The 51,423-nt window shown below is 69.7% G+C and carries 33 protein-coding genes and 3 pseudogenes; 16 read left to right on the forward strand and 20 right to left on the reverse strand.

Going from position 1 to position 51,423, the window contains the following annotated elements; all coding sequences use genetic code 11:
• Positions 1-148 precede the first annotated feature (148 nt).
• The 6 genes and pseudogenes from AB0E98_RS32550 to AB0E98_RS32575 form a co-directional block, all read left to right on the forward strand.
• The gene (locus tag AB0E98_RS32550; RefSeq protein ID WP_361709825.1) at positions 149-1,387 is read left to right on the forward strand and encodes an IS701 family transposase; all 1,239 of its coding nucleotides are present in this window, start codon (positions 149-151) and stop codon (positions 1,385-1,387) included.
• Positions 1,388-1,540: 153 nt separating this feature from the next.
• Positions 1,541-1,927: pseudogene (locus tag AB0E98_RS32555) on the forward strand (AAA family ATPase); the annotation flags it as partial.
• Between the two features lie 54 nt (positions 1,928-1,981).
• Complete coding sequence (locus AB0E98_RS32560) at positions 1,982-2,659, forward strand: ATP-binding domain-containing protein (protein ID WP_361709898.1); 678 nt, start codon at positions 1,982-1,984, stop codon at positions 2,657-2,659.
• Between the two features lie 494 nt (positions 2,660-3,153).
• A complete protein-coding gene (locus AB0E98_RS32565; RefSeq protein WP_361709827.1) occupies positions 3,154-5,274 on the forward strand; it encodes a helix-turn-helix domain-containing protein in 2,121 nt (706 codons plus the stop codon).
• A gap of 3 nt (positions 5,275-5,277) precedes the next feature.
• Positions 5,278-5,829: an XRE family transcriptional regulator gene (locus AB0E98_RS32570; protein ID WP_361709829.1), complete on the forward strand. Its 552-nt coding sequence runs from the start codon at positions 5,278-5,280 to the stop codon at positions 5,827-5,829.
• Positions 5,830-6,055: 226 nt separating this feature from the next.
• Positions 6,056-6,214 (forward strand): annotated as a pseudogene (locus AB0E98_RS32575) (transcriptional regulator); the annotation flags it as partial.
• Positions 6,215-6,354: 140 nt separating this feature from the next.
• Here the strand turns inward: AB0E98_RS32575 and AB0E98_RS32580 are convergent.
• The 7 genes and pseudogenes from AB0E98_RS32580 to AB0E98_RS32610 all read right to left on the reverse strand — a co-directional run bounded on the left by AB0E98_RS32580 (position 6,355) and on the right by AB0E98_RS32610 (position 13,606).
• Positions 6,355-7,155 carry a maleylpyruvate isomerase family mycothiol-dependent enzyme gene (locus AB0E98_RS32580; protein ID WP_361709832.1) on the reverse strand — a complete coding sequence of 267 codons (801 nt, stop codon included), beginning with the start codon at positions 7,153-7,155 and terminating at the stop codon, positions 6,355-6,357.
• Between the two features lie 880 nt (positions 7,156-8,035).
• Positions 8,036-9,064, reverse strand: coding sequence for a hypothetical protein (locus AB0E98_RS32585; RefSeq protein ID WP_361709835.1), 1,029 nt, complete (start codon positions 9,062-9,064; stop codon positions 8,036-8,038).
• A gap of 704 nt (positions 9,065-9,768) precedes the next feature.
• Complete coding sequence (locus AB0E98_RS32590; RefSeq protein WP_361709900.1) at positions 9,769-11,181, reverse strand: NF041680 family putative transposase; 1,413 nt, start codon at positions 11,179-11,181, stop codon at positions 9,769-9,771.
• A 259-nt stretch (positions 11,182-11,440) separates the two neighbouring features.
• A complete protein-coding gene (locus tag AB0E98_RS32595) occupies positions 11,441-11,509 on the reverse strand; it encodes a hypothetical protein (RefSeq protein WP_361709903.1) in 69 nt (22 codons plus the stop codon).
• A gap of 179 nt (positions 11,510-11,688) precedes the next feature.
• A pseudogene (locus tag AB0E98_RS32600) lies at positions 11,689-11,817 on the reverse strand (transposase); the annotation flags it as partial.
• A 65-nt stretch (positions 11,818-11,882) separates the two neighbouring features.
• Positions 11,883-12,524 carry a response regulator transcription factor gene (locus AB0E98_RS32605; protein ID WP_361709838.1) on the reverse strand — a complete coding sequence of 214 codons (642 nt, stop codon included), beginning with the start codon at positions 12,522-12,524 and terminating at the stop codon, positions 11,883-11,885.
• Positions 12,521-13,606: a sensor histidine kinase gene (locus tag AB0E98_RS32610; protein WP_361709840.1), complete on the reverse strand. Its 1,086-nt coding sequence runs from the start codon at positions 13,604-13,606 to the stop codon at positions 12,521-12,523. The genes AB0E98_RS32605 and AB0E98_RS32610 overlap by 4 nt, the downstream gene beginning before the upstream one ends.
• Before the next feature lie 214 nt (positions 13,607-13,820).
• Between AB0E98_RS32610 and AB0E98_RS32615 the strand changes: the two genes are divergently transcribed.
• Together AB0E98_RS32615 and AB0E98_RS32620 are read left to right on the forward strand one after the other, a co-directional pair.
• The gene (locus AB0E98_RS32615) at positions 13,821-15,098 is read left to right on the forward strand and encodes a tannase/feruloyl esterase family alpha/beta hydrolase (protein WP_361709842.1); all 1,278 of its coding nucleotides are present in this window, start codon (positions 13,821-13,823) and stop codon (positions 15,096-15,098) included.
• 422 nt (positions 15,099-15,520) lie between these two features.
• Positions 15,521-15,925: a TipAS antibiotic-recognition domain-containing protein gene (locus AB0E98_RS32620; protein WP_361709844.1), complete on the forward strand. Its 405-nt coding sequence runs from the start codon at positions 15,521-15,523 to the stop codon at positions 15,923-15,925.
• 778 nt (positions 15,926-16,703) lie between these two features.
• On the opposite strand, the gene AB0E98_RS32625 is transcribed toward AB0E98_RS32620, so the two are convergent.
• The 4 genes from AB0E98_RS32625 to AB0E98_RS32640 form a co-directional block, all read right to left on the reverse strand.
• Positions 16,704-17,822: a hypothetical protein gene (locus AB0E98_RS32625; RefSeq protein WP_361709846.1), complete on the reverse strand. Its 1,119-nt coding sequence runs from the start codon at positions 17,820-17,822 to the stop codon at positions 16,704-16,706.
• Positions 17,819-20,113 (reverse strand): integrase, encoded by a 2,295-nt coding sequence (locus AB0E98_RS32630; RefSeq protein ID WP_361709849.1) that lies wholly within the window; start codon positions 20,111-20,113, stop codon positions 17,819-17,821. Before AB0E98_RS32630 ends, AB0E98_RS32625 begins: the two co-directional genes overlap by 4 nt.
• On the reverse strand, positions 20,110-20,838 hold the full coding sequence (locus tag AB0E98_RS32635) for a hypothetical protein (protein ID WP_361709851.1): 729 nt from the start codon (positions 20,836-20,838) through the stop codon (positions 20,110-20,112). The genes AB0E98_RS32630 and AB0E98_RS32635 overlap by 4 nt, the downstream gene beginning before the upstream one ends.
• 187 nt (positions 20,839-21,025) lie before the next feature.
• Positions 21,026-21,931: a hypothetical protein gene (locus tag AB0E98_RS32640; RefSeq protein ID WP_361709854.1), complete on the reverse strand. Its 906-nt coding sequence runs from the start codon at positions 21,929-21,931 to the stop codon at positions 21,026-21,028.
• 142 nt (positions 21,932-22,073) lie between these two features.
• Here AB0E98_RS32640 and AB0E98_RS32645 point away from each other — a divergent pair, with 142 nt between their 5' ends.
• The gene (locus AB0E98_RS32645) at positions 22,074-25,856 is read left to right on the forward strand and encodes a Helicase associated domain protein (RefSeq protein WP_361709856.1); all 3,783 of its coding nucleotides are present in this window, start codon (positions 22,074-22,076) and stop codon (positions 25,854-25,856) included.
• Positions 25,857-25,883: 27 nt separating this feature from the next.
• Here the strand turns inward: AB0E98_RS32645 and AB0E98_RS32650 are convergent, their stop codons facing one another.
• Positions 25,884-26,105, reverse strand: coding sequence for a hypothetical protein (locus AB0E98_RS32650; protein WP_361709858.1), 222 nt, complete (start codon positions 26,103-26,105; stop codon positions 25,884-25,886).
• A gap of 129 nt (positions 26,106-26,234) precedes the next feature.
• On the opposite strand from AB0E98_RS32650, the gene AB0E98_RS32655 reads away from it, so the two are divergent.
• From AB0E98_RS32655 to AB0E98_RS32665, 3 genes are read left to right on the forward strand one after another with little or no spacing between them, the layout of a single operon-like run.
• The gene (locus tag AB0E98_RS32655; protein ID WP_361709860.1) at positions 26,235-26,567 is read left to right on the forward strand and encodes a hypothetical protein; all 333 of its coding nucleotides are present in this window, start codon (positions 26,235-26,237) and stop codon (positions 26,565-26,567) included.
• A 12-nt stretch (positions 26,568-26,579) separates the two neighbouring features.
• Positions 26,580-28,109 (forward strand): helix-turn-helix domain-containing protein, encoded by a 1,530-nt coding sequence (locus tag AB0E98_RS32660; RefSeq protein ID WP_361709862.1) that lies wholly within the window; start codon positions 26,580-26,582, stop codon positions 28,107-28,109.
• Between the two features lie 16 nt (positions 28,110-28,125).
• On the forward strand, positions 28,126-28,698 hold the full coding sequence (locus AB0E98_RS32665; protein WP_361709865.1) for a transcriptional regulator: 573 nt from the start codon (positions 28,126-28,128) through the stop codon (positions 28,696-28,698).
• A 303-nt stretch (positions 28,699-29,001) separates the two neighbouring features.
• Here AB0E98_RS32665 and AB0E98_RS32670 read toward each other — a convergent pair whose 3' ends face one another.
• The 8 genes from AB0E98_RS32670 to AB0E98_RS32705 all read right to left on the reverse strand — a co-directional run bounded on the left by AB0E98_RS32670 (position 29,002) and on the right by AB0E98_RS32705 (position 43,157).
• The gene (locus tag AB0E98_RS32670) at positions 29,002-30,234 is read right to left on the reverse strand and encodes a DUF2399 domain-containing protein (RefSeq protein ID WP_361709868.1); all 1,233 of its coding nucleotides are present in this window, start codon (positions 30,232-30,234) and stop codon (positions 29,002-29,004) included.
• A complete protein-coding gene (locus AB0E98_RS32675) occupies positions 30,234-35,243 on the reverse strand; it encodes an SbcC/MukB-like Walker B domain-containing protein (protein ID WP_361709871.1) in 5,010 nt (1,669 codons plus the stop codon). Before AB0E98_RS32675 ends, AB0E98_RS32670 begins: the two co-directional genes overlap by 1 nt.
• Complete coding sequence (locus AB0E98_RS32680; RefSeq protein WP_361709874.1) at positions 35,240-36,535, reverse strand: DUF2398 family protein; 1,296 nt, start codon at positions 36,533-36,535, stop codon at positions 35,240-35,242. The genes AB0E98_RS32675 and AB0E98_RS32680 overlap by 4 nt, the downstream gene beginning before the upstream one ends.
• Positions 36,532-38,016, reverse strand: coding sequence for a DUF2397 family protein (locus tag AB0E98_RS32685; RefSeq protein WP_361709876.1), 1,485 nt, complete (start codon positions 38,014-38,016; stop codon positions 36,532-36,534). The genes AB0E98_RS32680 and AB0E98_RS32685 overlap by 4 nt, the downstream gene beginning before the upstream one ends.
• Before the next feature lie 251 nt (positions 38,017-38,267).
• Positions 38,268-39,629: an AAA domain-containing protein gene (locus tag AB0E98_RS32690; RefSeq protein ID WP_361709878.1), complete on the reverse strand. Its 1,362-nt coding sequence runs from the start codon at positions 39,627-39,629 to the stop codon at positions 38,268-38,270.
• Positions 39,619-41,127 carry a hypothetical protein gene (locus AB0E98_RS32695; RefSeq protein WP_361709880.1) on the reverse strand — a complete coding sequence of 503 codons (1,509 nt, stop codon included), beginning with the start codon at positions 41,125-41,127 and terminating at the stop codon, positions 39,619-39,621. The genes AB0E98_RS32690 and AB0E98_RS32695 overlap by 11 nt, the downstream gene beginning before the upstream one ends.
• The gene (locus AB0E98_RS32700; RefSeq protein WP_361709883.1) at positions 41,124-42,263 is read right to left on the reverse strand and encodes a hypothetical protein; all 1,140 of its coding nucleotides are present in this window, start codon (positions 42,261-42,263) and stop codon (positions 41,124-41,126) included. The genes AB0E98_RS32695 and AB0E98_RS32700 overlap by 4 nt, the downstream gene beginning before the upstream one ends.
• 48 nt (positions 42,264-42,311) lie before the next feature.
• Positions 42,312-43,157, reverse strand: coding sequence for a hypothetical protein (locus tag AB0E98_RS32705; RefSeq protein ID WP_361709886.1), 846 nt, complete (start codon positions 43,155-43,157; stop codon positions 42,312-42,314).
• 133 nt (positions 43,158-43,290) lie between these two features.
• Between AB0E98_RS32705 and AB0E98_RS32710 the strand changes: the two genes are divergently transcribed.
• The 4 genes from AB0E98_RS32710 to AB0E98_RS32725 all read left to right on the forward strand — a co-directional run bounded on the left by AB0E98_RS32710 (position 43,291) and on the right by AB0E98_RS32725 (position 51,054).
• Positions 43,291-44,613 carry an exonuclease SbcCD subunit D gene (locus AB0E98_RS32710; RefSeq protein WP_361709889.1) on the forward strand — a complete coding sequence of 441 codons (1,323 nt, stop codon included), beginning with the start codon at positions 43,291-43,293 and terminating at the stop codon, positions 44,611-44,613.
• A 5-nt stretch (positions 44,614-44,618) separates the two neighbouring features.
• Positions 44,619-47,807: an SMC family ATPase gene (locus AB0E98_RS32715; RefSeq protein ID WP_361709890.1), complete on the forward strand. Its 3,189-nt coding sequence runs from the start codon at positions 44,619-44,621 to the stop codon at positions 47,805-47,807.
• Positions 47,808-47,989: 182 nt separating this feature from the next.
• Positions 47,990-48,496, forward strand: a complete 507-nt coding sequence (locus AB0E98_RS32720) for a hypothetical protein (RefSeq protein WP_361709892.1) — start codon at positions 47,990-47,992, stop codon at positions 48,494-48,496.
• A gap of 53 nt (positions 48,497-48,549) precedes the next feature.
• Positions 48,550-51,054: a Helicase associated domain protein gene (locus AB0E98_RS32725; RefSeq protein WP_361709895.1), complete on the forward strand. Its 2,505-nt coding sequence runs from the start codon at positions 48,550-48,552 to the stop codon at positions 51,052-51,054.
• The last annotated feature ends 369 nt before the right edge of the window (positions 51,055-51,423 follow it).

The raw sequence follows: 51,423 nt of genomic DNA on the forward strand, positions 1-51,423 counted from the left end.
CTTCGGAAACGACAGACGCAGGCTCAGAAGGCACACCGGCATCCTCACACTACTGAAGCCCCTGCACCCACAGAACTAACGAAAACCTCAGTAGTAGGACTTCGTTAGGTTGGTTGCCAGGTGCTTGCTTGGCGAGCATGTTGGAGGGATGGACGCCGGAGCGGTTGCGCAACTCCGTGACAAGTTGGCTGAGTTCATCGATGAGGTGTTCGTGTCGGTTCCTCGGAGGGACCAACGCGGATGGGGTGGGTGTTATCTGCGGGGCCTGATGCTCGACGGTCGGCGCAAGTCTGTCCAGCCGATGGCTGGGCGGCTTCCGGACGGCAACATGCAGGCTCTGCAGCAGTTCGTCAGTCAGTCACCGTGGGACCACGTCTCGGTGCTGCGGGCGATCGCAAGGAAGATGGCCGGGGCGATCGGCCCGCGGGCATGGGTGGTGGACGACACGTCCTTCCCGAAGTCGGGCAGCCATTCCGTGGCGGTGGCCCGGCAGTACTGCGGTGCTGTGGGGAAACGGGCGAACTGTCAGGTGGGAGTAAGCGTCCACGCGGTCACCGATGCCGCCTCCTGTCCGCTGACGTGGCGGTTGTTCCTGCCTCCGGAGTGGGATGACCGTGGCGATCCGCGCCGGGCCCGCTGCCGGATGCCCGAAGAGGCCGGGCACGTGTCCAAGGCGACGCTGGCGCTGGAGATCCTGGACGTACTCAGCCGGTGGGGCCTGGCCAGGAGACCGATGGTCGCCGACGCCGGCTACGGCCAGTCGGCCGCCTTCCGCCATGCTCTGCGTGAGCGGGGACTCGACTACGTCGTCATGGTCCGCGGTGACGAGATCGCGCACGAGGGGGCCGCGGAGCCGTTCCAGCCGGCCTATGGCGGCCTGGGCCCACCGACGCTGCCCCGCTACCGCACTCGCGCCCGGCCTCTGGCAGACCATGTCCTGGCGGCCGGCCGTGCAGGCCTGAGGTATGTGACCTGGCGGCAGGGCTCCCGTGGTCCGATGCGCTCGCGATTCCGGGTGTTGCAGGTCCGATGCGCGGGCAAAGCGGCCCGGGCCGCGGCCACCGAAGCCGGCGGAGGCCGCAATGCCTGGGACGGCGTCCTCCCTTTGGAGACCCTCCTGGCGGAGTGGCCCGCCAGGACTCCGGCACCGGCCAATTTCTGGCTGACGAACCTGCCACCGGCCACGGCCCTGCGGCACCTGGTCCAGCTCGCCAAGATCCGCTGGCGGATCGAGCACGACTACCGGGAGATGAAAAGCGGCCTGGGACTGGACCATTTCGAAGGCCGCACCTGGCGCGGCTGGTGCCACCACGTCACCCTCGTGACTGCCGCCCACGCATTCCTCACCCTCAGGCGACTCAACCCAAAAGTGCTGACCAGCCCCTGAGCTTCTTCCAGGCGCTGAAAGCCATGCAGAGCCTGCTGGCGTGCTGGGCCGGCACCTGCCCTACTTGCCGACGCCCCATCCCCACCCGCAGAAACCGCCAGCCCAGACCTCACCCAACCTAACGAAGTCCTACTAGCGCTCGCGGCAGGCGCCAATGTGGCGTTCGCCGCACCAACAGGCAAGGCTGCCAATCGCCTTGAAGAGGCCGCCGGTCACACTGTTATGACCGTCCACCGCCTGCTCAAGCAGCCCACCCTCGGTGAATCCCTCTTCGGTCGCGACACCCCTCTGGCCGACGCCGACCTGATCGTCATCGACGAGGCGTCCATGCTCGACATCCAGCTCGCTGCCAAACTCGCAGCTGCCATCCCCAGCGGCTGCCACCTCCTTCTCGTCGGCGACACCGGCCAGCTCCTCAGCGTCGGCCCCGGCCGCGTCCTGCGCGACCTCCTGGCCGTACCCGCCATCCCCCGCACCCGGTTCACCCAGGTCTTCCGCCAGGACGACGGCAGCACCGCCATCGTCGACAACGCCCACCGCATCCTGAGCGGCCTGCCACCTCAGGCCAGCCCCGGCGTCTTCGGCTGCCGCCCCATGGAGGACCCCCAGCGCATCGCCGAACACGTCACCGAACTCGTCGCCACCCACATCCCCCACCACTTCGGTATCACGCCCCAGGACATCCAGGTCCTGTGCCCCGCCCGACGCCATGCCGCCGGCACCCTCGATCCCAACATCCGCCTGCAGGCCCGCCTCAACCCACCAGCCCCCGGAAAACCCGAACATCATCACGAAGGGCAGACCTTCCGCCTCGGCGACCGCGTCCTGCAGATTCGCAACCAGCCCCACCGTGGAACGCACGGCGTCTTCAACGGCGCCACCGGCACCGTCACCGCTATCGACACCGACAGCCAGCACCTCACCGTCACCCTCCGCGACGGCGAAACCGTGCCCTACCCCTTCACCGATCTCCTGCACGCCTACGCCCTGACCGTCCACCGATCCCAAGGCAGCGAATACCCCTACGCCGTCATCCCCATGACCGCCTCAGCCGGCCAGCGACTCCTCCAGCGCAACCTCCTCTACACCGCCGTCACCCGAGCACGCCGAGGCGTCATGCTCATCGGCCAGCCCGATGCCGTCCACCGCGCCCTGGCCAACACCCGCATACGACTACGCCACACTGCCCTGGAACACCGCATCACCCGACGCGCCCTGGCCATGCCGCGGGCCCGCCACCGCCCCCTCGCTGGACAGCTGACCGGGGATTGACCAGTCGCCAGGCTTGGTTGTCTCCGTGGACCGGAAGATCCAGCCCCTCATCGGACACCACTGAGTCTTCGCGCGAAGCCCCGGATGCGGCTGCCCGGCGCTGCAGTCGGCGGGGTCCCAGGACTCCGCCTCGGATGGGAAGGCTGAGGGAGGCACCGCGGGGTCTGGTACTTCTGTGCTCTGCTGTACCAGGCTGGTGATGATCTGGCCGGTATCGGGAGCGCTTCTGAGGCCGGCGCTGAGCGCAAAGGGTCCATCGTGGCCGATGCTGGGCTGCCGTGGGGTGCAGGATGAGGCTTTGAGTGCGCCCTGACTCCCAGTTGCGTCCCGTGTGCGAGAACGCCGAAGTGCCGGATGGATTCAGCCCGGCCGACTTCACCCGCACCATCTCCTGCTACCTCATCGATCAGACGCCCCATTCCTTCGAACGGGTTAAAAGGATGGGTTAAATGAGAGGGTAAAGGCTGCTAGTGTCGGGGGAGGAGGTAGAGACATTGGCGACTGAGGAAGAGCTGTTCGCGTCTGTCGACGCTCTGCTGACGGAGGAGCCGCAGCTTCCGCCCCCGGCGGAGCGTGCCCGGCTGCGAGAGGCCGCTGGCATCACCCAGACCCGTCTGGCGCAGGCCCTCAAGACCACGACGCAGTCGGTGAAGAACTGGGAGAACGGCCGCTCCGAGCCGAAGGAGCCGCGCCTGTCGGCGTACCGGCGGCTGCTGAACGGCTGGGCGGCAAAACACCCGAAGCCCGGCACCACCTCCACGCCCGCTGCCACGCCACCACAGCCACTCCGGGAAGCATCGGCCGGCCCGTCCTCGCCCGGGGCGGAGAGGATGGCCATGCCCCAGGCCCCCGCCATCCAGGCAGCGCAGGAGCCGGAGCACCCTACTGCACGGCCGACATCGTCACGCCGTCCCACACGCCAGCGCACTGCCACAGCCACCAGCATCGAGCCGTACCCGCACGGGCCGCTCGCGGTCCTGGACGGCGACGGCTCCGCCTACGGCATCGACGGCATCGTGCTGGACTGCCCGGCGAACACCATCCCGGAGCTGGTGGAGTGGACCCTGAAGGAATCCGGGCTCGGCGCGCCACGCCTGCACCGCAACGGCAAGGACTCCGACCCGCTGATCGTGCTCACCGCGGCAGCTGCTGTGAAGCTCGGTCTCCCGGAGCGACTGGAGGGCCGTGAGCAGCGCCGCTCGCTGCGCCTGGACGATGACCACCCCGTGGTCAAGCAGGTGACCAAGGCGAAGTGGAAGCTGACGCAGCGCGGCTTCGGGCCGTGGGCACGGATCTACCGCCCCGCTCAGGCAGGCCAACGCCAGTGCGTGCAGCTGGCCGTCCTCTCCTGGGACGCGCTCGACACCCGCTCCTGGCCGGGTGTCGCGGAGATGGAGCCGGCCGACATCGCCCGGATCCTGGGCGCCTACGCCCAGCGCGTCATCACCCCCCGCGGCTCCACCGCCGTCTCGGGCCTGGAGCTGATGACCGCGCTGCGCCCGCCGACCCGGGCTATGCAGGACCGGGCGACCGGGAACTGGACCTCCGGCCATAACCCGGGCAGCCTGGGGACAGGGCCGATGGACCCGGCGCCGCCGGAGGCCACTCCCGAGCATCCCGTAGTCGTGAGCTCCGGCTGGAAAGGCGGGTTCCTGGACGAGGAGGCGTATCAATGGGTACGCGACGTCGACCTGCTGACCGATCAGGAGTGCCTGCTGCCCTTCGCGGTCGGCCTGGACCTGAACACCGCGTTCCTCGCGGCCGCAGCCCGCCTTGTCGTCGGCCTGTCCGGCCCCGATCACTTCCATCAGCCGCAGTTCAACCCGAAGCTCCCCGGCTCCTGGCTGGTGGACCTGTCCCACGTTGAACTGGACCCGCGCTTGCCGAGCCCGTTCACGCCATCCGGCAAGCGACCGCAGAGCCCGGCCTGGTACCAGACGCACACCATCGCCTACGCCCAGGAGCTCGGCTACAACGTCCAGCCCCTCGAGGCGTTCCTGAGGCGGGAGACCGGCGCGTACCTGGACCCGTGGCACGACCGCCTCAAGAACGCCTACATCGACACCCTCGCGGATCTGGGCGTCACCAAGGACCTGGACGACACGGAATTTCTCGCGGCGATGGAACGGCACAAGCAGGCCGACCCCGGCCTGGCCGCAGTGCTCGCCGCCATCAAGGCCACCGTCAAGGGCGGCGTGGGCAAGCTTCGCGAGCGCCCGCAGGGTCGCCACTACAAAGACGGCGAGAGATGGCCGGCCCTGGAGCGGCCGACCTGGCGGCCGGACATCCGCGCCGCCGTCATCTCCAAGGCTCGGGTCAACATGCACCGCAAGCTCGCCAACATGGCCAGGATGACGGGGCTGTACCCGCTGGCGGTGCTGTCGGACTGCGTCGTCTACCCCTCGCCGGGCCGCTCGCCGCTGGCCTTCCTGCCCTACGCCGCCTCGGGCAAGCCGCAGCCCGGCGCCTTCCGCCTCGGCCCCACCCCGGGCCTGGCGAAAGTGGAGGGTGTGCAGGAGATGTCCTGGGCAGTCGACCTGATGGAGCAGGGCCTCAACCCGGCCCGCCACATCAAGGGCGATGGCCACGACGCATCACTGGACGCGGGAGAGTAAGCCATGGGGGACATCGACGAGGCTATCGAGCGCGCCGACCAGGAAGCGTTCACCCGCGAGCCGCCAAAATCCGTCCAGGCCCGCGTGAACTTCCTGATCAAGCGCCTCAAGACAACCAAGGCCGTCGCCCTGGAGCTCGGAGTCACCCAACGCTCAGTGGAGCGGTACCGCACCGGCGAGCGTAAAAGGCCCCCGAAGGACGTCACCGACCGCCTGGATGCGGCCGTCCGCGCTCGCTGGCAGCCGCGGATCCGCAAGCGCCGCCGCCGACAGGCCGCCACCACCGGCATCACGATCGAGACCAGGGCGCAGTTCGGCTACACCGCGCCGATCGGGACGACCGACGACGGGCGCTTCCGCCGCCTGACCGTGCACCTTCCCCCGCATTACGCACAACGCTTGTTCGACGCCAAGGAGCAAGGGGCCAGCGACCAGCAGATGCGTGACATCGTCGCCGAGGGACTGCAAGAGGTGTACTTCAAAGACGGAGGAAACCGCGCCGCAGGCCTCGAAGTCGCGTTCACGAATATTGACTATTTCGACGTCTCGTTCTGAACGAGGAAAGGCGCTGGCGAGTGATTCACCCGCCATGAGCCAAAGCGCGATATCCGTCACAAAGACATGCAGACTGTCGCGTATGGTCTCCACAGGCTGGCTCGGCCTGAGGCGTCGGCAGTGGCTGGAACGTGAAGCGGACTCTCCCGCCTTGGGGGCGGGGAGGGAGAGAGGGGACTACTCTTCCACGGCGGTCTGACGCAGATGGCGGCTCACATCACCGAGGAAGTCGATGCGGGCCCGCTGCTGGGGCAGGATCGTCGGTGCCTGGGCCGCCGGCGACTACCAGGGTCTGGACGACGTGTGGACCACTGATGTGCTCCCGGACCTCGGCAGCCAGTGGGGCCAGTACGAGTACTGCACCAATGTCGACTCCGCCGCATAGCCGCCGTTGTAGGTTTTCGGGTTCTGTGTCGGTGGTTCCGTTCCGTTCAACAGATCTGCGGTCGGTCCGCGCGGGGCGGTGGCTCCTTGGCCGGTCGCCTGGTTGTCCGCAGCGCCCTGGGCCTGACCTGCCCTGCGGGCTCAGAAGGCGGAGTTGGTGAACCAACGTGTCAGCAGTTCCTCGTTCCCCGTCACCTGGAAGGCCTCCGCATTGCGGTCGAGACGCCCGTACAGGAGCAGCAGCAGGTCCGCAGCGGCTCCCTCGACGGTCGCATCAGCGGATGCGGTTGCCTCTGTGCCGCCGGGTCCCTGTTCGACACCGAAGTCGTCCGGCCGCAGGCGAACCAGCCAGTCGCCGTCTGTGTCGGTGCAGCGGAAGCGGAGGGTTTCACCGTTGCCGCGCAGGGCGGCTGTCGTGGGGGCGAAGAACGCGGCGAAGGGCAGATTGACGAGGAACTCGTCCACACCATCGGCCGCGAGGCCACGGTCGATCGAGGGCCGTCGGCCGAGGGCGAGTTCCGCGTCGGAGCGGTGTACCAGGGTCTCGAACAGCATCCGCCGCATCCAGAACCTGGCGTGCTGGTCGGCACCCCAGGCCCACATCGGGGCATCCGGGTCGGTGACGGCGAAGGTGCTCGCGGCTTCGGCCGCACTCGCGGCCAGCCAGTCGGCGTATCCGTCCTCGTGCTCTGGCAGGTGCAGCTCCACCTCGCGGCTGCGAGGCGGCTCCTGGACGAGCCGGCGGAGCAGGACAGAGAACCAGCGCTGCACGCTGCCGGTGTGCCGGACGAGGTCGGTGAGCGTCCAGCCCGGGCAGCCGGGCACCAACGTCGACAACCGGGCGTCCCGGACCACCTCCACGAATCTGGCACTCTCCGCCGCGATGGCATCCCGATGGGCGGCGGGGCCGGAATCCCAACCCGAATGATCCGTGCTGCTCATGTTTACGCTCTTTCTGAACTCGCCGGCCTGGCGACCTGGGCGGCCAGACCTCTTCGACGCAGCTTCCCACAAGGCCTGCAGAGTACGGGTGCCCAGGGCCACGGCAATGGGGCTGTGAGGGGGCTGCGGGCCAGCGGTGAGCGCAGCCTCGGCGCCTGCCGGCCCGGGCCGACGCTTCCTCGGCGAACGAACCGAGCAGCTCTCTGCGTCCTGCGCGAGTTGACCGGCGTCCGCTTGGTACTGGCTGTCAGCGGGGCCACCGCCGACGGGGCCGCCCATCTTGAGGCACACCTCACCGAAGGTCTGGCCAGCGAACTCGAGCGCCTCGACGCACCCGCAGCCCTGGGCCTGTTCACCGCACCCGCCGCGCCACGGCCGTGCCTTCCCCGCCCCCGACCCACACGCCAACCAGCAAAAATCGCATGCCGCGGTCCCGGCGAACGCTGCTCCGCTCACAGGACGGCCCTCGTCTGACGCCGCCCGCGGCTTTGGGGCCGGGTGCCGGAGCGGGAATCTGACACAAAGCGTGAGAAGTTCTCGCCGGTGACGTGGTCTGAGAGCTTTGGGCCAGTCCTGGTCGTGGCGTCGGCGGATGGACATGGCCGGTGAGAGCCTGCTGACCGGACACCGCTGCGCCGGACGCCCCGCCGCATACGGCATGGCACCCGCCCGCCAGAGCCTCAGGTGCCGGCCCGCGCCCGTTCCGCGGCAGGCCCCGGCCGCCCCTCCAGGAAGGGGAGCGGCCGGGGCTGCTTCGGGTCCGGGGGCGGCTCTGCTGCGCGATTCCCGTTGGTCATGTGGTGATCGCATCGCGAGGCTGTGCCGCCCCGGGAGTGCTCGGTCACTCACACGGGTCTGAGTAGCCGCACTCGTGCATGTGTCATGCTGCGGGCTTCTGCAGCCAGTCTGCTTCGGTGGTCCAGAACATGTGGCGCGCACCAAGGTAGTCGTGGGCGAAGTCCGTGAACCGTTCGCGGGTGTATGGCTTATCGGTCTTGGGGTCCTTGGCGTTGATGTCGGGTTCCTGGACGGCCATCGCGACGAGGGGAAGGGCATCCTTGTATGCGTGGAGGAACTTGTAGGAGTTCTCCATCTGGTACTTCCGGTCCGGCAGGGTGTCCGGTCCTCCGATGCCGATCTTCTTGTCCCTGGCGAGGTCGAACATCTCCTTCATGCGCTTGTGGTCGTCGTCATCCGGCAGGAAGTTGATGTACTGGATGAACTGCGTCTTGGTGAAGACCTTCTTGCCGTAGCGCATGTTGTCGATCTCGGCATCGATGTAGGACTTCGAGGTGTACTTGGTCTGATCCTTCTTGGTGTCTATCTCGACCGCGGTCTCCGGAAGGTTCACCCCGGCGAGCCTGCCGTCGAACTTCTCCGCCATCGCCTTCAGCATGGCCTGGAAGTCTGCTCGCACCTCTTTGTTCCACTGCGCGGCCATGGCCCCGTGGGTGGTGGGGTTGTCAGGGTTCTCATCGACCGTCGGCGCGACGCCGCCCTCGTCCTTCACATATTGGGGAACGTTGGCGTCCTTCATGGCTACATCGAAGAACCGGTCCTGAACCTGGACGAACAGTTTCTTGTGGCGTTCCTGGAGATACTTCAGGGCATTGTCCAGCCGCGACCACTTGTACTCCCCCTTCTTCCCCTCAAGGGCCTTCCAGGGCACCACCACCTGTACGCCGCCGATGTCCGTACGGTCGATCATGGCCTTGACCTTCGGGTCCTCGCCGGACGTGGCATCCTCGAATGCGCCGAGCGACATGTACAGATTGTCCGTCACCTTGCCGTGGGACACCGAGGCGGCGGCCTTGCCGGGGGCGGGAGCCGCGGCGGTCACCCCGACGGTGGCCGTCAAGGCCACGGCCGTGAGGACAACAGATCCGACTGCACCACGTTGCGTCATCATGAACGAGACGCTAGAGGAACGTTCTCAGCGAAAAATAAGAGCGTCCACCAAGGGGCGTGGGCACCTTCGGATTCAGGCCGGGGAGGCCGGAGAGCGGCTTCATCCGCATGCGGCGAGACGGTAGCTGAGGAGGGTGGGGCGGCCGGCCCGGAGGCTGCCGAGGGGGTGTTCGCGCCAGTGTGGGTACCGGCGCATGCGCGACCTGCCACAGGACGCTCGATGCGCCTTCCCACCCCGTGGAATTCCGCTCACCGTCCTGCGCAGCCCTCTCCGCGCCGCGGCCCCACACGGACCCCATGGCCCAAACGTGACGGCCGCGCTGCGTACACATGGTCCGGGACCCGCTCGTGGCCCCGTCCGCACCCGTCCGGCGCCCCGGCCGTCGTTGCCGGGCCAGGTCGTTCACCTTGCACATCGCAGCACGGAAGGAGCAGCTGACCGACAACACCCTCGTCCGGGGGCCGGGTACGGCGCCGGTTCTGGTGGTTTCGTAGGCGCTACTGCGGGCCGGAGTCTTCGTTTCGAAGGCACTTCAGTGATCTTGCTTTGGATTCGATGGGTGCAGGTGGTGGCAAAGGTTACCGGTTTGCGGTCGGGAGAGCCGGTGCCGAGTGGGAAGCCCGCTGCCCACGGCCTGGACGATGCGTGGACCACCGAGGCGCTCCCCGGACCGCGGCAACTTGTGAAGCGGCTTAGCTTGTCTTTTATGGTCTGAGTCGGTCGCGTTCGGTGACGTTCTCTGGTCGTTTGGCGGTTTTGCCCACGTCATAGCGGGTGGTGGGCCGTCGGTTCTTCGAGCCGAGTGGCCGTCCGGGACCGGGTCGTGAGGGTTTGGGTGCACGGGCCGGGTAGACGAGGTGCGGGCGGAGGTGCCGGAACCCCCGGCGGACCCGGGCGGGGGTGAGACGGCCGGGCTCGGCGGGCTTCTCCCAGGGGTGCCGCAGGTCGACTGCGGCCCGGCGGAGTAGCTGGAGTTGGGTGTGGGCTGCGATGATCAGCCATGTCCAGCGGTCGCCGGCTTCGGGGGTGCGGAGCTTCGGTCGGGTCCAGCCCAGGGTCTGCTTCATCAGCCGGAATGTGTGCTCCAGGTCGAACCTCCTCAGGAACGCCTGCCAGCGCACGTCGACGTCCTCGCTAGTCAGGCCGGTGGCGGATGACCACGGCCAGAGGGGCAGCGGGTCGTTGCCGCCGGGCAGGCGGTCGACTTCCAGGCGGATCGGCGTGCCTTCGGTGACGGGGAGTTCTCCGGTGTGGTCGATCCATGCGGAGCGGGTGGTCAGGCGAGGGTGGATGCGGTCCCAGGCCATCGCGCGGGCGGTGCCGTACCGGTCGGTGAGCTGCGTGGTGGCCGCGTCCGGCTCGCCCCAGGTGTTCGGCTTGGCGAAGCGGAACTCCGTGCCGTGCTTCGGCGGACGTCCGCCCTGGGGCGCGGAGATCCAGGGCACCGGGACCGGCTTGCGCATCACCCGGTCCGAGCGCATCCGGCCGAGGACCTCCACAGGCAGGCCCCGCGGGAGGTGGGCCATGCGCGGGGCGTCGTACCCGGCGTCGAAGACGATAAGGATGTCCCGGTCGCCGAGGTGCCACCGACCCATGTCGATGAGGTCCTCGACCGCCCGGCGGGCCTGTGCAGCGGTGACCTCGGCGACGTCGTCCTCGGGACCGATGCGGACGGCGCCCATGAGCCGGCACCAGGAGGTCCGGCCCGATTCCAGGGCGGCGACGAACGAGTGTGGCCAGCCGGGTATGAACTGGTCCGAGGACTGGCCGTTGCGGCCGTAGACGTGGCAGAACAGGCGGTTGGCGCTGGTCGGTGCGTCGGGGCGGAGCCAGTGGCTGATGCCGACCGCGAGGACCAGGCGCCCGTCGGCGGCCTGTGGCATGGGCAGACCTGCCAGTACCTGCCGAAGCCGGGGCACATCGACGTTCCCGCGGTTCAACGCGTCGTACATGGCGACGTGCCCACGCCGGTACTCGGCCACCAGCGCCAGGTCCACCGGCGCCGTAACCGGCCCATCCGCACACAGCAGCGCGTCCACCAGCTCGAACAGCACGCTCCCACGCGCGGTCAGGCAGTCAGATAGGTCCTCCCGGAAGCAAGACGTCACCGCGAACATTTCCTGCCGGACATCGTGGTGCAGCAGACTCACCTCCAACAGCGGCCCTGAAGCCGGTGAACTTCCGTGCTCTGGATCAGCACGAAGGATCACGCGAGGACTGCTGCCGGCGTGCTCCGAACTCCCGGGTGAGTGACCCCGTTCGACTGCCTGTGCGAGCCTGCCCACCCGGCCGGTCACCGCGCCAATCTGTGCGTTCAGCGCCTTGGCCAGGCCGGCGGCGCTCAGCCCCTGCTCGGACATCCACTCGACCAGCAGCTCATTGCGCATCCGTTAGGGTGTACTCGACCCCGAACTTCCGGCGGATGACCTCAGCGATACGGGCCAAGGTCCAGCACGGTCCTCCACCCAGCCGTGCGCGGCCGGCCCGGCATCCAGCTCGCCCTCCAGTAATCGCAGCTGGTCAGAGGTGAGCCGGCAGCGGGCGCCACCGGGCCCCTTCGAGACCAGGGCCTGCCTGCCGCCCGCGGCCAGGGCCCGCCGCCACCGGTTCACCGACATGCGCGTCACCCGGAAGCACCGGGCCACCTCCCGGTCGCTGGCACCGGCATCGATCAATTCAGCAGCAGCGAACCGCACTTGCTCACGACGGGCCCGTTCCTCCACGGTCAGCCCACCACCATCGGGATACCTCACACCTCAGGCATGGCGAACACCGCGTCAGCTGTCACCCAGCCGGTAACCTCAGCCATTAAAGATCTCTAGATCAGCCCGTTGTCCCGTGCGTAGAGCGCGGCCTGGGTCCGGTCCCGCAGGCTCAGCCGGCTCAGCACACGTGAAATGTGGTTCTTGACAGTGCCCTCACTCAGGTACAGCCGGGCCGCGATCTCCCTGTTCGTGGCGCCCGCGGAGATGAGACGGAGCACCTCCGTCTCCCGCGGCGTCAGCAGGTCCGGAGCGGGGGTGCTGGCGGCCAGCGCGGCGAGGACCGTCTGATCGAACTGGGCGACACCCGCGTGCGCCAGACGGGCCGCCTGGGCGAGTTCCGCCGCGGGCAGGTTCTTCAGCAGGTAACCGACCGCCCCCGCCCTCAGCGCCCGGCCGACATACTCGTCGTCGTCGAAGGTCGTCAGCATCACGATCCGGCAGCCGGGCAGTTGCCGACGCAGCAGCGCCGTGGCGGCCACCCCGTCCATGCCGGGCATCCGGACGTCCATCAGCACCACGTCGGGGTGGGACCGCCCGGCCACGTCCACGGCCTCGGCACCGTCGCGCGCGCTGCCCACCACCTCGATGCCGGGCTGGATGCCGAGCAGCGCGGCGATGCCCTCGCGGACGAGGTCCTGGTCGTCGACCACGAGGACGCGTACGTTCGCCCCCTCCCGCGCCACGGGACCGTTCACCACGGCACCCCCACCGTGAGCGCGGTGCCCCGGTCCGTACTGGACAGCTCCAGCGTCCCGTCGGCCAGGCGGACGCGTTCCCGCAGCCCGGCCAGGCCGAAGCCCTCCTCGGCCCCGCCCAGGCCATTGCCGTTGTCCGTGACGCACAGGCTCGCGCCGTGGTCGTCGTAGCGGACCCGCACGCCGATCTCGGTCGCGCCCGAATGCCGGCAGGCGTTGGTGAGGCCCTCCTGCGCCGCCCGGTACAGCACCAGCAGCGGTCGCCGCTCGACGCCCGACACGTCCAGGGAGATCCGGCGGGCGCCGCCGTCCAGGTGGTGGACGAGGTCGGCCAGTGTCCGGGCGAGGCCCACCGGCTCGGACTCCGCCTCGGGGCCGAGGGTGCGCACGGAGGCCCGCACCTCGTCCAGGGCCCGGTTCGCGGACCAGCGGGCATGGGACACGGCCTGCGCGGAGGCGGCAGGATCGAGGGAGGCGAACGCCTCGGCCTTCTCCAACTGGATGCCGATCGCGGTCAGATGGTGCCCGAGACTGTCGTGGATCTCGCGAGCCAGCCGGTTGCGCTCGCGGGCCGCCGACAACTGCGCCACCTGCGCGAGGGTGTCCTCCAGCCGCCCGCGGGCCCGCCGCTCCCGCACGGCAACCGCCGCCGTGGCCAGCGCCAGTACGACGCCCAGGGCGAACATCAGCAGGTCGGAGATGTACTCGGCGCGCACCGCCCAGCCCGGCACCCACAGCGTGAACGCGCCCGCCAGCAGTGCCACACAGCCCGCACCGAGCCACACGGCGGCGGCCGGCCCGAACGCGAAGAACCCCAGGAACGGCACCAGCACGAACAGCACCCGCGAGAGCCCCGAAATGTCGAGCGCGGCCACTGCGCAGAGCAGCACCGCCCTGAGGACGAACACGGCGCCCTCGGGGATCCGCCACACCCTCCCGTCGAGGACCGCCAGCGCACACAGCAGCGCCGCGAACCCGCCGGTGCGGGCGTCGAAACCCGGACCGATCGCGGCGTAGTAAAGGCCCCCGGCGAGCACCGCCCCGTACAGGACGGCGGGTATCCAGGGCACGGGACGCGGCATCGGACGACCTCCTCGGAAATCCCGTGCACACACACGGTCCCCGCAGCCTACGCAGACCCACGCGCCCGTCCGCACCACGCGGCCCACGGAGTGCGGAGCGTGGCCGAAGGTCATGTGCCCTCCGGCCCCGCACACCCCTGCCGCTGCGCACTTACCCTTCATGACCTGCGGTTCCTAGATTTCTCGGCATCACCACCGCACGAGATGAGGACTCATGCAGCTGCGTTCCCTCGCCATCGCACCCCTGCTGATGGCAACCGTCCTGACATCCCCGGCGGCCGCACGGACCGAACCCGCCGACATCAAGGTCCCCGGCGCCGAATACACCGTCTCCGCCCGCCTCACCGATCTGACCACCACGGGCACCCGGCTCACCGGGCACACGGAACCGGACGACTGGGCGGGCCTGGAGGCTCCCGGCACCACGACCCCGTCAGGCGTCCCGGGCGTCCAGATCGACGGCTACTTCCCCGACACCTCCACCACCAACACCAACCACCACTGGAACCACGACAGCCAGTTCGTCATCCGGCTGCCCGACCACTGGAACGGCGGACTCGTCGTCGCCGGACCGCCGGGACTGCGCAGGCAGTACGCCAACGACCGGATCATCAGCGACCAGGTCCTCGCCAAGGGATACGCCTACGCCGCCACCGACAAGGGGAACACCGGCCCCGAGATCTACAAGGACGGGGACCGCCCCGGCGACGCCATCCTGGAATGGCACCGCAGGGTCACCGAACTCACCGTCGCCACCAAGCAGGTGGCCGGTCGGCACTACAGCCGCAGCCCGCGCTTCACCTACGCCGCCGGCCTCTCCGCGGGCGGCTACCTCGTCCGCTGGCAGCTCGAACACCGACCCGACCTCTACACCGGCGGCCTCGACTGGAACGCCCTCACCTTCACCCCCGACGGCGGCCTCCTCGCCACCCTCCCGCCCGCCCTGCGCGCCTACCCCCGCTACGACAAGGGCGACCGGAGCGCCCAGGCCGCCATCCTCGCCGCCGGCTACCCCAAGGGCTCCGAACCCCAGTGGGGCTGGCACTACGACAAGCAGTGGGACCTCCTCCAGCGCGTGATCCGCGAGGAGCTCGACCCCGACTACGACGGCCCCACCCAGGCGGGCACCCCCCGCTGTCCGGCAGGCACCGGTGCCGGCTGCGACACCGACTACGACTTCGCCTCCCGCCCCCGGGCCGTGCACGAGGCCGTGGAACGGGTCTCCCTCACCGGAAACATCCGCCGCCCCCTCATCAGCATCCAGGGCAGCCTCGACGCCCTCACCCCGCCGGCCGCCTTCGGCGACGCCTACCACCGCATGGTCACCGACGCCGGACGCGCCGGCCTGCACCGCTACATCACGGTGCCGGGCGGCGCACACACCGACGGCCTCGTCCTGCTCGACAAGGACCACCTGCGCCCGATGCTCGGCTCCTTCACCAAGGCCCTGAGCGACCTCGAGTGCTGGACCCGACCCACCTCCACCTCCTGACGGCAGCAATCTCCGGACATGGGAAAGCACCCCGGGCGACCGACGCCCGGTGGCACCCGCCCGCGAGCGCGGGCACGCAGCGCTCCTGGAGACCTTCGACCGAGCGCCTGACCGCTCCCCGCGACCTCGCCCCCGCGACCCCAGCCCGCCCTCCACCTGGCCCGCCTGGCGGCATCGGCAGACTGCCGCCCACCGAACCTCGCGTCGGCGACCAGGTTCTCACCGGCGGCCGCTTGGCCTCCCTCCCCGAATCGGTCGGTGCTTGCCTGAGGGGTGGCGGACGAGTAGAGCGAAAAATAGCTTGCCGACTCGGCGGGTGTGTGCCACTGTTCCGCCTGAATCGGCAGCCGGCCAGTGCCGGCATGCTGGCCGCCTCTTGAGGAATCCACTGAAGAGGCGTAAGAATCACGAGAATTGGCGCCATGGAGAATCAGTACGAAGATGAGTGTCGCCGTTCGTTGGCTGGAGAGCAGGCGAGAAGCCTCGCCGAGACCAACCACTGGGAGCACGTGGACAGGGATCAGGTCCACCAGGATTGGGACGTGCTGTACAGGGAGATCGCGGCTTGCCTGGACGGCTCCCTGCCCGGAGACCGGAAAATTCAGGAACTCGTTCTCAGGCATTTTGACATAGCCTGCCGATTTTACGTCCCTACCAGGGAGGCTTACATCGGAATGGCGCTCTTCTATGCAGAAGACGATGCCATGAGAGAATTCCATGATTCTTACCATCCTAGGATGGTGGAATTCCTGGGCGAGGCGATGAATATATTTGCTGAACGGGGGGCCGGTTTCGCTTCCAGGGCGGCCTCCGGGACCTCCGCGTAGTCGTCTGACGCCCGGTTCGTGGTGGACCGTCCCCCACCACCACAACCCCGCTCAGTTCGGCGCCCACGTGAACGCCGGTCTGTTCCTCCGAGTTGCGATGTGCTGGGTTGGTGTCAGTGGGTTGGTGTCAGTGACGGTATGTCAGGTCGAGGTGTTTTCGCTGGTCGGGTGCTGAGGACGGGCGGGGGCACTGCCGTAGAGCGGTATCTGCAGCGGGTACGGCTGTCGCAGGCCGGTACACCCCACTCACCTCCACTGTCTTGGGAACGGTACTTCTGATTCTTCCGAGGCCTGCGCGGCTGCACGGTGGTGGGTGTCGGTATCCGCGGCGGTAGGGCGTGGGTGGGGTGGGGGAGTCCAGGCCGGGTTGGTGGCGCGGCTGATGGCGCTCGATGCGGCTGGGGCGTTGACGACGGCGCATGTGCGTGCGGGTGCTCAGGTCGGTGGGGTGAGTGTTCGGACGGTGTGGCGGTGGCTGGAGGCGGCGCGGGCGGAGGGCCGTGTGGAGCGCAGGTCGCGGGCCCGGCTGGAGTCGTCCGATCAGGCGTGTATGCGTTCTCAGTCTTCTTGATGTAGAGGCACCGCTGTGAGCTGGGGCGCTTCAAGTTATTGAGGTTCGTTTGGACGGGAGTTGTGCACCCTGGAGTAGGGGTTGACCTGTAGTGCTGCATGTTGGATGAGATGGCAGCAGATGGAATGAGAATTCCTATGTGGTCGGGGGCTGTTGTATAGGGGTACACGCTGGAGCGCGCGTGAAGGCAGCCGGTTTTTGGGTCTGCTACCACCTGTCGTCGGCTGCGGCCGCGGGGAGATCGAGGTAGCGGGCGGCGTCGTACAGGACCTCGGGTGTGATCGCTTCGGTGCCGTCGAGGATGGCGATCTGCGCGGCCGTGCTGAGCAGCGGGGTGAGGTTCTCCATGAGCCCGTCGGTGATCTCGTAGAGCTCTTTGTCGAGTTCCAGGAGGCTGCCGGGCCGGTGGTGGCACAGCTGGAGTCGGCCGCCGAAGCTGGCGAGGGCGCGGGGCCACTCGTCGGGGTGTTCGGGGCAGCGGGGCGGCAGCCGGTTGACCCACAAGGTGGGTACGGCCCGCTGGCGCAGCGGCGCGGCGTCGCTTGTGCGGCGCAGGGCGGGGAAGCGGGCGGTGCGGGCTTCGCGGAGGATGTCGCTGGAGCCGATGCCGCTCCAGAAGATGGTCAGGCTCAGTTCGTCCGCGAGGTAGTCGAAGAAGTCGAAAGTGGGCTGCAGGTCCTCGGTGCGCAGCCGGTCGATCCCGTCGACCAGGCACACCTCCACCTGGTGGGTGCGCATCACGTGCACGGCGGGCCCGGTGAAGTCCTTCATGCGCTGCACGGGCCGGCTGTCGGTGCCTGTGCGGTAGAGGTCCCAGCCCAGGAACGTGGCCAGGGCGGCGGACCAGTCGGCCGGGGTGCCGGGGGTGGGCGGGGCGTTGATGCAGACGACCGGGATGCGGGTGTCGTCGATGCCGTGCAGTTTCTCGCGGCGCCCTTGGTGGCCCATGCCGATGTGGTGCAGCAGGGTGCGTTTGCCGGTGCCGCGGTAGTCGCTGTCGATGGCGATGTGCGGGCCGGGCTGGCGGGGTTCGCCGTTTCGCCGGAGTATCCGCCGTGCCAGGTGCAGTCCGCGCTGGATGTCGGTGGTCTCGATCAGGCCGAGGTCGGCGTGGTAGCGGACGCGGGGGTCGTTCTCCCTTTCCTCCTCGCTGTCGGCGCAGGAGGGGTCTTGTGGCGGCAGCGGAACCAGGGGCGGGGGCTGGGAGGGCGGTTGCCGCAGGCGGGTGCGCCATCCCAGCAGGGTGGTCGGCGGGCCGGCGGTGTCGGGGGCCGGCGGGGCTGGGGGAGCGGGCGGGGACTGCGGATCACGTACCGGGGCTGTCAACGGTCCTCTCCTTGCTGGTCACTTGGGACGCTCTCGCCGTCGGCGGGCGGGTTCAGTTCGGGCAGCGAGGCGAGGAAGGCATCGACGCTCTGCCCGCTGTCCTGTGCGGGCTCGCCGGCGGTGAACAGCTGTGCAGCGGGGCGATCGAGGCGGCGGAAAGGCCGCACCGATTGTGGATCAAGCGGCGGCATCCCGGCGGCATAGGGCTCTTTGGGCGCCACCGTTCGGCGACGGGGCGCGGGCAGGGAACGAGCAGAGACAGCGGGCTCGTCGTCGGGCCCCGGCCCATCGGCGGCTTTGGACAGCAGACGCTGTGTGGCCCGGGCGATGGCCGCCTCGTCCCGGCGGTGCCCGCCGGCGGCGAAGTGGACCTGCAGCCCCTGCTCCCAGCTCTCTTCGGTCCACCGGTCGCGCAGGAGGCGCCGGTGGATGAAGGGCACCTCCACCCACGGGTCGCCATCCGGGTCGGCCCGGTGGTCGAACAGCCAGGCGACCTCGGGCTGATTGGGGGAGTAGTGCACCTCCCAGCGCCCCTGAAAGGCCGCGAGCCCGGAGGAGCCGCGGAAGGGATCCAGGGCCCCCTTGTCCAGGTTGTAGGTGCGGTTGTTGATCTGGAAGCCCTTGCGGTCGATGCGCACCCACACGGTCGGCAGCAGCTTGCGGTTCTCGCCCTCGGTCAGAGCCGTGGCCCGATAGCCGCGCAGCGAGATCAGCGCCGCATACATCTGGTTCGGGGTGAGCTTCAGCCCCGGGGTGAACGGGCTGCGCAGCGCACCGTGCGGGGTCTGCTGCCAGTGCAGCGCCACCCACTGCTCGAACAGCTCCTGCAACCGAGCGATCGTCCACAGCGCCTGCTTGCGGACGTGTTTGCCGCGCAGGTCCAGACGGTGATGGGTGTAGGAGGCAAGGTGCTGGCTGAAACCGGTCTTGACTGCCAGCATGGCGCGCTCGACGATCGCCTTGTCGACGGGGGTGCGCAGCCGGGCCTCGCGCACCTCGATGCCCAGGGAGTTGCAGGAGCGGGTGAAGTCCGCGGAGACGAACGGTGAGCCGTGGTCGACGACGAGCGTCTCGGGCTTGATGACCGGCCTGGCGGCCGCACCGGCGAACCGCTCATCGGCGGCCAGCAGTTCCGCGAAGGGAAGATCCGAGCCGTCCATAAAGGTTTCCGGGGCCCACCCCGGCCGTACCGGCAGCGGCGCGGTGCTCTGCGCCACGACCTGCACCGTGTCGAAGCTGCGGGTGGCCCGCCCGCTCAGCCACCGGCCCGCACCGGCAGTGCGGCGAAACCGCTTGGGCACGATCAGCGCACCGACGATGCTGCGGGTGGCTACATCGATCGCGATCGTCAGTTCCACCGAGATGACCTGCCCGTCGTCACCAATGGCCAGGACATCCAGTCCGGTGGTGTCGATCTGCACCAGTTCCCCGGGCCACCGTGCCGTGGTCGCCCGTCGGCTGCCGGGCCGGGTCACCGACAGCGGCGGGCCGGCCGCACGCCGGGCCGCGACCACATGCGCATTGTGTGCGGTGATCCCTAGACGCTGCAGCAGCCGGTAATACGTGGCCTGGCTGGGCAGCAGCGCAGACAGGGTGGCCGCATCGGCGTCGGCGAGTTCACGTGCATAGCGGACCCGAACCGTCTGCTGCACACGGCCGATCAGCCGCGACAGGGTGCCCGGCGACAGCCCCGCTTCGCGTTCGCCGTCCAGGGTCTCCCACACCAGGTCGATCACCCGCTGGTCGACACGTCCGTGCGCGGAGGCGGCGCGCTGGCCACGCCGGTCGATCAGCCCCAGCAGGCCCTCCTTGCGCCAGGCGAGGCACTTGCGCTCGACGGTGGCGGGTGAGGTCGGCCAGCCGGCCGCGGTCAACTGGTCGGCCTTGGTTCGGTAGCGCTGCCTGAGGGGATGCCGTTCCGGGTCGAAGGCGGGTTTGGGCCGGCTGGTCGCCGGCACGTTCGGGGCCTGCTGGTGCAGCACCTCCTTCACGATGCGCTCCCACCGGGTGACCTCGCGGCGCAGCGCGGCGGGCAGGGCCTTCAGCTCGTGCCCGCGATGGGCGACCACCGTGCGGGGAGCCTCACGGCTCAGGACCGCGAAGTCCTTCGCGGACGTCAGCACCGGCTGGAGGATGATCAAAGGCTCGGCTGTGGTGTCTCCGGGCGTGGTGAGGAAGACCCGCGGACCGTGAAAGGCGGTCACCAGCCAGCGCGCTCCGCTGAAGGTGATGATGTCGCCCAGGGCCAGGGTGTCGGCGCCGTCCGGTGCCGCGCCGTGCGGTGCGGTCATCCGTCCTCCCCGAGCCATGCCGTCGACGACGGCGTCAGGAGCCTGGTCATGTCGGTGTGCAGCCGCCGTTTCCAGATCAGGTGATAGGCCAGGTCCACGCCCGCACACGTGGGCAGGCCCGCCGCGCGCACTCCGGAGCGGATGGTGCGCGCCGAGGTGAAGTGGCGGGCCAGTGACTCGGCATCGTCCGGGGACAGCCACTGCGGGCTGCGGACGGCGTACAGCAGCATCAGGTTGTCCAGCTCCACACCATCCGGCGGCCGCATGACGCGCACCCGCCAGCCAGCCACCGAGGCGGCCCGGGCCAGCAGTTCCTGCCCAGCGCGCCAACCGTCGGTGCTCTCCTCCGGCTGCACACAGATGACCTCCCGCCGCCCCGCCCGCAAGGCGACGAAGTCCGGCCGCAAGCTCTGTACGCCGCCGTCCCACGTCCAGTGCAGCTCCATCGGCACGGCGCTGCGCGCGGCCACCTCCGGATCCCGGTCCAGCAGCATTGCGCAGCGCTGCTGGCGCAGTGAACCGCACGCCAGCGACTGGCCGGTGGCCGAGGCCCAGGCCTTGGTGACGAAGGACTGCCGGCCCGGATACGGCACCGGCATCTGCAGAGGCGCCAGTTCCTCGAACGGCACCTGAGCGGCCTGCTCCACCGGCAGTTCACGCCGACGCCCGAACCGGTCGAGATAGCAGACGGTGATCGTCTGCTGGTTGGGGGGAGCATCCGGCATGGGCGTCCCCCTCCGTCAGCTCGCTGCACAGAGGCCGCCTCAGGCAGACCCGTTCCATGATCCGCCGAGCAGGGTGGTGCCCGCAGCCACCGAGTAGCCGATCACCCGAATGAAGGGCATGGCGAACGCCAGCCCGAACCTGCGCAGATGTGGTCCGCGGGCGGCAACGGGCGCTGCCGAGCCGGCCTCACACGGGCACGGACGGGTCGCTCCAGTCCCAGGGCAGACAGCACCGCTCGGCCAGGGACCGCTGCTGTTCGTCGTCGGCGTGGATGAGCGCCGTCACCGGCCGGCCCGGCCCGGCCATCGGCGGCATGCACCGGTGATGCTGGTGCAACCACTGTGTCACCGGGATCTGCCACTTCCCGGACGGCAGCTCGAGCGCAGCAGCCAGCTGCCCCAGGCGCTCCAACAGTTGCGCCTCGGCCGCTGCCCACGGCCCGCCGGGCCGCATCGCGCGCTGCCGCTCGTAGTCCAGCAGCGCGCGGGCCACTGCGACGGCCTCTGGGTACATCCACAGCCACGCCGTCTCCAGGTCTCCCTCCGGCCGCCCGGCGCGATGTGCCCGCCGTGCCCAGCACTCCACGACCGTCGTGCGCCACCACCAGCCGGTGATTGCGAACGCGTCCGCGGCCAAGTACGCCCCGACGGGTCCGTGTCGGCGTGCGAACCGCTGGTGCTGCCGGTGCGCCCGCGCCACCTGCGACAGCGGGGCCAACTCCACGCCGGAGCCGGGCTGACGTACATGGGTGAACTGGCCATGCCGGTCGCAGATCTTCCAGGACTCGGGCCAGACCAGCCAGATCGGCCCCCACCCGCCGCCGCGCAGCGCCACACACCGGCTGCAGGCCGGGATCAGATAGTGCTCCATCGGATACCACGGCCATTCCCACCGGGCCTGCTGCCCGGGCAGCAGGTGGGTCGGGCGCAGATGAGGCAGCGCCCATTGCAGCCTCGGCAGTTCCACATTCAGCATCGCCGCGAGCCGCTCGGCGGCCGGAGTGCTCAAGAAGACCTCGGCCAGATGCGGCTGCACCGCTTGCTGCCCCGGTTCTCCCTCGCCCAACTCGTCCAGCAGGAAGGTGATATCCACCCCCTGGGCCGCCGCTACACGCCACAGCAGCGAGCAGTTCGACTCACGGCCGGCCCGCCGCACCAACACGCGTGCCAGACTCCGGCCCCACACCATACGACCCCCGTCCTGCACACAGATCGGCCCCGCGCAGCCGTCACCTGTGCTGTACCTGCACAGTTACCTCGCGCGTGAACACCGAACAGGCCGGTTTCGTACAGCGGTTCACCTGATCGTGTGGCAACACCGCGGGCGGGCAGTGCGCGGTCGTTGTGCTGCGCAATCTTCTGGCAGACCCACTGACCTGCCAGAACTGCGGAGTTGGCCCGTGCAGCTTGATCTTCCCGGCGGACGCCTGTCCAGCAAGCTGTGGACCCGTCAGCGTGATGCCGCGGACTGTGTGCTCAACGCGTTCGCGATGGGACGCTCGCGACAACAGGTGATCATGCCGTGCGGTACCGGCAAGACCCACCTCGCCGTCCACATCGCCCACGAGATCACCGCCAACAGCCGCAGCCTGACCCTGCTGCCCACCCTGGACCTGCTGAACCAGACCGCCCGCGTCTGGTACACCGCCGGCCGCCCGGGCCGTTACCTCGGTGTCTGCTCCGACCCGCAGGCCAGCGAGCCTGTCCTCGACGGCATCCTCACCATGACAAGCGACCCGTCTCGCTTGGCCCAGGCCGTGCGAGAGGCCGACGGTCCGGTCAACGTCTTCGCCACCTACGCCGCCCTGAAGAAGCTCCGCCTGGCCCACCGTGACCATCAACTGCCCCGCTGGGACATTGCCGTCGTCGATGAAGCCCACCGCACCGCCGGAGCGCGCAGCAAGGCCTGGGGCACCATCCACGACGACGCGGTCATCCCCGCCCGTCACCGGCTCTACCTCACCGCCACACCCCGCATCTGGGACGTCAACCGGGGCGTCGTCACCGAGCCGATCGCCTCCATGGACGATGTGTCCCTCTTCGGTACCGTCGCCTACCGCTACTCCCTGGCCGAAGCCATCCACGAAGGCAGACTCGCCGACTACCGCATCGCAGCCCCCGAGATCCACCAGCCGCAGCTGCGCGCCTTCCTCACCAGCCGCACCAAGCGGGGCCGCACGCCGCAGGCCGATGCCGCACGGGTCGCCGCAGCCCAACTGGCCCTGCTCAAAGCCCGCGAGGACCACCACATCCAGCGGGCGGTCTCCTTCAGCCGCAGCATCGCGCAGTGCGAAGCCCTCGCCGAAACCCTCCCACAGACCGCCGCCGCCATCCCCGGAGGGCACGCCGACGGCCTGTGGGTGTCCAGCGTCCACTCCAAACAGTCAAGGACAGTGCGACGCGAGCGCATGAGCCACTTCGGGCAAGCCCCCACCGCCGGGCCCGAAGACTCGCTCGCCGAGCTCCGCGTCCTGTGCAACGTCCGCCTGTGCGTCGAAGGCGTCGACTTCCCGCTGGCCGACTCCGTCCTGTTCGCCGACCCCAAGCAGTCCACCATCGATATCATCCAGGCCATCGGACGGGCCCTGCGTATCGGCCCCGGCATGAACAAGCTCTCCACCTTGATCATCCCTGTTCTGTTCGGCCCCGGCCAGCGACCCGAAGAAGCAACCTTCGGCACCCCCTACCACCTGCTCCACCACGTCATGATCGCGCTGCGGGCCTACGACGAGCACTACTTCTACCGCCTGCCGATCAGCGGCCGCCGCCTGCTCATCTCCACCCCCGACTACGCCATCCGCCCTGCCCGCGCCCTGGAGATCGCCCCCCATCTGATGCTGCGCATCATGGAACCCGAACCGGACATCTGGGACGCCGGGATGGCCGCTGCCCGGGCCTTCCAGACCGAACACGGGCATCTCGACGTCCCCAGCAACCACATCACCGACGACGGGTTTCATCTCGGCTGCTGGCTCGGCTATCAGCGTGCCCTCAAAGCCGCCGGATACCTGCCCGCCGCCCGCGTCGCTGCACTGGCCACCTTCAACATCACCTGGCGCCACGACCCGGCCAGCACCGAGGCCTTCCTCGAAACCGCCCAGGCCTACGCACGCGAGCACGGCCACCTCCTTCCCCACGACGCGCAGGAGACCTACCAGCGCCGCCCTCTCGCGCAGTGGCTCCTGCAGCAGCGCCGCCAAGACGATGCAGGGACCCTGCCCGACCCCTACCGACGTGCCCTGCGCGACATCGACCGCTGGTGGAACCCTCACTGGTCCGACGCGTGGCAGCGCACCCTGGCACGGGTCCGCGACAGCACGTCGCCTCCGGTCATCACCCTCGGCCCTCTGCCCGGCGACGCAGACCACGTAACCCGCTGGCTCGACCGACAGTTCGACATGTTCCCCACCCTGGCCAAGGAGCAGCGCCAGCAACTGGCGGCACTGCCGTTCAAGGACAGCCCGCTGGCTCTGGCGCTCCGTCGCACCCCCACCAACCACTTCGCAGGCGGCCTGCGCACCGCCCGGCACTTCTACCGCCAGCACCACCACTTGCAGGTCCCGCCCGACTTCCACGCCGGCGAAGGCGACCGACGCTTCCCGCTAGGCCCATGGATCACCGACCTGCGTGCCCAGGCCCGCCAAGGTGCCCTCAGCAGCGAGGAGATCGCATCCTTGGACGCACTGGCCATGGAATGGACACCGGCTTCCCAGTGCGCGCAGACGCCGCCGGCACCGCTTCCATCAACACAGACCCCCGCTGCCGTCACGAGCAATTCCGCGGCTGGGGAGGAACCGGCTCTCCAGGACATTGCCGCGCTGGTGGGTGCGCACGACCCGGTGTTTTGGACGGCCGAGAGCGAGCCGCCACTGGGCCTGGCCCCGATGATCTTCGGCGGGGGCGGCCGCCGGACGCTGATCAGCATGCCCGCTGGAGCAGGCAAGACCACCACCATCGCGTCCGCCGTGCTTGAACTCGCCCCCGAAACCTGCCTGATCCTCGGCCCGGATGTGCTCTACCTCCGCAAAGCCGCCGCCACCTGGCGGAAAGTGGGCGACAGGCCGCAGGCGGGCCTGGGCTTCGGCCCGCACGGTGGTACCCGTCTGACCAGCGCTACCGATCTGGCCGACTGGATCAGACAGCAGCCGCCCGGAGCGCTGGTGTTCGCCCGCTACGCAGATGCCCCACTGGTCGCCGACAGCCACCGTCGCCACGACCTGCCTGCCTGGGGACACCTCGTCGTCGAAGAAGCGCACCGCACGGCAGAGGGCGTCATCACGCCGGAACACCCCTATGCCGGCATCCACTACGACGACCGCATCCTGGCCCGGCGGCGCATCTATCTGACGGCCACTCCACGCATCCCCCGCCAGATGACACCCGGCCTCAAAGCACGCGACGTGGACTGGGCGGTCCACATGCCTGCACAAAAGATCTTCGGGAGTCACATCGTCCCGACGAGCCGGCAGGCACTGGAGGACGAAGAACTGCTGGCGCCCTGCCAGCTGGCGGTGGTCCGCGTCCGCAGAAACCCCGCCTCGCGGCGTCCGCGGCAATGGTCCACCGAAGCCAACGCAACCGCGCAGATCATCGAACGGCTCCGGCTGCGCCGTGTCGCGGTCGTACTGGCGACGAAGGGCGAGGCCCAGAAGTTCGGCATGCAGCTGGCGGTGGACATGCTCGACGCGGCGATCCTCCTGGAAGACGATCCGCCGGCAGGGCGGTACGCACAGGACCAGCCGGTCATCCGCTGCGTATGCAGGAGCTACAACCCGTTGCCCCGCGACCTTGACGCCATTGTGCTGCCGGACCCCAACTGCACCGCCACGCAACTCGTCAACGTTCTGCGCCCGCTCATGGCACAAGACGTACGGCGTGTGGCCCGCACCAGGGTCCTCGTGCCGCACGCCGTGGACAGCGATGATGACCCGCCGAGCGACCAGTCCCTCCTCGTCCAGCGCGTCACCGCCGCCTTCTGGGCGCACGACCCCACAGAGCCCATCGCCCCACCGCGCTGAGCAGGGCCGTGACACCTGTCGTCCCCATCACCCCCGCCGCCTCCATCGACCCATGCCGGGGTGAGTGACTTCGCTCGGTGGGGCGGAGACGAGGATCCCCAGTGGGGTCTCGCCGCCGCATTCGCTGCTGCGGCGGATGTTCGCGTCGGGGGTGAACCGCAGGTGGACCAGCTCGGCGCGGGGTGTGCCGCACGGGGTGCAGGTGCCCTCGCGGACGCCGCGCAGTACCTCGGCGTGGGCCTTGGTCATGTGTCTCCTTGGTTGCCTGGGCGGCGGTGGGCTCGTCGGTCCGATAACTCTTCAACTTGTTGCGAAGTCTCCCAGTCGCTGATAACTTTGCAACAAGTTAAAGAGTTCGCTGGTGGGAGGGTGGACGGGGTGCTGCAGATCCAGCTGGGAGCCGAGCGGCCCGCTGACACCGGCGACGGGCTGGGACGCGCCACGATCGGATGGCGTCCCGGTATGTCCGAGGACGAAGCCTGGCAGGCAGGGCGCGGCATCTGGAAGTTCAACGCCGACCGGGCTCTGTCCCAGGACGAGGTGCAGATCATCAACACCGAGGGCACGGTACTCGCGGTCGCGAGGATCACCGGGATCTCCAAGCACGGGGACCGCTATGCCCTCGAGGGCGACCTGCTGCGCGGCGATGCACGGGTGGGCCGGCCCACGCCGAGCCCGCACCTGTCCCGTAACCCCGTCACCTACATCTGAGAGGGCGGATCGATGAGCGACTTCGACGCGATCGACTCGCTGCTCGCCTCTCTCACCCCCCAGTCGGCGCTCCCCGAAGCGCGGGTACGCCGCGGGCTGCGTGAGCGGGCCGGCCTGTCGAAGGCCCAGCTGGCCAGGACTCTCGGAGTGAGCCCCTCCACGGTCACAGGGTGGGAGACCGGCCGGGACCCGTCTGGGGAGCTCAGGACGAAGTACGCCTACCTCTTGGACGGCCTGGCCGCGAAACTCGCACCCCCCGCCCCGCAGCCCGCAGACGGAGCCACCGCGCCCCCGCCCGCGCTGGACGAGAACACAACGTCTCCGGCACCCGGGCCGGCCGCAGACGACGACATGGACGACGTCGAAGCTCTGGCCGCGCCTGAGCCGTGTGTCCTGTGCGGGCAGCCGGCCTGCCACCAGGTCGCCGGTTTTCCCCAGCACCTCGACCCCGTCCAGTGCGCCAGCACAGCCCCCGTACCCGACACCCCCGTCAAACGGTCGGAGGGCCGCACGGCGAAGCCGGTAAAGGCCGTGCCCGCGGGCCGCCGTGCGCCGACTGCGTCCGACGCCGACCCGTCCGGCCCGACCGCGGCGGCCGTGGCCGAGGCGCTCGAGGCGCACGAGGGCGATGTGGAGGCGGCGACCGCAGCGCTGGTCAAGCGGGCGATCCCGGATGCGATGGCCCTGCTGGACGAGACCCGCAGGGGCGGCCGCTACGCCGTCGTCGCCCACCCCTGGATCCCGGACATCCTGCGCAAGCAGTCCGCGCGCGGCGCCGACCAGATCTGGGAGGCCCGCCCCAAGTGGAGCCGCCCCGAACTTCCCGCAGGCCGGCACGAGGCGACGGTCCTGGACATCAACGGCGCCTATCTCAGCGCGCTCAAGACGCACCTTCCACTCGGCCAACTGGAGCGCACCACCGGCAACGTGCACGACCGCCGCCGCGCCGGCGTCCACCTGATCACCCCGCCCGCATGGGAGCACGGCGCGTACCTGCCCAACCCGATCGGCAACCGTGACGAACCCGGCCCCCTGTGGGTCACCGAACCCACCCTGCGCCTGTTGCTGCGCCTGTCCGGCCCGAAGTACGGCCTGTGCGAACCCCCCGAGATCCACGAGTCGTTCACCTCGGGGGCGACGGAGAGCCTGCTGGAGAAGTTCCGCATCACTCTCAAGGACGCCCGCGACACCGCGATCGCCGACGACGACGAGGTGACGCTGGAGTACGTGAAGGCGATGTACTCGAAGTTCGTCTCCACGATGGGGGAGTCGAACTACAACCGGGAGCTGTACCGCCCCGACTGGATGCACCTGATCCGGTCGCAGGCCTTCGCCAACCTCTGGGCCAAAGCCCTCAAGGCACACGACGCCGGCCTGACGGTCGTCCGCGTGATGGGCACCGACGAACTCCACGTCGTCGGCGACTGGCGGCGTGTCTTCCCGGAAGGCCGTGGAGTTTCCGAGGTGAAGGTCAAGGACGTGTACTTCGTCGGCGCCGAGCCCGCAGACCCGGCTGCTGCCGGACAGACCGACGAGAACTGACAGGCCAGGAGTTCACGTGCCCGATCGCACCATCGATTTCGGCAAGTACGGCGCCCAAGGCATCAAGGGCCACGAGGCCGTCGCCCGCCAGCTCGACGTCCTCGCCGACTTCATCACTTCTCCTGTCACCACCCGGCGCGGCCTTATGGCCCGTCTGCACTACCTCACCCGCACCCCTCACGCCCGCGCCGCCGCCTACGACGCGGGCCTGACCGTCACCGATCGCACCCTGAAGACATGGCTGGCCGGCACCCGCAATCCCACCAGGCAGAACCTCGCCCGGGTCGAAGCCGCCTACCGCACGGTCCGCCGCCACAACGTCGCCCGCTACCTCCTGGCGCGCCTCAACCGCGCTGGCCGGGGCACCCGCGTCGAGATCCACCCGCTCAACCAGTCCGGCGTGCGTACCGCCCACCAGCGGGTCGTGGAATTCCGCACCCTCAACATCCGCCATTGGGAGGCCATCATCGACGCCTGGTCCACCAGCGACGACCGGGCCCTAGGCGACGCCTGGATCGAGCAGATCGTCGACCTCGGCTCGCAGTGGGGCCAGTACGAGTACGTCACCAACATCGGCTTCGCCGCCTGAACCGCTGTAGAGGCTTAGATTCGCTGCACGGTCTCATGTGCCGAAGCACATGCACCAGGGCTGATTCAAAGTCGTGGCTCGACAGCATCATCGCTGGTCAGCGACACGGGGGGCGGGCTCATAACCGGGCATCCTTGACGGGCAGTCAGGGATGCCCGGCTATGAACGACCCTCTAATCAGGGACGACATCGACCGATCACGTGTACGTGCTGGCGATGCGGCTCAGAGATGCCTGACTTTGAATCAGCCCTGGCACATGCACACCCGTGCGCCGGACAACGATCCCGATCCGGACTGGCCACCTAGATGGAGGAGGGCGGGAGGAGACGGTCCAGAACGGCGTCATTTTCTTGGAACACTACCCGTCCCATGTCGCGCAGTGCACGGGCGAGCTGCAGGTCGATGTCTTCGTCGGTGAGCGGGCCCAGCAGCACTGCGGACGGGTGGGTGCCGGCGTCGTGGAGTGTGGCCAGGTCCATGGCGACGAGCCTGGCGCCGTACAGACGGGTGACGGTGTGTGCGATGCCGAGGCCTGGCCCGTCCATGTCGCCTGCGTACTGCAGTGCTACGCCCTGGTCGACGGCGAGTTGCAGCAGGGCGTGGTCGACGGCGCGCAACTGTCCGCTGGTGCACGCCAGCGGCGTGGTGTGGCCGCGGGCGAGGGCGGATTCGAGGACGGAGGGGTTCTCCACCACGGTGACCGTCTGGGTCGGGTCCAGACGTGGGGGAGTGCGGGTCAGGTCGAACAGGTGCAGCGCGACCGGGGCGACGGCGTCGCGTAGGCGCCGGTCGACCGGTCCGTCGCCGATGGCCTGGACGTGGTGGAGCAGCACGGTGGCGGTGAGCCGGTCAGGGACCACTCCGCTCTGCTCGAGCAGGGCGCGGATCCGGTCCGGCCGTGTTGGCTCCACCTGGCCCGTCAGTTCGGCGACCAGTGTGACGAGTCGGCTGCCGGCGAGGGTGTCGAGGTCGAAGAAGTGGGGGTCACCAGCAGTGTCGTGGGCGAGTTTGGGCAGCGAGACCGGCGGGTCGATCGGCAGCCGTGTCGCCACGGCGGCGAGGGCATCGACCAGCTTGCGCACCCCTGTGCCTTCGTCGACGCCGATCCCGGCGGCGCGCATCCGTGCGACCAGCCCCGGACACGCCGGCAGCTGTGCGGCCGCGTACTGCCACACATCCTGGCGCAGCGCCGCCTCGCTCACGCGCTGCCGCGCACGGTTGATCACCGGCCGTCCCACAGCCTGCTCCACCACAGTCACCAAGTCCTGAGGTTCCAGCCGCAGCACTTGGCACAGTGCTCGCACCGGCACTCGCGCCCCGCGGGCGTCCACCACCACCGCGGAGGTGCCGCGCCGCAGTCGGCCCGCGTCGTCCAGCCACGCCCGCAACGCCGCTACCCCCGCCGGTGGCAGCCCGGTCACCCGCACACTCGCCACGGCCGCCGGATCCGTCCCGGCACACAACCGGTCGTGTACGGCGGCCCACAGCGGGGCCAGCGCCTCATCGCCCGCGACCCATTCCCATGTCGTGCCCATCAGCCGCCCATCCCACCGTCGAAGCCCAGGCCGAGGTCCAGCGTCAGTGGCTGCGCCTCCCCGTGGCCCTGCCACAGCCACGGCACCGTCACACGGTGCTTTCCGCTCGTGACGACCTGGTGGATGACGACCTGGCCGGCCTCCTTCTTGATCACCGGGGTCATCGAGGGCGCGGTCGCCAGCACGTCGAACTCCCACCGGCGCAGCAGTCCCAGCATCTGCCGAAGGTTCGCGTCGTCGAACGCCGCGTCCAGCTCGTCGATCGACAGCAGCCGCGGCCCGCGGTACTCCCCGCTGTACATCGACCACGCGGCCGCCAGCAGGGGCAGCATCGTGGCCAGGCGACGTTCCCCGGTCGACAACGTCTCCAGCGGGTTCATGCCGCGCGGCTTGACCTCCTTGAAGCGGTCACCATCCCCGTCGCTGAACGAGGAGTGGGTCACCGAGATCCTCCACTCGTGCCAGGCCCGGTAATCGAAGGTGTGTGCGACCCGGTCCGCCCACGTGTCCCCGACGGACTCGTCCATCCGCTGCCGCAGCACGTCATACATCCGCTCGAACATCTCGTCCGAGGGAGGACTTTTCACCAGCTCCACCATGGCCTTCGCGTCCGCGTCCTTACGCACCGACCACTCGACCTTCACACCCACCCGGGCCACCCCGGTACGCACGTCCGCCAGGGTCTGGCCGATCTGCTGCACCAGTTGCTGCGCGAGATCCTGGCGGACCTGAACGTCGCGCTGCAGCTGAGCGAACATGCTGGTCTTGATGGCCTTCTTGATGTCGGCGCGCAGGTCTTGCTCCAGCTGGGCGACTGCCGCGCGCAGTGCCTCCACCGCCGCGCGCAGGTCCTGGCCGCGAGCGGCGGCCGGGTCGGCGACCTCGGCACGCTGCCAACCGGTGCCCGATATGTTGGTGAGGATGACCTGGCGGTTGAACCGGGCCAGTGCGCTGTTGGCGGTGCGGGCGGCGCCCTCGAGGGTCTTCAGCGCAGCGTCCCGGGCCCGGGACGCTGCGGCGAGCCGGTCCGCCCCCACTCCCGCGCCTGGCCCGGTGGGGCGGTCGGCCAGCAGGTGCCTGGCCCAGGCCAGTCCCGCGGTCAGGTTCGCGGGCCGGCCCTCCGGCCCGGTGGAGATGTCCTCGCCGACCAGGGCCAGGCCCTCGTCGACGAGCCGGCCCAACCGGGTAAGGCAGGCATCGCGGTGCTCCTCGGCCGCCTGGCGCAGCGGTGCGACCTCGTCCAGCCGCGCCCGGGCCGACGCCGCGTCAGCAGCAGCCTCTTCCTTGGCGCGCTGCAGCTCCTCCACCCGTGCCCGGGCGCGGTCGAGCGCACCAGTGACCTCCTGCAGCGAGGCGCGCAGCTCCTCGTACTCGGCGCCGTGCAGGCGCCGCATCTCCTCGACAGCCGCCTTCTCGCGCCCCGCGTCCACGGCGGTTTGCTCTGCCTCCCGGGCGGCGTCGGCCGCCAGGGTCCGCCAGCGTTCGGCGGTTGCCGCGTCCTGGCGTGCCCGTCCCGCCAGGTCGATCACCCGCCCTGCGGCGCCCCGCCAGGCCTCGACCTGCCGGAACATCAAGGTGGTGTCCTCGCGGTGGGCGTCGGCCGCCTTCGGATCCGTGGGCAGCACGGTGCCGCCGCCCGCGTCGGCTGCCCGGTTCAACGCCCGCAGCGCCTGACGCACGGCCTCGCCGGCCCGGCGGTGCCGCTCGCGTGCGTCGGCCGTGCGCCTGATGGAGTGCTGCAGCTGCTCATTCGCGTCGTCCTCCTGCTGCTGGGCCGAGAGGACCTGATCCGGCGACGGGAAACCGGCCTGCTCGGCATCGGCGTGGGCCTGGGCATCCTTCGCCTGCTCCCACCCGGCGTGGCTGGCGGCTGCGGTCCCGGCCGTCTCGCGCGCCGTGCCTTCAGTCGTTCGGGCTGCGGCCAGTGCCGCGGCCGCCACCTGTTCGGTGTGCCGTGCCTCCTGGGCCAGCAGCTCCAGCGCGCTACGGCGCCGCGCGGCAGCCGCCTCCAGGGCGTGCAGTGCCTGCGCCAGCCCGCGTTCGGCCAGGCGGATGTCCTGAGCGGACCGGTTGCGGGTCTCCTGCAGCGCCCGGAGAAGGCCCTGCCACCTCTCGCGGGCCTGCTCCCACCCGGCGGGGGAGAGGAACCGGTCCCGCTCCATCGCGGCAGCGTCCACCCGGGCGCGAGCACGCGCGGCTTCCTCGCGTGCCCGGTGCAATGCCCCCTGTGCCTGGTCGAGTTGCTGCTCCAGGTCGGCTACGTGCCGGAGCCGGGCGCGTTCGCGGGCACTTCGCCCGATGAACCGCGCCTGGTAGCCGACCGGTGCGACCGCGGTCGCCACCGCGATCGTGACCTGATCGCCCGCCGACGGATCCAGGGGAATCGACCGCAGCAGCTGGTGGACCCGCTCTGGGGCGATCCGGCCCTGCGCGTCTGGCCGGAGTACGTCCGCCAGACTCGCCCCCGATGCCGCCGCAGCTCCAGGTCGCAGGGTCACATCCCCTGCCACCGCCTGCCCGTCGGCACGCACCAGTGCATCCAGCAGTCCACTGACCAGCAGAGCACCCTCGAGGCGATCTCTGGCCTCGTCCGTCAGGTGTCCGGCGAAGTCCACTAGCGCCCACAACGGGGTGCCGTCCACGGGCTGCCGGCTGCGCCACAGCGGTGCAGGTGGCACCGGCGCCGCCTGCTGGGCCCGCTCCAGCTGCTGCTCCAGGTCACGGACCGTTTCCTGCGCGAATCCCGCCGCCTGGTCGGCGGCGTCCACCACACGCTGGAGCCGCCCGGCGGCTGCTGCGTGCGCCCGCTCCAGGGACACCTGGATCTGCGCGACTGTCTGCGCGGCGTCGCTCGTGGCCCCGTCCCCGGCCGGCTCCGGCACCATGCCGACGTCGATCAGTACCGCGTCACGCCGCCACATGCCGACCAGGCCCTGCCACTGCTCCCAGGCCGCTACGGCCGTCGATCCGGCCCCGTCTGCTGCCTTCTGAGCCTGCGCGACGGCGGCCTCCGCCTGTGCGACCTGCCGCAGGTGCGTCTCCTGGTGCTGCTCCCGGGCCTCCTTCCCGGCCGCGTCCTGCTCCCGGGCCTCCTCCTGCGCCCCGTGCAACGCCTGCGAGGCGTGCTCGGCCGCGCCGCGTTCCTGCTCCCACAGCGTGCGTGCCTGCTCGCATGCCTCGGCCGCCTGCTCGGCCACCGCACGGTCCGCAGCTGCCTGCCGGTGGTGCCCTGCCGCGTCGATCCTCGCCCGCGCCTCGCCCGCGACCTGAGCGAGTCCGGCTGTCAGCTTCCCGACGGGCAACCGCTCCCCGTCGCCGCGACTGTCCCGCACGAGCAGCTCGAGGGCGGGACCGCGCAACTCCACTGCCGTGTCTGCCCACTGGCGCATCTCTTCCAGCAGCGTGTCCTCGGCCCGCGCCCGCGCCCTGCTCGTCTGGTCGGCCGTGGCCCGGTCCGTTTCCTCGGCCGCTTCGGCCTCGCGTAGATCGGCCGCCGCCGCGACTTCCATTCCCTGCGCCGTCGCATGGTCTCCGAGCGCGGCTTCTACCTTCCGCATCTGGGAGATCCGGGTGTCCACCCACGCCAGCGGTGCCGCGCACGCCTCGTCGACCACGCCTGCGGCCACTGCCGCGGCCTCGGCCGCCACCAGCTGCTCGTCGAGGGTGAGCAGTCCCTCCAAGGCCGCATCCGCGCCCAGCCGGCCCCCCACCACCCGCAAGGGCCCGGACACCGCCGACACGGCGCCCTGCGCCGACCGGACGCCATCCGCCGACTCCCGGGCGGCGCCCTCAGCCCGGGAAGCCTCGCCGCCGACCTCATCCGACCGTTTGGCCGCCGTGCGGGCGGCAACGGCCAGTTCGACCGCTCGCTGCTCACGCTGCGGAAGGACCGCGCCCGCGTGCCCGCGCAGCTCCTCCTCCGCCGCGTTCTTCCGCCCCTCCAACTCCCCGATCTCGGCCCGCGTCCCGGCCAGCAGCTCCATGGCCTCGGCTTCCCGCACCCCGGCCTGCTGCGCCTCCTCACTCGCCTGGCGCTCCCGCCTGGTCTGAGCGTCGAACCCGGTGTTCGCTGCGATCAGCGAGGCGGCCTCGACCACCGCCACCGCCTCCACATACCGGCGATACGCCCGTTCCGCGCCCTGCAGCAGCTTCTCTTCCGCCCGGGCACGCTCCAGCTGGTCCTCGAGCTCAGAGATCCGCTCCATCGCCTGAGCGATCACCGTCAGCCGCTCACCGTCCAGTGCAGGCAACGCGCTGGACAGCAACCGGCCCATCTCCGCCGCGGAGATCGCCTCCGCCGTACGCACACTGCGCAGGCTGCGCAGCACCCCCACCAGCGCGTCGAACTGCACCTCGTCCAGCGGCGCGAACAACTCCTCGCGCACCACCCGCCGGTAGTCGTGCTCGTCCCCGACCACCCGCAGATGCTCCGACAACCGAGCCCGGTTCGACGCCGCAGACGAAGCGCTGGAGGTGAAGGCCTGCCCCTGACAGGCAGCCAACTGCGCTGCAAGGTCACCGATCCGCACCGGCTCCCGGTCCACCTGCAGCCGCAGCTGCTCCCCGACCCGCCCCCGCGCCAGGAAGAACACCCGGTGCACCGCCTTGCCCACTGCCCTCAGCCACAACCCGGTCGTCACATACTCCACAGCCCCGCCATCGGCGCGCCGACCGTACTCCAGCCACCACACCCCCGTGCGGTCCTGCTGCTCGTCCCGGTCGGTGTGCCGACTCAGCAACGTCCCCGCCGCCTTCCCCGACACCGACAAGGCGGTCTGCGACACATCCGCGTCCAGCAGCACCGTGACCAGCATCGACGCCGACAAGGACTTCCCCGACCCGTTCGGCCCCGCGAGTGTCAGCCACCCGTTGCCGAACAGCAGCTCCTCCTCTGCCCAGGCCCAGGAGTTCACCACCCCAGCCCGCGTGGGCTGCCACCGGCCCTCCGCGACCGGCACCCCCAGCCCGACGTCACCGGCCCCGACGGGCCCGTTTCCGGCGATCTTCACATGTCCCCCTCACCCGTCTCGGCACCAAACGCCCTACCGGGCTCCGGCCCCGCCGCGCCGCGGGCGGCGTGCGCCACCCGCACCCGCCACAGGTGCACTCCCGGCGTCGCCTGCCACTGCTCCGTCTCACCCACCACCGGCACCAGCAGCCGCGCGGCCGCCAGCTCACCGATCGCTGCCCGCGCCAGCGCGGGAAGTTGCGCCTTGTGACCGGCCGCCCAGTTCGGCATCACTGCCCGTACCTCTTCCAGCAGCCCCACCACGTCGCCCACCTGTACCACCGAACCGGCCCGGTCCCGCTCGGACAGATGAGCCAGCAGCGCCAGCGCGGCTTGCCGCTCCATCCGCCGCCCGTTGGGGAAGTCCATCGCGGTTCCGAGCCCACTGGGATCGGTGACCTCCCACCAGTCCCGGCGCACTGTCACCCCGAGCCCCAAGCCGGCCAGTAGCGCCAGCCCCCGCTCCCTGCCGGCCAGCGTGTGCAGATACGCCGTCCCCGGTGTCTGCTCGTCGAAGGGATCCACGCCCGGGTCGTCCACCAGCCGCCGCAGCGCCTGTAGCCGCCGTTCCTCCACCGACGCCGCCTGGTCCGGCTCCGGTGCTGCCGGGTCGAGCAACGAAGCGGTCGACAACGCCGCCGCGTGCTCCTGCGGGGGCAGCGCGTCCAAGCCGAGCAGCGCGGGGGACAGCGACGAGAACCGCGCCGCCAACCGGTCCCTCGAAGCCGTCACCACAAGGTCAGCGTCCTCGTCCACCACGACGCGCTCCAGGTCGGAGTCCGCCTCCACCGATCCCTCGGCCTCCAGCACCTGCAACGCGTCCACCAGATTCTGCCGGTGCCAGCGGGCCTCCTGCTTCGACGTCCCCTCCCCGGCCACCCACTGCACCCGCGGCAGCCCACCCGAGGCGGCCTCCTCCGCGCATACCTGCGCGAGCGCCTGCATCAACTCCCGCACGCTCAACCGCGGACGCCGCCACAACTGCTCACAGACCAGACACACCAGCACCAGCGCCTCCTGCGACAGCAGCACCGGACGACCCCCGCCGCGGACCACCGAAGGCCCCCGGTCACCAGGGACATCCACACGCCGCTTGTGTAGCCGGACCAGCTGCGCCACCTCCAGCACCTCGAACGTCCAGCCCAGCTCCGCCCGGAACAGCCCCGCCAGCGCGGCCTGCCCCTTCACAGCTGCCCGGTACAGCTCCGGCTCTGCCTCGGCCCGAAGCCGTCCTCGATCCACCAGCATCCGGGCCGCATCCCGCAGATCGGCCTCCAGCACCTCGCCGCTCATGCCGCCCCCCGCGCGATCGCTTCGTCGGCCCGCTCGCTCGCATCGACACGGATACGCAGATCCGGGCCGGTCAGCACCCCTTCGGCCAACTCCACCCGGACCTGCCGGTCCGCCACTCCCGGCCGTAACCGCACCACGACGTTGGCTCCTTCGGCCACCGCAGACCCGAACCCCAGCACAGGGTCGAACTCCTGCAGCGCCGCCTCCACCGCCCGCAGTAAGATCACCGAAGCATCCGCGGCCAACCCCGCGAAATGCTCCAGCCCCACCTCTCCAGGCGTCACCAGCACCCGGGCAAACCGGCGGCGCAGCTGCGCCTCCTCGCGTGCCCGCGCCAGCGCGTCCTCCCGGTCCACGGTGGTGTCCGCCAGTTTCCGGGGCCTGCCCCCAGGCCTTCCCACCCGCTCATGCTCACGCAGCGTCACCTCTATGCGGTGCACCGTGAGCCCGGCTGCAGCCACCGTCGCATGTGCCACGTCCTCCTCGGCTGGCCCGACCTGCGCGTGCCACGCCGGCCAGTCCCCGAACGCCGCCCCGTACACACGCCGCGCCTGCTCCTCGCCGCCTTGCCGGTGCAAGCTACGCGCCACAGAGCGGAAGTCAGCCCCCAGATCCGCCCCCCGCCTCCTGGCCGCATACCGCCGGTCGATCGCGATCAGGAGCGTGTGCACAGCACCGGTCGCCGAAGCGATCAACCGGTAAACCGTCCCGTCAGGCGTGAACCACGCCTCCAAGTCGGCCAAGCGACGCATCCGCTCGTCCACCCAGTGCTGCTGCTCGGCCGGATCCACCAGCCCCGCGTGCGCGGCCGCGGTCTCCACGACCGGACCGTGGCCCACCTCCCGCAACGCAGCCAGCGCGTCCCCCACCCGCCGCAGCGCCCGCCCGTACTCCCGCGGGAACTGCCGCAGCGCCTCGAGCACCCGGTCCCGGTTCTTGCCGAACACGTCGTCGTCAGTGACATCGGACTGGACCATCTGCGCCAGTGCACCGTAGAAGTCGGCCGTCACGCGTTGGAGTTCGTCGATCCGGGTCCGCACATCATCGAGATCACCCGTCAGCAGCCCAGGATCACTCTTGAAATGCTCCAGCATCCGGCGGACCGTCTGCTCGACACCGTCCAGCAGCCGGCTCGGCAGCTGCAGTGCACGACGGGAGTCCAGCACCGCTGCCCGTACGGCGGCTACCAGCGCCCGGCCCCGCAGCGTCAACGCCCAGGCCTCCTGCCGCGAGATCACCCCGCGATAGTTGCGCACCGGTGCCGCATAGTCCCTGAACGGCTTGGCGAGCTCCCACTTGGCCAGTTGCTCAAGCGACGACAGCAACTGCTCCTCGTCCAGCCCATCGTGGTAACCCACGGTGCGCAGTTGCTCGAGAACCTGAGCCGGTGTCCACATCGGGCCGCGGGTAGACAATTCCTCCAACGCAGCCAACAGGGCCGTATAGCGTTCCCGCACCAGGTCCTCGGGCAGGGCGAACACAGTCCAGTCGCTGGACAGAACGCTCCGCCACCACTGTCGCGATTGATCCATACCGCCCCCTCGTGCGCTCCCTGCGTGTGCAGAGCTTCCTAGTCTGAAGGCCACAACTGACAGATCTCCCGCGAACCGGGAACAACGGCCGTTTCCACCAGGACGCAAAGTGCCACTCACCGGAACTTCCCCGCCCCGGCCGTCCGTCAAGGAAACAGATGGGAAAGTCGCGCGCCCGGGTATGGGGTGCCGTACAGGACTCACGCGGCGACGCGGTGCTCGGCGAGTTTGTCCAGCATGATCTGGTTGGCTTCCCAGCCGTCCGGGAACTTGGCGCGCACGGACAGATGCACCGGGTCGGTCGAGGGGTGGCTGTCCAGGAGGTCGGCGATGCCCTCGCGGGCGACGACGATGCACGCCTGCCGGTGACGGGAGGCGAGCACGCACAGCCGCCCGGCCTCCAGATGGAAGGCCGTGGCGTCCCGGCGGCCGGACAACGGGTGCACGAAGATGACGACTTCGAACTCGCGGCCCTGCAACCGGTTCGCAGTGTCCACCGCCACGCCCGGCGCGCCGAGGCTGCCGGTCCGGGCGAGCGCGGCCCGGACCAGGTCAGCCTGGTCGCGGTGCGCGACGCCGATGGCGATGTCGCCGGCGTCCAGGGGCCGGCCTCCCGGGTGGCGCTCGCAGGTGGCGACCGCTCCGCGGTCCAGCAGCCGGCCGGCGAGGTCGGCGGCGGTCTGGAGGGTCTGGGTGTCGGTACGCGGGACATGACGACGGGGCAGCTCGTGCAGGGCCCAGCCGGTGGTGAACGCCTGCGCGAGAGTCTCGTCGAGATCGGCGCGGGCGAACCCGGCGGTGCGGAACTCCAGGGCACGCGTGTTTCCACCGGTTCCGGCGGTGAAGTGGGCGAACGGGTAGAACGCTCGGGAGATGGTGGGTGCGGCCGAGGACGGCAGGCGCCAGGACACCGGCAGCCGGTGCACAGGAATGTTCTGGTTGTGCTCCAGCATCACGCTGACGCCGTTCTGCGTGGGGTCGTGCGGCAGCCCGATCCAGCGCTCGGTACCGACGATCGTGAACGGGTCCAGTTGGCCGGGGTCACCGACGAACAGGCCCCGCTCGAAGCGTTCGACAATCTGCAGCAGCATGTCCGAGCGCATCTGGTAGGCCTCATCCAGAATCGCCCAGCCGAACGCGGCGTCTCGGACGGTGGCCCACTTGGCGGCGGTGGCGACGATGATCCGGCAGCCGGCTAGGTCAGCCAAGGTGCGGCCGACGGCGGTGTTCGTCAGGGTGTCAAGGGCCGGAGACGGGGCGTAACCGGTGGCGCTCAACCGTCCGACGGCGATGCCGGGATGCTCTCTGGCCAGACGCACGACCAGGTCGTCGACCTGGTTGTTGGTCTGGGCGACGATGATCGGGCGCTCGCCGCTGTCGGTGAGCTCCTGGGCGGCGCGGACCACCAGGGTGCTCTTGCCGGCGCCCGGCGGGGAGTCGACGACCACGGCCCTGTGACGCCCGTCGGCCATGTCCGCGAGGATCGCCCCGGTGGCAGCGGCCGCGGCCGCTGCAGGGTCGGGCACGGCCGGTTCGGGCGTTGTGCTGGTTTCAGTCCTCATTGCCCCACTCCTCTGCGGCGGCGTCCTCGGGAACGGCGGAATCGGTGCCGACCCCGTCGGCGGCACTGTGTGTCCACGGGGTGGCGTCGGAGGCCGGGAACTGCGGTGTCGGGCGCCACCCCGGGTCGGGCAGATAGGCGATGCGCTGGCCCGGTTCCGGGACGGTGCCTTGCTTCGGGACGCGGCCGCGTCCCATGCCGCCGGTGATCTCCACCGTGACCCGTGTGGTGGCGCCGTCGGGGAGGACGGAGACGATCATGGCTTTGTGTCCGGCCGGCATGGACGGGCTGACCAGCTTGGTGTCGGCGGACAGCCGCACGGGATCCTCGGTGCGGACGGTGATGCGCGGCCGTGGCACCCGCCTGTTCTTGTCCGTGGTGACCGTCCGGCCGGGTTCGGCTTCCACGACCGTCCCGGCGAACGCCTCACCTGCGCTGCGCCGGTCGGCCAGCACGAAACGATCGTCGAACGCCATGTCGGACTCGAATTCAGCCAGCGCGCGCTCCAGCCAGCCCAGCCGCCGGGCCGCGCCGATCGCGGTGTCCCGCTTGCGCTGCGGAAGCCCGCCGGAGTCCCGGTAGTCGGAGTAGTCCGTGAAGGCCTTGCAGTCGCCCTCGAAGCGCTTGGCGGTCCGCGGTGCCTCAGGCACGGAGCGCAACAGTGATATGGCCTGCCACACCATGCGCCAGGTGGGCTGGATCTGTCCCGCAATCAGCTCCCGCAGTTCGGCCTCGGCGGCGGCCAGCGCGTGCGGGTCGCCGAGTGCGTGGGCCGTGTCGAACTTTCTGATCGCCGGGGCCAGGTCGCGGTTGTCGAACTCGGGGGAGGTCGACGGGCCCGCTGGCGGGCACACGTCCGGGTTCTCCGCGTCGGCCATGGCCTGCTCGACGCTCAAGCCCGACGGGGGAGCGATCCAGGCCATCAGGGAGGCGAGGTTCTGGTCCTCGAGCGTGCTCTGGCCGGTCGCCCAGTGCTTGGTGAGCATTGCGGTGACGGGCAGCAGCATGGAGGTGCCGACCTGTTCGGCCCTGTCGACCAGGAACGTCAGCCACATGCCGAACTCCGGTACGACGTCCGGCACCGCGTAGGGACCGGACGTCGCACGGAAGCGGCACATGCGGCCCAGGTCGGCCAGGGCTTGGATGCCGCCGGGGTTGGGCACCAGGATCTGAGGCGCGTCGGTGTACCGGGAACGCTCGCCTTCCCCGCGGCGGTCCTGGCGGAAGGAGTCGATGTAGTCCATCACGATCCGGCCGATGTCGGCGGCGAACGCGAACCGCTGGTCGCGGTTGCGGGGCTGGGCCACGACGAGCAGGGTCCCGTTCCTCTTGGCGGAGCCGACCATCGCGGCCAGGGGAGCCCCGGCCTCTCCGGCCATGGCCAGCGGGACGATCACCAGCGGCCGGCCCGACAGGTGTTGGTGCCGGAACTCGGTCAGGGGCACCGCCTGCATCGACTCCATGGCCTGCACGTGTGCCAGCGCCGACAGCGTGCTCATGCCGCACCCCCGAGGTCTTCCAGTTCTGCGCGCAGCCGTGCGGCGTGCTGCAGGGCCGCGGCCATCTCCACCTGGTCGTCGCTCGGCGTCAGTTCTCCGCGAGCTAGCCCCATGACCATGGTCGTGGTGTCGATGCCGCCGAACTGCTCGCGCACCACCGGCCCGAGGACATCCAGCGAGGCTTCCGCGCGGGCGCGGGAGCGGCAGTAGAACGCCATCTCGCAGTGGTTCAGGCAAGCCGGGCGGTACGTTACGAGGACCTGATCCAGTGCCTCGGTCAGCTCTTCGGGAGGGCGCCGGGGCCGATCCTCCGTGTCCGGGGCGAGGTCGAAGGTGAGGTCCTCGGGCAGCAGGTCTACCAGGTCCCCGATGCGTTCGATGCGGGACAGCTGACGCGTCAGGGCGGCCACCTGCTTGCGGGCGTCGACGAACGCCCCGGTCGGCCGGTTGGTGAAGTCCTTCGGCGCGACCAGCACGATCGTGTCGGAGACGGCCTCCTCGCTGATGCCGGCCCGCCCGAGCAGGTCGCGCAGCGCGATGATGTACGCGCATGCCTGCGTGGTCGCCGCCCGCACCTGGGCGGGGGCGGCCTGCTCGTCGATGATCGGGAAGCTCTTGATCTCCACGACGTGGAAGCGTCCGTCGATGCGGAAGGCCACCAAGTCCGGTTCCAGGTACGCCTTGTGCCCGCCGATCTGCAGGCGCAGCATCGGGTGGTCGAACAAGGTACTGTCGCCCTCGCCTCGGGCGGCCCGCAGTAGGACCTCCTCGGTGCGCTCATGGCGCTCCTTGGAGCGGCCGTCGCCGCCGACGTCGTTCAGGTCCTCGTACCCCACCTCGGGCAGTGTCAGCTCCAGGGTCTCGCGCAGGACGCGCAGGAGTTCCGCGCAGCCGTTGTCCTTCACCATCGCCTCGAAGGCGTTGCCGCGGGTGATGGCGAAGGAGGACTGGCCGAAGGACGGGGGGTGGCCGATGTGTGTGGCGATCGCGGCCTTGTCGGAGCCGGCGGCGTCCAGCAGGGCCCGCAGTGTGCAGCGCGGGTTGTTCTCCAGGGCCGCTAGCGACCGGGCGTTGTAGTCCAGGCGCTTCGCGGATCCGCGCAGTGCATCGAGGCGGTCGTCGACTGGTTCTTTCACGGTCTCGTAGATCCTTGCGAAGGATAAAAGGATGCGGGGAGATGGAAATCAGGCGCGGGCGGACCGCAGATGCGTGACGCCCCGCAGGGGCGCGCCGAACAACTGCTCGTCGTCACCGAGGGACTTGCGGGCCTGCCGCGCGGACGCCGTCCGGGTGGCGCGGTCGGTGTCGGTATGCACGTCCAGCTCGGCCTGGGCGGCGCCGATCACCTGCTGCGCATCCAGGGCGCCCTCGTGACTGGAGGCGTTCTTCGGCATAGCGTCGGGGATGTTGACGGCGAAGCGCCACAGTAGCCGCAGGGCCTCCGGACTGGGCCCGTCCGCAGCGGACTCGGCGGAGCTGCGCACCGCTTCGGCGATGCGGATCGCGCCGGTGAGGAAGTCCACACGCGGGGACAGCGGGCCAATGACGCGCTGCTCCAGCGTCCAGGTGCTGATGGTGATCAGTGCCCGCACCGGGGTCAGCAGGTCGTGCGCCAGTGCCGGGCACAGGTAGTAGGGCCGGGCTCCCGGACTGGAGCGGTAGGAGCGTTCCTCGTCCCGGCGCAGGCTGGAGAGCTTGGATGCGGACAGCTCTCCCGGGAAGAACGCCTCGTGCACGCCGACGATCAGCTTGGGCGAGGCCGGGACCCCGAGGAGCATCAGGGCGCGGTGGACGTGTTCGCGTGCCGGGAGCTGCGACCCCCGGGCGGCCGGAGCAGCTTCCGGCGCTGGGCTGGGCGGGGCGGCCGCCGGTTCATCGGCGTCGACGAGAGCGTCCCAGGCCCGCTCGGCGCGGCGCAGCTGCATCCGCAGCTCGCCGGCCCGTTCGGTGTCACCGGCGGCAGCTGCGTCGCGGATCGCGCGGCGCAGGGTGCCGATGCTCTTCTCCAGGGCGTCCAGCGGATCACTCATGTACCAGACGGTACCAGAGTTCCAGAGTTTTCCAGACTCTTCCTGTGATTCGAGGTACAGTCGGTGTCACCGAACCTCCGGCCGGGGCGGCGCAACCCGCGCCGCCCCGCAGGCCGTTGCTCTGGAGGCACCCGTGACGGGACGCGTATTCCACACCTCCGACTGGCACCTGGGCCGCCAGATCGGCCGCCATCGACGTGATAGCGAGGTCGACGCCGTCCTGGACGAAATCATCGCCATCGCCGAGGACTACGCCCCCGACCTGATCGTGCACAGCGGCGACCTCTTCGATGGCCCCCGGCCGAGCCTGGACGACATGCGCCGCGCGGCCCAGTCACTGCGCCGCCTCGGCACGATCGCGCCCGTGGTCGTCGTCGCCGGCAACCACGACACCACTCACGTCCTGACGTTCCTGGAGTACGTCCTCAACGACATGGGCTCCCGCGAAGGAGACCAGACCCGGGTCCGCTTCGCCACCGACGCCCGCCCTGACAGATTCCTCGTCGCCGAATACCCGACCAGGAACGGGGAGCTCACCCTGCGCATCGGCGCACTGCCCTACCTGCACCCCAACCGCTTCACCTACGACTTCGCCGACTCCGCCCTGACCACCGCGACCTACGCCGAACGGATGCGCACCGTCCAAGCCGAGGTCTACCGCCGCCTGACCGCCGACAGAGGCCCCCGGGACGTCCTCGTCTACGCCGCCCACCTGTTCATCGAAGGAGCCCTCCCGTCCTACTCGGAGCGGCGGATCTCCCTGAGTACCGAGTACGCGGCCGCAGCTACGGACCTGCCCGACGTCGCCTACGGCGCCCTCGGCCACATCCACAAACCCCAGCCCGTCGGCCGTTCCGGATTCCCCGCCTACTACGCCGGCAGCCCCCTGCAGATGGACTTCGGCGAGACCGGCGACACCAAGAGCGTCGTACTCGCCGAGATCGGCCCGGACACCAATCCCCGCATCGAACTCGAACCGCTCACCGCAGGCCGCCGCCTGGTACGCCTCGAAGGAACCCTGGAACAGATCGCCCACCAGGCCGCCCGCGTGGGGGACGCCTGGGTGAAAGCGGTGGTGAACGTCGACGCCTTCGACCCGTCCCTGCCCGCCACCCTCGCCAAGATGCTGCCCCAGGCGACGCTCGTCGACATCGACGAGCGCCGTACTGGCACAGCCCACCGCGTGCTGGACCGGCAGACCTCCACCACCGAACTGCCCGACATCGACGACCTGCTGCACGACTACCTCGCCGACCGCGGCACCGGCGGCCCGGCCCTGGACCGCGCCATGGCCGCCTTCGCCCACCTGCGAGCCGAACCCGACCCCGAGGACCCCGCACCGTGCTGCGAGGAGACGCTGCTGACCGCGGCCATCGCCGGCCAGCCCCTCGACACCCTTGACCGCTCCAGCCTGCTGACCGGCATCGACACCACCGACGCGGAGACGACGCGATGAAACCGATGACACTCACCCTCACCGGATTCCGCAGCTACCCCGCCCAGGCCACCGTCGACTTCACCGGCAAGAGCCTGGTCGCGGTCCTCGGCGACACAGGCGCTGGCAAGAGCAGCCTGCTCGACGCCATCGCCTTCGCCCTGTTCCGCAAAAGCTCCTGGGACGCCAAGGAACCACGGCAGCTCATCGCCGATGGCACACAGGCCATGAGCGTCGAACTCACCTTCGTACACGACGGGCAGAACTGGCGTGTCCACCGCACCATGCACGCCACCAACCCGAACGCGGGCCGGCACCATCTGAAAAACCTGGACACCGGTGAGGAGACCGACGGCGCCACGGCCGTCGACAACCGCATCAAGACGGTGCTGCAGATGAGCTATGACACCTTCCTGAGGGTTGGGCTGCTCCCGCAGGGCAAGTTCGACCAGCTCCTCACCGCCGCTCCCAAGGAGCGCAGCGAACGGCTCCGTGAGCTGTTCGGTGCCGAATCACTGGAAGCAGTGCGGAACCTGGCCGCCCGCCACGGCCGCACGCTCCAGCAACTCCTGGGCGACGCGAAAGCCAAACGGGCCCCCATGCCGGACAACCCGCGGGAGACGGCCGCCGCAGCCGGTGCGGCCGCCGACGCGGCCACAGCCCAGGCCGAACGCCTGAACACCGCCGTCGTCCGCATCACGGCGCTGCAGGAAGAGATCTCGCAAGCCCGGGAGACCGCGGCGGCAGCCACCAGCGCTTGTCAGAGCCTGGCAGCGCGCCAGGTGACCGACGTCGGCACCGTCCTCGACACGCTCGAGTGCGCCGCCACCGACCTCACCACACGGCGCGATCTCCTCGACCGGCGTGCCGAGCAGGCTGCGGCCAGGGAAGAGGAACTGACCGGAGCGATCATCGCGGCGGAGAGGCAAGGAGAAGGCCGGGACGCCCTTGCCCAGGCCGCACTGCTCCTGAAGACCCTCGCAGAAATTGCCGAGGAATACCGAGACGAACGCGACCGGCTGGTCTCCCTCACCGCACAACTCGACAACGAACACGATGCCATCGCCACGGCGGACGCGGAACGTGCCGAACGGGCCGCCCACGTCGAAGCGGCGGCAGAGGAAGCCCGTGCCGCCGCCGAGACCAGCAAGCAGATCCGTACGCACAGCACAGCCGTCCGCACCGCGTTGGACTCGGCCCTCTCGGCGGCCCGGCGCGTCGCTGACACCACGCGCGCCCACGCCACCGCAGTGGGTCGGCAGGAATCCGCCCACAAAGATCTCGGCCCGGTGGAGGCAGAGGTATCTGCGGTCCACAAAGATCTCATCGCGGCCGAGACACATCTGGAGGCGCTGCGGTTGCGGAAAAGGGCAGCGGCGATCGCCGCCGAACTTCACCCCGGCGACGACTGCCCTGTATGCCGTCGGCAGCTCCCGGTCGATTTCCACCCAGCACCGGCCGATGCGGATGAGCTGGCCGAGGCGAACACGCAACGAGAGCAGGCCAAGAACACATACGACAGGGCCCTCGGCCTGCGCGCCGCAGCCCGCGCCACCGCAACCGCTGCCGATGAAGCGGTACTCGAACGTGTCCACGAGAACGAAACGGCACAGCAGACGGCGCAGGAGACCACCCAGGCAGCGGAACGAGCCTTCCGAAGCCTGGAGGCCCTGGCCACCGAGGCAGGCACGGACTTCGACGCCCGGTCAGCCTCAGCAAGGCTGACCGCCGCTACCACTGCCCTGGCCGCCCCCGCCGCCAGCACCACCGCATCACCGCACCAGCAGCACCCCGAGCAGGACACCGCAGTGATCACCCACGCCATCGCCGCATGCGAACAGGCGGCTGCTGCACACGCCGAAAAGCTGCAGGCCGAGAAGCATCGCCGCACCGCTGGAATCGAAGCGGACCGCAAAACGCTGGTAGAGCGCAAGAAAGCGCATGATCGCGACAAAAGAGATGTATCCGCAGCTCAAGAGCGGCATGCTCGGGCTGTAACAAGGACCGTCACCGACATCGGCATGCTTCCCCCGCGGATCCAGGCGATGCTGTCGCACGACCCGATCAACATCGTCGTCGGACAGACGGACGCCGCCACCACAGCCGTCAACGCCCAGCAGGCCGAGCTCCAAGAGCTGCTCGACCAGAGGGAAGCAGCCCGAGCGGAGAAGACCGCGGTGCTCGCCGATCAGCGCACGCTCGACCACGACACCCACGCCCGCCTGGAACATCCCCTCGGCAGATTGTGTGACAACCTCGACGCGTGGGCGCAGGCCGCAGACCAAGCTTGCACCCGACTCGAGGAGGCCGACCGGCCAGCGCTGCCAGAGGCTCCCACCCAGCCGACGATCGCCGAGGCCCGCCACTACGCTGCCGCCCTGTCGGCGACGACCTCAGTACTCGGCGACAAGCTCATTGAGCGAGCCACCACGGCGACAGAACGCGCATCCGCCGCCGAAACCCGCCTCGGCGAGCATGTAGCCGCGCTCGCCGATAGCGACGACTTCGACGCCTCAGCCGACCTGACCACACCCACATCACTTCACCCCCTCGTTGCCGCAGCCGCGCAGGCAACCAAGGAAGCCGAAGACCAGCGCTGCAGACAACGAGAAGCACAGGACCTGATCAAGCCGGCCGCTGACCTGGACTTCGCCATCACCGCAGGTGAAGCCCGCTATGAAGCCCTCGAAGTACTACGCCGCGAACTGGTCGACGCCAAGTTCCTGGGCCACCTCACCACACTGCGAACCCGCGCACTGCTCGGCGTCGCCAGCGACCTGCTCGGGCAGATGTCCGACGGCCGATTCGGTTTCGCAGACGACTTCGGCATCATCAGCCGCAGCTCTGGGGTCGCCCACCACCCGAATCGCTTGTCAGGAGGGGAGAAGTTCATGGCGTCCCTCGCTCTGGCCTTGGCGCTTGCCGAACTGCATTCCCGCAGTGGGCCGACTCTCGGCTCCCTCTTCCTCGACGAGGGCTTTGCCGCTCTCGACACCACAGCCTTGGACCTGGCACTGGAGGTACTGCGTGCCCGGGCCGGGGGTGACCGCTTGGTGATGGTGATCAGCCACCTGCACGCCGTGGCCGAGGCTGTCGATGATGTGCTGTGGGTGGAGCGGACCGCCGTCGGCTCATCCGCCCGATGGCTCACGCCGGCTGAGCGAGACGACATGGTCCAGGGCGACCTCGCCAGCGGACTGCACTCCCAGGCGTGATAACTACTACAGCGCACGCTATCCATCACCGTCCGGGGGCACCCACTCCCGCCGGACACGGTGCTGCCTCGCCCTTCGAAGGTGCGCCTCCTTACTAGAAGATCTACCGCTGTGCCGCGTGTTTGTCGTTTTGCGGCCGCTGTGCACCCGGGGCGCGCGACGATGAACTGTGATGCCGGGAAATGAGCCTGCTGGAGGAGGCCGTGGAAAGAATGGTGATCGGCGCTGACCATGTACACAGTGCGGCCACGGTCCGCCGTCGGCAGCGGGAGTTCGTGCCGCCGTCCGAGTTGTACCCGGTTGCACCCAGGGCCGATGCTGCCCTGGTGGACCAGCTGTTCTACGCGACGGTAGATGAATGTCCTGACCCCCACTGCCGTCCGTTGCTCCTCGACCGCGTCGCACACGATGTGTGGTCGACGCGCAAACTGGTCGACTGGGCATGCTTCATCACGTCGGAGACGTACTGCGGGCTTCCCGCGGAGCTCGTGGACGAACAAGCGTCGGCGGATACCGTCTTCCGTCCCTCGGTCACCTTCCGCCGGCTTGCCGCGGAGTACCACAACTCAAGAGCAACCAACGCCATTTATGACGCGTGCACAGCCGCACAGCTCCGGGAAGCAGCGGGCACCGCCGTCGCTCTGGTCGACGGACTCCAGGTGTGGGGAGCGGACTTCCTCTATCAGTGACCCCCGCCCGTCCCACCCCGCGAACCTTCAGCCGTTTCCAAGGGAACCACCTTATGGCCACCAACCCCCGTCTTGCTGTTCCGGACAGCCACCCGCCTTTGGCCGACGACATCGCGCCCGTCCGCCGTACGCTGCGCCCCGATCAGCAGGCGGCGGTGGACAGCGGAGTACGCGGGTTGAGGAAACCGGGTTCGCGTGGTCACATGGTCTCCGCGTGCGGTACGGGTAAGACGCTGATCGCCCTGCGGACGGCCGAGGCCCTCGATACCCGGTTTCTGCTGGTGGTGGTGCCGTCGAGGGATTTGATCGGCCAGTGGGCGGCGGCGGCACGCGCGGATGGGCGCAGGGAGGCGTTGATGGCGGTGTCGTCGCTGAGCGCGGACAAGCACCCCGTGCTCGCCGAGGCAGGAGCGAGCAGTACGGGGTCGGGGGAGTACCTGGCGTACTGGCTGGCCCAACGCGCCAAGAAGAACGAGCCGGCGACCGTGCTCGTGACCCTCGACTCCCTCCCACGGATCGAGGAAATCCAGCACTCCGTCTTCCCTGCCCCGGTCTTCGACCTCACGATCATCGACGAGGCACACCGCACCGCGGGCTCCTGGGACAAGGAATGGACCATGGTCCACGACTCCTCCCGGATCCGCACCGACCGCCGCCTGTACCTGACCGCCACGCCCTATGAGTGGGAGGCGCCGCGCCTGGCCGAGGCCCCGGACATCCGGCCACGGCCCAAGCGCACCCCCTCCACCGCACCGGCGTGGGAGTCCCCGTCCCTGGTCGCCTCCATGGACGACCCGAAAGTCTTCGGCCCCCGCCTGCACACCTACACTCACGCCCAGGCGATCGAGGACGGCGTCCTGGCCGACTACCAACTCCTAGTCCCCACGATCACCGACACCGACCTGCGCACGGTCCTCACCGACCCCGACCGCACGCACACCGGTTTCGCCCCGACCGCACGCCGGACGACCGCCCTGCACCTGGCCGTCCTCAAAGCGATGACCGAACACGACCTCAAGCACGTGATCGTCTACTTCCAACAGGTCGCCGACGCCGAAGACTTCGCCCGCCAGTTCCCCCACACCCTGCGCACCCTCCCACCCGAGCAGCGCCCCTCCTGGGCGAGCAGCTTGTCCGTCTCGTCGATCAACGGCAACCACACCCCCGACCAGCGCGCGAAACTCCTCGACCGGTTCGCGAAGGCCGACCGTGCTGTGATCACCAACGCCCAGGTCCTGTCCGAGGGGATCGACCTGCCGGCCGTCGACGCGATCGTGTTCGCTTCCCGCACCGAAAGCGTGCGCCGGATCGTCCAGGCCCTGGGCCGCGCCCTGCGCAAACCCCCCACCGTCGACGCGAAAACCGCGAGCCTGGTCATCCCCGCCTACACCCCACCCGAGGCCGATCCCACCGACCTCCTCGACACCCCCTACGAAGCCCTCTGGCTGATCACCGCCGCGCTGCGCCACCACGACCAGACCATCGCCGCCCGCGCCCCACGCAAGAGCACCGCGCACCGCCTGGACGGCGACACCCACCGCCTCCTTACACGCCGGTTCCGCTTCGACTTCACCCTCGCCCCCGCAACGATCGCCCGCGCCATGGACCTGCTGGCCTGGCCCTCCACCGGCGCGGTGCTCTCCGCACCCCGCCGGACCGGCCTGGCCGCCGCCACTCGGTACCACGCCGAGCACGGCCACCTGAAGGTCCCGGTCGACTACACCGACGCCTACGGCTACCGCCTGGGAGCCTTCATCGTCGGCCAGCGCACTGCCAATCGCCGAGGAACCCTGACCCCAGACTGGATTACTGAGCTCGAGTCCCTCGGCATGATCTGGGACGAGCACGAAGCCGCCTTCGAAGGCAACATGACCCTCATCGAGGCCTTCCATACAGAACACGGCCACCTCGCCATCCCCGCCCAGGATCCTGGCGGCCGGTTCCTCGTCGACCAACGCGGCCTCGCCCGCAAAGGCAAACTCCCCGAAACCCGCCACACCCGCCTCACCGCCCTCGACCCCGACTGGCTCCTCCCATACGGGCCCGACTGGCACCGCAAATACCACCTCCTGACCGGCCACCTCCAAGACGGGCACGACCCCGCAACTCTGCGCCGCGACACGGTGGTTGACGGTGTGAAGGCCGGCGCTTGGCTGCAGCGCCAGCTCACCACCTGGAGCGCCCTCGACGACGGCCAGCGCCACCTCCTAGCCCGCCTCGGCCTCACCCCGGACCGCATCACCCTGTCGACGAAGAAGACCACCACCGTCCCCGCCACACCCAGCACCCCTAAGACCAGGAAACGCCGCTCTTTCGAACAGACAGCCACGCTGCTGCGGGCCTTCGTGGAACGACATGGCCGTCCTCCTGGAGCTCGGGAGGGGATCGAGGTCGACGGGGAACGCGTCATGATCGGACCCTGGCTCTGCAAGATCCGGACCGGCCAGAAGAACGGGCAACTCTCAGAGAGTAGAAGTCAGTTGATCCACAGCATCCTTCGCGAAGCGGACGCTACCCCCGCCGAAGAGGAGCGCCCCGAATTCTCAGAGATCCCGTAACTTTTTGCCCATGGTTCCACTAAGGAAGCACCCCCCGAAGTGCTACCTTAGAGTCCCGATGGGGAAGCCGCCCGGGTCCGGAGGGCCCGCACCTTCGACAGGAGAGCGGCTCATACCATCTGTGAGCCGACAGACCCAAGCCTCCGAGCGGATCGCCGGCCGCACCCTATTCCTGCTGCCAGCCTTAGGAGTTCGCGGAGCGAACTCCGTCGAGAGAGACCGCGGAGCGGGATCTCGCACATGCTCGGATCGCGGAGCGAACCGAGCACCGGCCGCGGAGCGGCCGACCTGCGTCACGGAGTGACGCAGCGTCAGCGATGCGGAGCATCGCTGACGCATCCGTCGCGTAGCGACGGCGCGTCAGATCGG

It is taken from the genome of Streptomyces sp. NPDC037389 (assembly GCF_040636475.1).
Taxonomy (GTDB): Bacteria; Actinomycetota; Actinomycetes; order Streptomycetales; family Streptomycetaceae; genus Streptomyces; species Streptomyces hesseae.

Coding starts and splice junctions, on each gene's coding strand:
- AB0E98_RS32550 (WP_361709825.1), top strand. CDS start 149: ATGGACGCCGGAGCGGTTGCGCAACTCCGTGACAAGTTGGCTGAGTTC.
- AB0E98_RS32560 (WP_361709898.1), top strand. CDS start 1,982: ATGGAGGACCCCCAGCGCATCGCCGAACACGTCACCGAACTCGTCGCC.
- AB0E98_RS32570 (WP_361709829.1), top strand. CDS start 5,278: ATGGGGGACATCGACGAGGCTATCGAGCGCGCCGACCAGGAAGCGTTC.
- AB0E98_RS32580 (WP_361709832.1), bottom strand. CDS start 7,155: ATGAGCAGCACGGATCATTCGGGTTGGGATTCCGGCCCCGCCGCCCAT.
- AB0E98_RS32585 (WP_361709835.1), bottom strand. CDS start 9,064: ATGATGACGCAACGTGGTGCAGTCGGATCTGTTGTCCTCACGGCCGTG.
- AB0E98_RS32590 (WP_361709900.1), bottom strand. CDS start 11,181: ATGTTCGCGGTGACGTCTTGCTTCCGGGAGGACCTATCTGACTGCCTG.
- AB0E98_RS32610 (WP_361709840.1), bottom strand. CDS start 13,606: ATGCCGCGTCCCGTGCCCTGGATACCCGCCGTCCTGTACGGGGCGGTG.
- AB0E98_RS32615 (WP_361709842.1), top strand. CDS start 13,821: ATGCAGCTGCGTTCCCTCGCCATCGCACCCCTGCTGATGGCAACCGTC.
- AB0E98_RS32620 (WP_361709844.1), top strand. CDS start 15,521: ATGGAGAATCAGTACGAAGATGAGTGTCGCCGTTCGTTGGCTGGAGAG.
- AB0E98_RS32630 (WP_361709849.1), bottom strand. CDS start 20,113: ATGACCGCACCGCACGGCGCGGCACCGGACGGCGCCGACACCCTGGCC.
- AB0E98_RS32635 (WP_361709851.1), bottom strand. CDS start 20,838: ATGCCGGATGCTCCCCCCAACCAGCAGACGATCACCGTCTGCTATCTC.
- AB0E98_RS32650 (WP_361709858.1), bottom strand. CDS start 26,105: ATGACCAAGGCCCACGCCGAGGTACTGCGCGGCGTCCGCGAGGGCACC.
- AB0E98_RS32660 (WP_361709862.1), top strand. CDS start 26,580: ATGAGCGACTTCGACGCGATCGACTCGCTGCTCGCCTCTCTCACCCCC.
- AB0E98_RS32670 (WP_361709868.1), bottom strand. CDS start 30,234: ATGGGCACGACATGGGAATGGGTCGCGGGCGATGAGGCGCTGGCCCCG.
- AB0E98_RS32680 (WP_361709874.1), bottom strand. CDS start 36,535: ATGAGCGGCGAGGTGCTGGAGGCCGATCTGCGGGATGCGGCCCGGATG.
- AB0E98_RS32690 (WP_361709878.1), bottom strand. CDS start 39,629: ATGAGGACTGAAACCAGCACAACGCCCGAACCGGCCGTGCCCGACCCT.
- AB0E98_RS32695 (WP_361709880.1), bottom strand. CDS start 41,127: ATGAGCACGCTGTCGGCGCTGGCACACGTGCAGGCCATGGAGTCGATG.
- AB0E98_RS32705 (WP_361709886.1), bottom strand. CDS start 43,157: ATGAGTGATCCGCTGGACGCCCTGGAGAAGAGCATCGGCACCCTGCGC.
- AB0E98_RS32715 (WP_361709890.1), top strand. CDS start 44,619: ATGACACTCACCCTCACCGGATTCCGCAGCTACCCCGCCCAGGCCACC.
- AB0E98_RS32720 (WP_361709892.1), top strand. CDS start 47,990: ATGAGCCTGCTGGAGGAGGCCGTGGAAAGAATGGTGATCGGCGCTGAC.
- AB0E98_RS32725 (WP_361709895.1), top strand. CDS start 48,550: ATGGCCACCAACCCCCGTCTTGCTGTTCCGGACAGCCACCCGCCTTTG.